This window comes from Burkholderia sp. AU19243, assembly GCF_018148075.1.
Lineage (GTDB): Bacteria > Pseudomonadota > Gammaproteobacteria > Burkholderiales > Burkholderiaceae > Burkholderia > Burkholderia latens_A.
Window position 1 is genome coordinate 1 of record NZ_JAGSTV010000023.1, and the last position, 57671, is coordinate 57671.

Here is a 57671-nt window from a genome sequence, read left to right on the forward strand (position 1 = left end):
TTCTGCGAGGAACTTCGTGTTTCCCAGCAGCGCTGCGTTTTCAGCAGCAGAGAAGCGAGATTATGAACCGCCTTTCTTCGCTCGTCAACAACTTTCTGAACTGCTTCGTTGCGACCGCGAGGGGTTCCGCTTCGTGTGCCCAGGGCCGCTACCGCTGACCCAATCGCACCGCTTCCCTTCTTCCTCCGCGCCGTGTTTCCGTTAGCGCGAAAGAGGCGTGATTCTAGGCACGCGCTCACGGCCGCGCAAGCCCTTTGTGAAAATATTTTGAAAAAGCCCCGTGCGCTGCCGCGCACGGGGCTTGGCTGAACGGTTGGCGGTTCGGGGCAGTTCGTGAAACGTATCGCCTTTCGTCACGCCTTCTATATAAATTAGGCAGCGTCAATTGCCACGAACTGTCGCCTGCAGTTGCTCCACCGGAACCGCGTCAGCCATCGCCGTGTACCCGGCGTCGCTGGGGTGAATGCCGTCGCCGCTGTCATAACGGCGCTGCAGCACGGTCGGGTGTGCCGGATCGCGCAGCACCGCATCGAAGTCTACGACTCCGTCAAACCCGCCGCCGCTGCGGATCCAACGGTTCACCTCGAGCCGGATCGCCTCGCGGCCAGGCGGGAGCGCTGCCGGCGTGAGCGTCGCCCCAAAAATCTTCACACCCCGGCGATGCGCTGCCTCGATCAGCCGACGATAGCCGTCGATCAACGACGCGGCCGTGACCTGCGTATGCGGGCTGTCGCAATCGAGCCCCTTTCGTGGCGGCATCGCCGCGAAGTTGATGTCGTTGATGCCGATCAGCACGATCACCGCCTTCACGCCGGCCCGCGACAGCGCATCGCGCTCGTACCGCGACGCCAGCGACGTGCCGTAGCACGCCGAATCACTGAGCAACCGGTTGCCGCTAATCCCCAGGTTCACGACGCCCAGCGGCGCGGAGCCGGCGTCGGCCAGCCGGCGCGCGAGCGCATCCGGCCAGCGGCGGTTGCGGTTCAGGCTCGAACGCAGCCCGTCCGTAATCGAGTCGCCGATCGCCGCGACCGTCGCCCGCGCCGCACCGGCCTCGACCGCCAGTTCGGTGACCCACGCATACTGAGTAAAGCGCGTGCGAAATGCGTCCGCGCCCCGATCGGCCACATGATCGCCCGGCGTCGACACGTAATTGACCTGGTTCGACACACGGTGCCACACGGTCATCCGCTGGTTCGACCCCATCGTCAGACTGATCGCGTAAGGCCGGCCAGCCGCCACGTCGATCGCCACAGGGTCGCTGTCGCGCTCCTCGCCCGGCGCGAGCGTTATCGACGGCTTGCCGCCGAAGCGCACGGCAGCGCTTGCCGCATCGGCCAGAGCCGCGCCGTCCCCCGCGCGCGCGAGGCCCGCCGCGTCGATCACAAGCGGTGTGCGACCGTATGCGTTGCTCACGCGAACCCGCGCAGTGCGCCCGGATACCGTCGGGAACACGATCTGCCGGACCGTGCGCCCGGCAACGTCCGGCGCACGGTAGAGCGGCGGCGGCGCAGCCAGATCGGGAATCGGCTGCAACGCGGTCGCCCATGCGGCGACCCATCCGGCCGGCGCGCCCGACGCCGACGACGCGGCCGACGCGCCGAACGACGACAGGAATACGGACGCGCCCAATACGGCCGCGACGAAACTGCTTCGAAATGACATCGGCAAAATCCTCATCGGAAAGCGGGCATTGTGCCGCAGAAGCCGCGACTGCCACGCGCCGCCGGCGTCCGTCTCCGCCGATCTCGCCCCTCGTTTACCCGAATCAGGCCGCAAATCCGCAACAAATTTATTAACCGACCGGTCGGTTGGTTTATACTTCGCAGACATTCAACCGGACGAGAACCTCCGCCATGTACACGCAATCCCTCGACATCCCCGGCAACGTCGCGCCGCTCGACGCCGCAGCCGAGTCGCCCGAGCAGACGCGGTTCGACGCGGTCATGGCCGCGGACGGCAAGATCGAACCGCAGGACTGGATGCCCGATGCCTATCGCAAGACGCTGATCCGCCAGATCTCGCAGCATGCGCACTCGGAAGTCGTCGGCATGCTGCCGGAAGGCAACTGGATTTCGCGCGCGCCGAGCCTGAAGCGCAAGGCAATCCTGCTCGCGAAAGTCCAGGACGAAGCCGGACACGGCCTCTATCTATATAGCGCGGTGGAAACGCTGGGCGTGTCGCGCGATTCGCTGATCGACGCACTGCACGCCGGCAAGGCCAAATACTCGAGCATCTTCAACTATCCGACGCCGACCTGGGCCGACGTCGGCGTGATCGGCTGGCTCGTCGACGGCGCCGCGATCATGAACCAGATCCCGCTATGCCGCTGCACGTACGGCCCGTACGCGCGCGCGATGATCCGCGTGTGCAAGGAGGAGTCGTTCCATCAGCGCCAGGGTTTCGACGCGCTCATGGCGATGATGAAAGGCACCGACGCGCAGCGCGCGATGGTTCAGCAGGCCGTGAACCGCTGGTGGTGGCCCGTGCTGATGATGTTCGGCCCGAGTGACGCGGATTCGGTCCACAGCAATCAGTCCGCGAAATGGGGCATCAAGCGGATCTCGAACGACGACTTGCGGCAGAAGTTCGTCGACGCGACGGTCGAGCAGGCGAAGGTGCTTGGCGTCACGCTGCCCGACCCGGATCTGAAATGGAACGCGGCGCGCGGCCATTACGACTATGGCGCGATCGACTGGGACGAATTCTGGCGCGTCGTCAATGGCGACGGTCCGTGCAACAAGGAACGTCTCGCGACCCGCGTGAAGGCGCACGACGACGGCGCGTGGGTGCGCGAAGCCGCGCTCGCGCACGAAGCGAAGCGCCGCGCCCGCGCCGAACAGCACGCCGCCTGAGCGGCAACCATCGAATACAGGATTCAGGAGAGAGTGATGAACAAGGAATGGCCGATCTGGGAAGTGTTCGTGCGCAGCAAGCAGGGCCTCGACCACAAGCATTGCGGCAGCCTGCACGCGGCCGATGCGTCGATGGCGCTGCGCATGGCGCGCGACGTCTACACGCGCCGCCAGGAAGGCGTGAGCATCTGGGTGGTGCCGTCGTCGGCGATCACCGCGTCGGATCCGGCCGAGAAGGCCGAGCTGTTCGAACCGGCGGGCGACAAGATCTACCGTCACCCGACGTTCTACACGCTGCCCGACGAAGTCAACCACATGTAATGCCCGCGCCATGACGATCACGCCCGAACACCTCTCCTACGTGCTGCGCCTCGCGGACAACGCGCTGATTCTCGGTCAGCGCAACGCCGAATGGTGCGGCCACGGCCCTGTCCTCGAGGAAGACATCGCGCTCACCAACATGAGCCTCGACCTGATCGGCCAGGCCCGCATGCTTTATACGCACGCGGCCGAACTCGAACGCCAGCTCAACGGCACGACAAAGACTGAAGACGATTACGCGTATTTCCGCACCGAACGCGAGTTCGCGAACTTCACGCTCACCGAACTGCCGCACTACGGCCCGCTCACCGGCACCGCGCGAGCGGACAAGGACTACGCGGTGACGATCGCGCGCAACTTTCTCTACGCGGCGCTGATGCTGCACGTGTGGACCGCGCTCGAAACGTCGACGGACGCGCAACTCGCGGCGATCGCCGCGAAATCGGTGAAGGAGACCCGCTATCACGTGCAGCATGCACGCGAATGGCTGGTGCGCCTCGGCGACGGTACCGACGAATCGCATCGCCGCGCGCAGGCCGCACTCGACTACCTGATTCCGTATACACGCGAATTCTTCGCGGCCGATGCGATCGATGCGGCAATCGCCGAGCAAGGTATCGGCCCCGCCCCGGCCGGGCTCGAAGCCGCATGGCGCGCGGACGTGGAAGACGCGCTCGCCGAAGCGACGCTCGCGCTGCCGGCGCCCGTGCAGCACATCACGACCGGCAAGCAGGGCGAGCACTCGGAGCACATGGGCTACCTGCTCGCCGAAATGCAGAGCCTCGCGCGCCAGCATCCCGGCGCGAGCTGGTAACCGGCCGACTCAACGGAGCCCGACGATGTCCGCCCAGACCGCCGCCCCCGCCAATGCCGCACCCGCCGTGCGCCGCGACGACCCGTTGCTCGCGCGTGCGTGGGACGTGCTCGAAGCGGTGCCCGATCCCGAAATCCCGGTCGTGTCGATCCGCGAGCTCGGCATCCTGCGCGACGTCCGTCGCGCGGACGACGGCGTGCTCGAGGTCGTGATCACGCCGACCTACTCCGGCTGCCCGGCGATGTCGCAGATCGCCGAGGATATCGCCGCGGCGATGCAGGCGGCCGATCTGCCGCCGCACCGGATCGAGACAGTGCTCGCGCCGGCATGGACGACCGACTGGATCACGCAGGAAGCACGCGACAAGCTGCGTGCGTACGGCATCGCGCCGCCTGTCGGCCAGTGCGGCAGCGCCGCGCCGCGCGAAAACGTCGTGCGCTTCGTGCCGCGCCCCGTCGCCGCGCCGGTCTGCCCGCGCTGCGGCTCAGCAAACACCGAGCGTCTCGCGCAATTCGCGTCCACGGCGTGCAAGGCGCTGTATCGCTGCGTCGATTGCCGCGAACCCTTCGACTACTTCAAACCCTATTGATCATGGCGACCCCGCAATTTCACCCGCTGCGAATCCGCGACGTGCGGCCCGAGACCGCCGACGCCGTCACCGTCTCGTTCGACGTGCCGCCGGAGCTGCGCGACGCATATCGCTTCACGCAGGGCCAGTTCGTCACGCTGAAGACCCACATCGACGGCGAGGAAACGCGCCGGTCGTATTCGATCTGCGTCGGCACGACCGACTATGACCGCGACGGCGAACTGCGGATCGGCATCAAGCGCGTGCGCGGCGGCCGCTTCTCGAATTTCGCATTCGACACGCTGAAGCCCGGTCACACGATCGACGTGATGACGCCGGACGGCCGCTTCTTCACGCACCTGAACGCCGACCACGGCAAGCAGTACGTCGCGTTCTCCGGCGGGTCGGGAATCACGCCGGTGCTCGCGATCGTGAAGACGACGCTCGAACTCGAGCCGCGCAGCACGTTCACGCTGATCTACGGCAACCGCAGCGTCGACGCGATCATGTTCGCGGAGGAACTCGAGGATCTGAAGAACCGCTTTATGAACCGCTTCGTCTTGTATCACGTGCTGTCGGACGACCAGCAGGACGTCGAACTGTTCAACGGCGTGCTCGACCAGGCGAAATGCGCGGAATTTCTGGACACGCTCGTGCCGGCCGATGCGATCGACGAAGCGTTCATCTGCGGCCCCGCCCCGATGATGGACGCGGCCGAAGCGGCGTTGAAGGCGGCCGGCGTGCCGTCGGCGAAGGTGCACGTCGAGCGCTTCGGCACGCCGCTGCCGCAGGCCGGCGCGCCCGTCGTGGAGATCACCGACCAGACGCCGGCCGCCGATCTCGAAATCGTGCTCGACGGCAAGAAGCGCAAGCTGCGCCTGCCTTACGAGGGCGTGAGCCTGCTCGACGTCGGCCTGCGCGCGGGCCTTGCGCTGCCGTACGCATGCAAGGGCGGCGTGTGCTGCACGTGCCGGGCGAAGGTGATCGAAGGCGAGGTGCGGATGGAGAAGAACTACACGCTCGAGGACCATGAAGTGAAGGACGGCTTCGTGCTCACGTGCCAGTGTCATCCGATCAGCGACAAGGTCGTCGTGAGCTTCGACGAGCGTTGAGGTACGTCGCACCGGCGCGCCGCGCCGGTTTCTCGTCGTCACACATCTCGCTTACACTAGGGGCCGCCGGCCGGCTGGACGTTGCAACGTCCGCCCGGCCGGCGGTTTTCTTTTGTTGACGACAGGCCGATGAGTACCATTCACGTGATTCAGGGCGGCACTGCCGCCGCGTCGCTGCGCGAGGCGCTCGCGCAGGCCGGACGCGACGAGCGCGTCGTAGGATTGCTCGACGATCTCGCGGTCGGACCGCTGAAGGCAGCCGACGAGACGCCCGACACGCGCGCCGCGTTCTGGCAGCGCGTGCTCGGAGACCAGATTCCCGACTGGAACGCGGAAATCGAAGCCGAGTTCGCGCGCCTCGACCAGCTCGCAATGGACACAGGGCAGGTGGTGGTGTGGCATGCGCCGAGCGTCGGCGACAAGCTGCTGCTGCGCCGCGTCGCCTATCACCTGCGCAACGTGCCGCAGCGGCTGAACGAGGTGCGGCTGTCGGCCGCCGATCTCGACGCGGCGCAGCGCGCCGCACTGGTGCGCAGCGACCAGGCCTGTGCGACGGGAATGTTTCCGCCGGCGGCGCTTGCGCGCAAACGGGCAGTCGCCGCGCCGATCTCGGTGCTGCGCATCGGCCGCCTCGCGCTGGAATGGCAGGAAGCAAAGCACCTGAACGCCGAGCTGCGCTACTGGATCAGCAACACGATCAAGAGCGGCCACTACGCGGATCTCGATGCGCTGATCGTTGCTCACGCCGAATCGGGCTGGCAGCCCGCGCGCCGTCTCGTCGGTGCGATCATGGCCGGCGCCGATCGCGGCGGCCTCTTCGTCAGCGACTCGATCGCGTGGTGGCGCTGCCGCGAACTCGCCGCGGCGGGCCGGCTCGAGCTGCAGGACGACGCGCCGGCCGCCCTCTCTTCCACGCTGGTGCGCGCGGCAGCCGCGCCGCGCCAACGCTAACTTTCCGCATTCGACCATGGCCCGTACCCGAGCGCCCGACCACGAATCCCAGCGCGAGCAGATCCTCGATCTCGCCGCAAAAAAATTCGCGCAGACGAGCTACCCGAGCACGTCGATGTCCGATCTCGCCACCGCGAGCGGCACGTCGAAGGCACGTCTCTATCACTACTACGAGAGCAAGGAAGCGATCCTGTTCGACCTGCTCGACCGCTACACGAAGCGGCTGATGCTGATCATCGCCGAGGTGGAAGGCGCGAGCCAGCGGCGCGGGCTCAGCGAGCGCGATGCGTTCGCCGAACTCGTTCGCGCGTTCCTTGCCGAGTACGAGACGTCGCATAGCCGCCACGTCGCGCTGCTCAACGACGTGAAATATCTCGAGGACGCGCAGCGAGAAATCGTGCTGGACCGCCAGCGCGACATCGTCGCGGCCTTTTCGCGCCAGCTGGCCCGCGCGTATCCGGACCGAATCTCGAAGGAGAACCAGACATCGGTCACGATGATGGTGTTCGGGATGATCAACTGGACGTTCACATGGCTCAAGCCGGGTGGCCGCCTCGGCTACCGCGACTTCGCCGAACAGGTCATCGACCTGATGGAACACGGGCTGTCGCAGCGCGCGTAATTGCCGCATAGCAGCAGATGTTGCGCAATGGGCACACAGCCGCGGGCCGACAGGCGTTTCATATGATGAATTTTAAATCTGTTTAAAATCAAACAGATAGAATATTAACTAAGCAGGTTTAGAATTCCCCCTCAGCATAAATACCGTCAAATACGGGTTTTCCCCAACCCCGGTCGGGTAGAATGCTGTTGCGTCGCACAAGCCGTTTGTGCAGCAACACACTGAGGAACCCACGATGAACACGCAATCGACCCGCCGTGCCGCCGCTGTTGGCCACGCCGGTACTGCGCCGGTTCTCGTCAGGGAACTGGCTTCCAAAGACCGTGAGCGCATGCTCACTCACTTTCTCTCGCTCAACGAAGAGGATCGCCTGCTGCGCTTCGGCCAGATGGTGCCCGATCACGTGATCGAGAATTATGTCCGCACGATCGACTTCGGTCGGGACACCGTGTTCGGCGTGTTCGACCATGCGCTCGAACTGATCGGCGTCGGCCATCTGGCATATCTGCCGGCGGAAGGCGACACGCGCACGGCCGAATTCGGCGTGTCGGTGCTCGAAAGCGCGCGCGGCCGCGGCGTCGGCTCGAAACTGTTCGAGCGCGCGGCGATCCGCAGCCGCAACACCCGCGTGACGACGCTGTATATGCATTGCCTGTCGCGGAATGCGACGATGATGCACATCGCGAAGAAGTCCGGGATGCGCATCGAATACGCATACGGCGAGGCCGATGCATACCTGTCGCTGCCGCCGGCCGACCATTCGACGATTCTCGCCGAAATGCTGCAAGAGCAAGCCGCGGTGTTCGACTATGCGCTGAAGCGCCAGGCGCACCGCACGTCGAAGTTCATCGAATCGCTGATGCCGGCCGCGCTGACGGCGTGACATCGGCCGGCCGGGCGGCCCGCAGGCGCCCGGCCATTCCCCTCTTCCCCCGCCTGTTCCCGCTAGCGCACCGACCGGATCGGCAACGCCGTCGTTTCCTTGAAGCAGTCGAGCGAAAAGCTCGTTTTCACGTCGATCACCGACGGATGATGCAGCAGATGCTCCTGCACGAAGCGGGAGAAATGCGCCATATCCTCGACCTGCACGCGCAGCAGGTAATCCATGTCGCCCGTCATCGCGTGGCACGCGACCACTTCCGGCCACGTCTGAACGGCCGCGCGAAACAGCTCCGCGTGGGTCGCGCCCGCGCGCGCCGACGTCTCGTCGGCCCGGACCGGCGCGAGACCACCGCGCTTCTCCAGCCGCACGCTCACGTAGGCGAGCAAGTCGAGCCCGAGCTTCTGCGGATTCAGCAGCGCGACGTAGCCGGTGATCACGCCGATCTCCTCGAGCCGCCGGATTCGGCGCAGGCACGGGCTCGGCGACAGGTTCACGCGCTCGGCGATCTCCTGGTTCGACAGGCGGCCGTTCTCCTGAAGAATCGCGAGAATTCGCCGGTCGATGGCATCCAATTCCGCTTGAGCCATCTTCTGCTCCGCAATGATTATTTTGAGACTGGAAATTGCGCCATCGTAGGCGCGGGCGATTAAGTTCGCAAGTTTCCGCTCGCGCCCGCCCGCTACACTCTGTCGCATGTCTCGACTCGTCGCGCACGCTCATTGCAGGCCCGGCCGTCGACATCGAACCACGCCGGGCACACGCACGCCGCCCCGGCCGATCGCCCCGCACAGGAGACACGACATGCAGATTCCCAACTGGGACAACCCCGTCGGCACCGACGGCTTCGAATTCATCGAATACACCGCCCCGGATCCGAAAGCGCTTGGACAACTGTTCGAACGGATGGGCTTCACCGCGATCGCGCGTCATCGCCACAAGGACGTGACGGTGTACCGCCAGGGCGACATCAACTTCATCATCAACGCCGAGCCCGATTCGTTCGCGCAACGCTTCGCGCGGCTGCACGGCCCGTCGATCTGCGCGATCGCGTTTCGCGTGCAGGACGCCGCGAAGGCTTACAAGCACGCGCTCGAGCTGGGCGCATGGGGCTTCGACAACAAGACCGGCCCGATGGAGCTGAACATCCCGGCGATCAAGGGCATCGGCGATTCACTGATCTATTTCGTCGACCGCTGGCGCGGGAAAAACGGCGCGCAACCGGGCGCGATCGGCGACATCAGCATCTACGACGTCGACTTCGAACCGATCGCCGGTGCCAATCCGAACCCGGTCGGCCACGGCCTCACGTACATCGACCATCTGACGCACAACGTGCATCGCGGCCGCATGCAGGAATGGGCGGAGTTCTACGAGCGGCTGTTCAACTTCCGCGAAGTGCGTTACTTCGACATCGAAGGCAAGGTGACGGGTGTGAAGTCGAAGGCGATGACGTCGCCGTGCGGCAAGATCCGCATTCCGATCAACGAGGAAGGCTCGGAAACGGCCGGCCAGATCCAGGAGTACCTCGACGCGTACCACGGCGAAGGCATCCAGCACATCGCGCTCGGCACGAACGACATCTATCGCGCGGTCGACGGCCTGCGCAGCAGGGAAGTGAAGCTGCTCGACACGATCGACACGTATTACGAGCTGGTCGACCGCCGCGTGCCGAACCACGGCGAATCGCTCGAAGAGCTGAAGAAGCGCAAGATCCTGATCGACGGCGCGCGCGACGACTTGCTGTTGCAGATCTTCACCGAGAACCAGATCGGGCCGATCTTCTTCGAGATCATCCAGCGCAAGGGCAATCAGGGCTTCGGCGAAGGCAACTTCAAGGCGCTGTTCGAATCGATCGAGCTCGACCAGATCCGCCGCGGCGTGGTTCAGGACAAGGCCTGACGAACGCGGCCGAGTGTGCCGCCAGGCGAGCGAATCGGCGCATATGGAAAAAGGGCGGGAATCTCGCGATTCCCGCCCTTTTTTCGTTTTCTCGTTCCGGCGCGGCCCGGCGGCCACGCGAACGGATCAACGCACGGCCGCCTTCGCGACGGCAGGCTCGGCCGCCGGCTGCGCATCGACGCCCTGCGCCGACACGGGCTGACGCATCTGCGCGCCGGCTGCCGCCAGCGCGCTCGCGCCGTGCGCGTGCACCGGGCCGGTCATCGCGAAAAACGCGGCGGACACGATCAGGAAACTCTGGATATGACGAGTGTTCATTGCACCTCCTTTAAAACTGCCGGCGCCTCCCCGGATGTGTCGAAACGAGCGACACGGCCGGGCACCTCCGGCAGGCCGACAAGATTAACGGCATTTGCGCGACGAATGGACCGGCTTTACATGCTTTTACATGATGTAACGCAATGCCACGGCCGGCTTCGTTGACGCGCGGCGGCACGCGCGCCGGTGGGCGGCGGGTTTATCCCAGTGCTACCATCATCTGAAACCGGCGAATATGCCGGCCACTGCCGACACGTTCACAAGACGTCGACGCAATCGAAGTTTTGGTGATCCCAAACCGGGTGGAGGAGACAGTTAATGAATGCCCCGCTAGACGCAGACCAACGCGCGTCGCTCGAAGCCGCGCTGAAGTCCGTCACGCTTGACGACAAATACACGCTCGAACGCGGCCGCGCGTACATGAGCGGCATCCAGGCGCTCGTGCGCCTGCCGATGCTCCAGCAGGAACGCGACCGCGCCGCCGGCCTCAACACGGCCGGCTTCATCTCCGGTTATCGCGGCTCGCCGCTCGGCGGGCTCGACCTGTCGCTGTGGAAGGCGAAGCAGCACCTCGCGGCGCACCAGATCGTCTTTCAGCCCGGTCTCAACGAAGATCTCGCCGCCACCGCCGTGTGGGGTTCGCAGCAGGTGAACCTGTACCCCGGCGCGAAATACGACGGCGTGTTCGGCATGTGGTACGGCAAGGGGCCGGGCGTCGACCGCACCGGCGACGTCTTCAAGCACGCGAACTCGGCCGGCTCGTCGAAGCACGGCGGCGTGCTCGTGCTCGCCGGCGACGACCACGCAGCGAAATCGTCGACGCTCGCGCACCAGTCTGAACACATCTTCAAGGCCTGCGGCCTGCCGGTGCTGTTCCCTTCGAATGTGCAGGAATATCTCGACTTCGGGCTGCACGGCTGGGCGATGAGCCGCTACTCGGGCCTGTGGGTTGCGCTCAAGTGCGTGACGGACGTCGTCGAATCGTCGGCCTCGGTCGACATCGACCCGCATCGAACCGAGATCGTGCTGCAGACCGACTTCATCCTGCCGGAAGGCGGGCTGAACATCCGCTGGCCGGACCCGCCGCTCGTGCAGGAAGCGCGGCTGCTCGACTACAAGTGGTACGCGGCGCTCGCGTACGTGCGCGCGAACAAGCTCGACAGGATCGAGATCGACTCGCCGCATGCCCGCTTCGGGATCATGACGGGCGGCAAGGCGTACCTCGACGTGCGCCAGGCGCTGATCGACCTCGGCCTCGACGACGAAACGTGCGCGCGGATCGGTATCCGCCTGTACAAGGTCGGCTGCGTGTGGCCGCTGGAGGCGCAGGGCGCGCAGGCGTTCGCGCGCGGGCTCGACGAGATTCTGGTCGTCGAGGAAAAGCGCCAGATCCTCGAATACGCGATCAAGGAAGAGCTGTACAACTGGCCCGACGCGCAGCGCCCCCGCGTGTTCGGCAAGTTCGACGAGAAGGACGGCGCCGGCGGCGAATGGTCGGTGCCGATGGGCAACTGGCTGCTGCCCGCGCACTACGAACTCTCGCCGGCGATCATCGCGAAGGCGATCGCGACGCGGCTCGAGAAGTTCGAATTGCCGTCCGACGTGCGCGCGCGCATCGCCGCGCGGCTCGCGGTGATCAATGCGAAGGAAATGGCGCTCGCGAAGCCGCATGTGCAGACCGAGCGCAAGCCGTGGTTCTGCTCGGGCTGCCCGCACAACACGTCGACCAACGTGCCGGAAGGCTCGCGCGCGATCGCCGGGATCGGCTGCCACTACATGACCGTGTGGATGGATCGCAACACGAGCACCTTCAGCCAGATGGGCGGCGAAGGGGTGCCGTGGATCGGCCAGGCGCCGTTCACCGATGAAAAGCACGTGTTCGCGAACCTCGGCGACGGCACCTATTTCCATTCGGGCCTGCTGGCGGTGCGTGCGGCGATCTCGTCGAAGGCGAACATCACCTACAAGATCCTCTACAACGACGCGGTCGCGATGACGGGCGGCCAGCCGGTCGACGGCGTGCTGACGGTGCCGCAGATCACCCATCAACTCGCGTCCGAAGGCGCGAAGAAGATCGTGATCGTCACCGACGAACCCGAGAAGTACGACAGCCAGAAAGCGCTGCTCGCGCCGGGCGTGACGATCCACCATCGCGACCAGCTCGACGACGTGCAGCGCGAGCTGCGCGAGATCGAAGGCACGACGATCCTGATCTACGACCAGACCTGCGCGACCGAGAAGCGCCGCCGCCGCAAGCGCGGCACGTATCCGGATCCGGCGAAGCGCGTGGTGATCAACGACGCGGTGTGCGAAGGCTGCGGCGATTGCTCGGTGCAGTCGAACTGCCTGTCGGTCGAGCCGCTCGAAACCGAGTTCGGCACGAAGCGCCAGATCAACCAGTCGACCTGCAACAAGGACTTCTCGTGCGTGAAGGGCTTCTGCCCGAGCTTCGTCACGGTCGAAGGCGGCCAGCTGAAGAAACCGAAAGCCGTGTCGGTCGACGGCAACGCACTGCCGCCGATTCCGGAGCCGACGCTGCCGGCGATCGACCGCGCGTACGGCGTGCTGGTCACGGGCGTGGGCGGCACGGGCGTCGTCACGATCGGCGCGCTGCTCGGCATGGCCGCGCATCTGGAGAACAAGGGCGTGACCGTGCTCGACGTCACGGGCCTCGCGCAAAAGGGCGGCGCCGTGATGAGCCACGTGCAGATCTCGCACGCGCCGACCGACATCCATGCGACGCGGATCGCGATGGGCGAAGCCGATCTCGTGATCGGCTGCGACGCGATCGTCACGGCCGGCGACGAATGCACGTCGCGGATGCGGCACGACGCGACGCGCGTGGTCGTCAACAGCTCGCAGACGCCGACCGCCGAGTTCATCAAGAACCCGAACTGGGCGTTCCCGGGGCTGTCGGCCGAGAACGACATCCGCGCGGCAGCCGGCGAAGCGGTGGATTTCATCGACGCGAACCGTTTCGCGGTCGCACTGCTCGGCGATGCGATCTACACGAACCCGTTCGTGCTCGGCTATGCGTGGCAGAAAGGCTGGCTCCCGCTGACGCTCGCGTCGCTCGAACGCGCGATCGAGCTGAACGCGGTGTCGGTCGACAAGAACCGCGCGGCGTTCGACTGGGGCCGGCGCGCCGCGCACGATCTCGCGAGCGTGAAGCAGGCCGCGGCCGGCGACGTACGCCCCGCGCAAGGCGCGACGGTGATCTCGCTGCACACGAAGAAGGCGGTCGATGCACTGATCGCGAAGCGCGTCGAGTTTCTCACCGCGTACCAGAACGCCGCGTACGCATCGCGCTACGCGGCCTTCGTCGACAAGGTGCGCGCGACCGAGCGCACGCTCGCGGACGGCGACGCAACGCAGGAGCCGCTGACCGAAGCGGTCGCGCGCAACCTGTTCAAGCTGATGGCGTACAAGGACGAATACGAGGTCGCGCGGCTGCAGTCCGATCCCGCGTTCGTCGCGCGGCTGTCGTCGCAGTTCGAAGGCGACTGGAAGGTGAAATTCCACCTCGCGCCGCCGCTGTTCGCGAAGAAGGATGCACATGGCCATCTGATCAAGAAAGCGTATGGCCCGTGGATGCTGTCGGCGTTCCGGCTGCTCGCGAAGGCGAAATTCCTGCGCGGCACCGGGCTCGACCCGTTCGGCCGCACCGAGGAACGCAGGATCGAGCGCGCGCTGATCGGCGAATACGAAGCGCTGATCGGCGAAGTGCTGGCCGGGCTGAACGCGGCCAACCGCCCGCTCGCGCTCGAGCTCGCGGCGTTGCCGGACGGCATTCGCGGCTACGGCCACGTGAAGGAGAACAACCTGCGCGCGGTGCGCCAGAAGTGGGACACGCTGCTCGCGAAGTGGCGCTCGCCGACGGGCGGCCAATCGCGTCAGCAGGTCGCATGACCGGGCGGGACGGGCGTTCGCGGTAACGACGCCCGCTCCCGCACGGCGGGCCTCGACGCTCGGCGAGGCCCGCAAAAAAACGCCACGGAACGCAGGTTCCGTGGCGTTTTCGTTTCCGCTTGCGCCGCGCCTCGCGCGCGGCACACGCGAGCGCGAACTTACTTCGTGTTCGCGTTCGCGGCGGCAACCGCCGTCATGTTGATGATCCGGCGCACGGTCGCAGCCGGCGTCAGGATGTGGACCGGCTTCGCCGCGCCGAGCAGGAACGGGCCGACCGTCACGCCTTCGCCGCCGACCATCTTCAGCAGGTTGTAAGCGATGTTCGCAGCTTCGACGTTCGGCATGATCAGCAGGTTCGCTTCGCCCGACAGCGTCGTACCGGGGAACGCGGCCTTGCGGACCGCTTCGGACAGCGCCGCATCGCCGTGCATTTCGCCGTCGACTTCGAGGTTCGGTGCGCGCTCGCTGATCAGCTTGCGGGCTTCGGCCATCCGGCGCGACGACGCCGACGGCGCGCTGCCGAAGTTCGAGTTCGACAGCAGCGCAGCCTTCGGCGCGATGCCGAAGCGCTCGATCTCGGCGGCCGCCTGGATCGTCATGTCGGCGAGCTGCTCGGCGCTCGGCAGTTCGTTCACGTAGGTGTCGCACAGGAACAGGTTGCGGCCCGGCAGCATCAGCAGGTTCATCGCCGCGTAGTGCTCGGCGCCCTGCGCACGCCCCAGCACCTGCTCGATGAACTTCAGGTGCGTGTGGTACGTGTCGATCATCCCGCAGATCATCCCGTCCGCATCGCCCAGATGCACGAGCATCGCGCCGATCAGCGTGTTGAACTTGCGCAGCGCGGCCTTCGCCACTTCGGGCGTGACGCCGTCGCGCGCGCCGATCTCGTGGTACGCCTGCCAATAGCGGTGGTAGCGCGTGTCGTCTTCCGGATTCACGATCTCGAAATCGACGCCGGCCTTCAGCTTCGAGCCGATCTTCGCGAGGCGCATCTCGACGACCGACGGACGGCCGACGATGATCGGCTTCGCGATCTTCTCCAGCAGCACGAACTGCGCGGCACGCAGCACGCGCTCGTCTTCGCCTTCGGCGAACACGATGCGCGCTTCCTTCTTCTTCGCGGTCGCGAACACCGGACGCATCACCATGCCGGTGCGGTAGACGGTTGCGCCGAGTTGCTCGCGGTACGCGTCCATGTCCTGGATCGGGCGCGTCGCGACGCCCGAGTCCATCGCGGCCTGCGCGACGGCCGGCGCGATCTTGATGATCAGGCGCGGATCGAACGGCTTCGGAATCAGGTAATCCGGGCCAAACTCGAGCGAGTGCCCTTCATACGCCTTCGCGACTTCCTCGCTCTGGTCGGTTTCCTGGGCCAGCTCGGCGATCGCGCGCACGCACGCGAGCTTCATTTCTTCCGTGATCGTCGTCGCGCCGACGTCGAGCGCGCCGCGGAAGATGAACGGGAAGCACAGCACGTTGTTGACCTGGTTCGGGTAGTCCGAACGGCCGGTCGCGACGATCGCGTCCGGACGCACGGCCTTCGCGTCTTCCGGGCGGATTTCCGGTTCCGGGTTCGCGAGCGCCAGGATCAGCGGACGCTCGCCCATCGTCTTGACCATGTCCTGCTTCAGCACGCCCGCGCTCGAGCAGCCGAGGAACACGTCCGCGCCGACGATCGCGTCGGCGAGCGTCCGCGCGTCGGTGGTCGCCGCATAGCGCTGCTTCGACGGATCGAGGTTGCCGCGGCCTTCGTAGATCACGCCCTTCGAATCGGTGACGAGGATGTTCGACTTCGTGAGACCGAGATTCACCAGCAGGTCCAGACACGCGATCGCCGCGGCGCCGGCGCCCGAGCACACGAGCTTCACGTCGGCGAGATTCTTGCCGACCACCTTCAGGCCGTTCAGGATCGCGGCCGACGCGATGATCGCGGTGCCGTGCTGGTCGTCGTGGAAGACGGGAATCTTCATGCGCTCGCGCAGCTTCTGCTCAATGTAGAAGCACTCGGGCGCCTTGATGTCCTCGAGGTTGATGCCGCCGAGCGTCGGCTCGAGCATCGCGATCGCGTCGACGAGCTTGTCAGGGTCGGACTCCGACAGTTCGATGTCGAACACATCGATGCCCGCGAATTTCTTGAAAAGGCAGCCCTTGCCTTCCATCACCGGCTTCGCGGCCAGCGGCCCGATGTTGCCGAGACCGAGCACGGCAGTGCCGTTGGTCACGACGCCGACGAGGTTGCCGCGCGACGTGTACTTCTGCGCGTCGAGCGGATCGGCGTAGATCGCCTCGCACGCGGCGGCGACGCCCGGCGAATACGCGAGCGACAGATCCAGCTGGTTCGACAGCGGCTTGGTCGGCGTGACCGAAATCTTGCCGGGTTTCGGGTTCAGGTGATAGGCGAGAGCGGCCTGCTTCAGTTGTTCGTCCATGATTGACCTGCGAGAGACATGCGGAATTTTGACGGTTCAGTACACAGCACCTTGGGCCGCGTCTGCTTGAATCGAGGGGGTGGTCGACTGCGAGACGGCACGCGACGCGCCGGGTCGGCACGCCATCGAACCTTGGCGGGTGGCAAGAGGAAAGTACAAAGTACTGAACGATTTCTAAGGGTCGCCTAGTGTACACCCCCTAAATGACCTCTGTTGGTGCAACGCCGCATGCCGCGGATCGACATCCCGCGATCCCTCCCCGTTTGTTTCGCCGGTGGCGAGCCGCGCGCCGAACCCGCGCGAATTCCGCCGAAAACCGGCCTGAATCGGGTAAAATAGCGGGCTACGCGCGCAGCGATGCGATTGGCCCCCCGATCGCACCCCCGCCCCTCGGGCAGGTTCCCCTTGCTGCGCCACCGGGCCCGCGCCCGCTCTTCGCTCATCACCCAAGGAATGCCCATGACAGGCTACGATCGTCAGTCGATCTCGGATACGACCGCCAAAATCCTGCTCGAAGTGCAGGCGGTGCACTTCAATGCCGAAAAACCGTTCATCTTCACGTCCGGCTGGGCAAGCCCCGTCTACATCGACTGCCGCAAGCTGATCTCGTATCCGCGCGTGCGTCGTGCGCTGATGGAAATGGCGGAAACGACGATCATGCGCGACGTCGGCTTCGAGCAGATCGATTCGGTGGCGGGCGGCGAGACGGCCGGCATCCCGTTCGCGGCATGGCTCGCGGACCGGATGATGGTGCCGATGCAGTACGTGCGCAAGAAGCCGAAGGGTTTCGGTCGCAACGCGCAGATCGAGGGTCATCTGGAAGAAGGCTCGCGCGTGCTGCTGGTGGAAGACCTGACGACCGACAGCCGCAGCAAGATCAACTTCGTGAACGCGCTGCGCACCGCGGGCGCGACGGTGAACCACTGCTTCGTGCTGTTCCACTACAACATCTTCAAGGAAAGCGTGTCGGTCCTGAAGGACATCGACGTCGACCTGCACGCGCTCGCGACGTGGTGGGACGTGCTGCGCGTCGCGAAGGCATCGGGCTACTTCGAGACCAAAACGCTCGACGAAGTCGAGAAATTCCTGCACGCACCGGCCGAATGGTCGGCTGCGCACGGCGGCGCAACCGCGCCGAAGGAATGACGCGGCGCCGGCTTGCTGGCCGGCATCCCCGCTGAACGTGGCTTCAAAAAACCGCTCGCTTCACCGCGAGCGGTTTTTTTTCGTCGGTCGATCAGGATCGGGATCATGCCGAATCGCCGGCCACTGCCTGCATCCTCATCGAACCCTAATGCTAGACTTGATCCATCGCCGCCATCAGCTGCGCGGGCAACGTACAACGCCAACAATGCCGGGAGCCTCGCCCGGCCCACGTGACGGGAGATGCGCCATATGCGTGTGGATCGCCGGATCACTTCGCCTGCGTCTCCGGGTCGTCCGTCTCCGTTCATCGCCGCCCTTCTCTGCGCCGCCGCGTGCGCCGCGCTCGCTCCGCTGCCCGCACGCGCGCAAGGGCCGTTCATCCTGTCGAGCAACGAACTCGCGTCCGGCGGCCGCGTACGCGCGGCGAACGTGTTCGACCGCGGCGACTGCAAGGGCGAAAACCGTTCGCCGCAGCTCAGCTGGCGCAATCCGCCGCCCGGCACGCGCGCGTACGCGATCACGATCTTCGATCCGGACGCGCCCGGGCACGGCTGGTGGCACTGGGCCGTCGCCGGCATCCCGGCAACCGTGACGAGCCTGCCCGCCGACGCGAGCGCGTCCGGCCTCCTGCGGCGCATCGGCGCGACCGAAGCGCGCAACGACTTCGGAATCGACGGCTACGGCGGTCCGTGCCCGCCGCCCGGCAAGCCGCACCGCTATGTAATCACCGTCTACGCGCTGAAGGGCACGGACCTGCGCGTCGCGCAGGGACGCCCCGCGCCGATGTTCGAGCACGAGATCGGCACGCTGACGATCGGCACCGCACAACTGACGGTGACCTACGGGCAATAAGCCCTTGCGCGGCGCCGCGCGCACGCGATGTCGCGATTACGCGCGGCCGCGAATTTCAGTGCGTCGCGGGCGCGCTTTCCTCTCGTCATTTCAGCTTGCTAGACTCGGCGGCACCGGTCGCGGCATCCCGCCGCGCATCCGTCGCGCCGCCCGCGTGCGGCGCGTGACGCGGCAGGCCGCGGCGCCCGCCGTGTCGTCCCTTTCCGGAGAACGCTTCATGTCGAACATCGTCATCGTCTATCACAGCGGCTACGGTCACACGCAGAAACTGGCCGACGCCGTCCACGCCGGCGCGCAGGATGCCGGCGCAACCGCAAGCCTGATCGCCGTCGGCGACCTCGACGACGCGGGCTGGGCCGCGCTCGACGCGGCGGACGCGATCGTCTTCGGCGCGCCGACCTACATGGGCGGCCCGTCCGCGCAGTTCAAGCAGTTCGCCGATGCCACGTCGAAACCGTGGTTCACGCAGAAATGGAAGGACAAGATCGCCGCAGGCTTCACGAACTCCGCGACGATGAACGGCGACAAGTTCTCGACGATTCAATATTTCGTCACGCTCGCGATGCAGCATGGAATGGTCTGGGTCGGCACGGGCATGATGCCGGCCAACTCGAAGGCGGCTACGCGCAACGACATCAATTACGTCGGCGGCTTCACGGGCCTGCTCGCGCAGTCGCCGGCGGATGCGACGCCCGACGAGGGCCCGCTGCCCGGCGACCTCGAAACCGCGAAGGCGTTCGGCCGGCGCGTCGCCGAAGCGACCGCGCGCTGGGTGGCCGGCGGCCGCTGAACGCGATCGTACGCCGGTCGGTCCGCCCACTGGCGCCGCCGGCGGCGACCGCGCGGCGCCGCGCGCGCCAAAGGGACACAAGACGGCCCGCGGGCCGTCTTTTTTCGACCCGTGCGGTGCAGGGCCGCCGGCTCACGCCTTAAAATGGCGGTTTCAGGGCGCCGCGGCTCCCGTTTCATTCAGTGAGAGCGAAATGAGCACCAAAGTTTTTGTCGACGGCCAGGAAGGCACGACCGGCCTCAAGATCTTCGAATACCTGTCGGCGCGCAACGACATCGAGATCCTGCGCATCGAGGAAGCGAAGCGCAAGGACGTCGACGAGCGCCGCCGTTTGATCAACGCGTCGGACGTCACGTTCCTGTGCCTGCCGGACGTCGCGTCGCGCGAATCCGCATCGCTGGTCGAGAACCCGAACACGACGCTGATCGATGCGAGCACCGCGTTCCGCACGAACGCCGACTGGGCATACGGGCTGCCGGAACTGACGCGCGCGCAGCGCGAAAAGATCCGCACGTCGAAGCGCATCGCCGTGCCGGGCTGCCATGCGTCGGCGTTCGTGCTTGCGATGCGCCCGCTCGTCGATGCGGGGATCGTCGCCCCGACCTTCGCCGCGCACAGCTACTCGATCACCGGCTACAGCGGCGGCGGCAAATCGATGATCGCCGAATACGAAAACGCGGCGCCCGGCGGCAAGCTCGCGAGCCCGCGGCCGTACGCGCTCGCGCTCGCGCACAAGCACCTGCCGGAAATGGCCGCGCACACGGGCCTCGTGCACGCGCCAGTCTTCACGCCGATCGTCGGGCCGTTCCTGAAGGGCCTCGCGGTGACGACGTACTTCTCGCCGGAGCAGCTCGCGAAGCGCGCGACGCCGCAGGACGTGCAGCGCGTGTTCGCCGAATACTACGCGGACGAACCGTTCGTGCGCGTCGCGCCGTTCAACGCGGACGACAATCTCGACAGCGGCTTCTTCGACGTGCAGGCGAACAACGACACGAACCGCGTCGACTTGTTCGTGTTCGGCAACGAAGAACGCTTCGTCACGGTGGCGCGCCTCGACAACCTGGGCAAGGGTGCGTCGGGCGCGGCGATCCAGTGCATGAACCTCAACATCGGCGCCGCCGAGGATACCGGCCTCAAGCGCTGATCCCCCTTGCATCGGATGCAAAGCCGGCCGCTGGCCGGCTTTTTATTTGCTCGCGCGAGGCAATAAATAAAATCCGGTTCATGGATTTACAAATATTTACAAGCTTTCGATTGCGCGATTACCGGCAAATTAATTTCACGAATTTTTCTCCAGTCGATCCCGCATAGGGATAAACCGGATATCGCCGCTTTAAACAGTGCCGTTATACGCGGGAAGGCTCCGCGGGCCGCCGATGCGTGGCGGCAACCCCACTCAAGCGGGACTCTAGCGCACTCCTCTCGTTTTAATTCTTACTGAAAGCCAGATCCGGCAAGGGCATATGGCGCGTCTTTTGTTTCAATCGCCTTTTTTAGACGAGTTCATCAATTGACAGCAAAAATCCAGGCGGCCACATTAGCTCGCACAATTAAACGATTGGAGACAGCGGCATGTCGCACGCCTTATCGAAGGGGGTGGCAACGGCCTTTGCCATCGCCCCTTTCCTGGTTGCCTGTGGTGGAGGGGATTCCGGCGGCTCGCTCGCGCCGATCAACGCGCCCCAATGTTCCGGATCGAGCTGTGGCACGCAAGGGCCGCCTCCGTCGCAGCCCGTCAACGGCGCGCTGTGTCCGGCCGACGCCGACATCGTGAAGAGCACGTACCTCGGCGGCGCCGGTAGCGGCGAGATCGTCAGCGTCAACATCGACGCAGTTGCGATGACGTACACGCTCAAGTGGCTCGAGTCGCCGATTCCGCTCGCGACCGGCACGGTCACGCCGAGCCGCGCCGGCACGACGATCACCGGCAAGGTCGTTCATCCGCCGACGGGCACGCTGCCGACCGCGGAACAGACGCGCTGCGCGTTCGTCCTCACGCCCGGCTCGGGCACGGCACCGAACGGCTCGACCTATTCGACGGCCGCCGACTTCAATCAGGCGAATCCGCCGATGCTGCTGGTCGGCATGGGCGTCGCGGGCGGCGGGATTCCCGGCGCGACGATTCAGTACGACGGGCTGACGATTACCGTCGCCGGCGTCCCGATCTACAAGAACGTCGGCCAGGTGCCGAACCGCCACTTCGACTTCTATCCGTTCCTCGGTTTCGCGAGCACGACGACCGACCTCACGAAGCTGCCGGGTACCTACAACGCACTGCTGTACCACCTGGTGCCGTCCGGCAACTACGCGACGAAGGGCACGAATTCGAGCGAGACGTTCGACGCGAACGGCGCGTGTACGTCGACGGGTTCGGGCGGCTGCCTGACGACCGGCGATCCGTGGACGGTCAACACTGCAAACGGCGGCTACCTCGACAGCGCGAAAGCGCCGCAGATCCTGCCGCAGACGCAGTTGCCGCTCGTCGGCGCGACGGGCAAGTCGGCGACCGCGCACATGGTGATCGGCCAGCTCAACGGCGCGACCGTGCCGGTGGTGGTCCGCACGGGCTACGTGTATCTGGGCACGGACCTGGCACTGCACACCGACGCCAAGGTCGACGACGAATCGGGCATCGCGGTGCTGGCCAAGGCAACCGCGATCCAGTCGGGCGCGATCGACGGCGGCTACGCGGGCGCGGATTCGAACTTCAAGTACACGGCCGCACTGATCCGCGGCGGCAACGCGTCGTTCATCAACCCGACCACGCAGGCCGAAGAAGACGGCTTCACGCTCGACTACGGCCAGGCAACGCCGGGCCTGCTCAACACGACGACGATTCCGAAGAGCGGTGCGGCCGCATCCGGCGTCGTGATCGCGACGGGCGGCCTCTATGCGGCACTGATCCAGGGCACGGTGAACGGCGGCGTCACTGCGACGTCGGCGAACGCGAGCACGTCGTCGAGCCCGTACTTCGGTGTAGGCGCGCAGATCAGCAAGTAGCGATCGGGCACGCGGCGGCGGGCTGCCTGCCGCCGCGCAATGCAGAGACGGCACGAAACGAGCGCCCGGCACGGCGCCGGCAGCACGAGCACAAGCAACAGAAGCGGCCGACAGGGAGCTGGCCGCCGCACAAGACAAATCTGGAGGAGCAACATGAAGCGCAACCTCGTTCTGGCAGCGGCCTTTGCCGCCCCCCTTCTTTCCGCATGCGGCGGCGGCGGCGACGGCGACAATCCGCCGCCGCTCGTCGAAGAGCGGCTGTGCCCGGCATCGCTCGATTACAGCACGGTGTTCACCGGCGGCGCGGGCAGCGGCGAACTCGCGAAGGTCCAGCTCGACACGACGAAGATGACCTGGCAGGTCACGTATATCGAATCGGCGGTGCCGCAAAAGACGGGCACGGTGACGCCGACGCGCGCGGGCACGGTCGACAGCGGCACGCTCACGCAGGAAACGCTGCTGCCGACGAACAAGCTGAACCAGTGCGCGTTCCGGCTGAACGGCGCGAGCCTCGATCCGTCGCGGCCGGCCCGCATCTTCGTCGGCTTCGGCGTCGCGGGCGGGACGATTCCCGGCAAGGAGATCCAGTTCGACGGTGTGCTCGGCCAGGCCGCGGTGCCCGACACGAAATTCCCGTACTACCCGTTCATCGGCTTTTCGTCGATCGAGACCGACATCACGAAGGTCGCCGGCACGTACAGCCACATCGGATTCGGCGAAGTGCCGTCGCAGAAGTTCGCGCCAGCATCGATCGATGCGAAGGTGACGATCAACGCGGACGGCACGTGGAGCAAGTGCGACACGACCGGCCAGTTCGCCGGGGGCGCGTGCACGCAGAAGGGCACGAACTTCGTGCCGTCGGCCGACGGCAGCGGCGCGTTCCAGTCGAACAACTACGCGAGCCAGCTGAAGCCGACGCTGTCGGCGACCCCGCAGGGCAAGGGCTTCATGATCGTCGGCAAGCTGCGCAACCAGCTGGTGCCGATCCTCGTGCGCACGGGCGTCGCGAACCCGAACCCGACGCCCGACAGCAACGGCGTGCCCGGCCTGACCGCAGATGACGAATCGAGCATCTCGATCCTCGCGCCGCAAACGGCGATCGCGGCCGGCTCGCAGAACGGCGAGTACATCGGCGTCGACAGCCAGTTCGACTACCGGACCACCGCGCTGATCAACAACCAGGCCACGCTGCTCGATCCGTTCCAGCCGTCGCAGGCGTCGCTCGCGACCGCGCTCGACCTCGACTACACGCAGAAGGTGCCGGGTACGGTCACGACGATCCACACGGGTTCGGGCAGCACGTCGCCGACCGGCAAGTTCATCTTCACGGGTGGCGTGTTCGGTTTCCTCGACAACGCGGGTTCGACGCCGTATTTCACGATCGGCGCGTTCGTCCAGTAAGCGGAGGAAAGCCGTGATGAAGAAGACTCTTCTCTGCGCGGCGGCCGGGGCCGCTGCCCTGGCGCCGCTCGCGGCGCACGCGCAGAGCGCCGGCAGCAACGTCGTCACGCTCGGCTGGTTCCACGTGATGCCGCAGCAAAGCAGCACGCCGATGACGACCAACGTCGCGCCGACGCCGATCAACACCCCGCTGCGGCTGCCGCCCTCGTTCACGTCGCCGGGCACCGGGCTGCACACCAGCGGCGCCGACACGGTCGGCCTGACGGTCAGCCACTTCCTGACCGACCATATCGCGGTCACGTCGGTGGCCGGCGTGCCGCCCGTGTTCAAGGTGTCGGGCCAGGGCACGATCAAGCCGCCCGGCCCTGCCGGCGCGCTCGGTACGCAGAACATCGGGCTCGCGTCGGTGAACCCGATCGTGAAGAGCGTGCGGCAGTGGAGCCCGGCGGTGCTGCTGCAGTACTACTTCGGACAGGCGACCGCGAAGTTCCGGCCGTTCCTCGGGCTCGGCGTGTCGTACAACTGGTTCAGCGACTTGCAGCTCAACACGAACTTCATCAAGCAGACGCAGGACAACCTCGGCGCGATTCTCGCGGCGGGCGCGGGCAAGCCGGGCACGACCTCGGTGGAGGCGAAGGCGTCGTCGTCGTGGCAGCCGGTGTTCAACGCGGGCCTGCAATACAACATGACGGAGCACTTCGGGCTGATTGCATCGGTGACCTACATTCCGCTGAAGACGACGTCGACCGTGACGATCAAGGCAGCCGACGGCACGGTGCTCTCCGAGTCGAAATCGGACCTGAAGGCCGACCCGATCATCAGCTACGTCGGGATGACCTACAAGTTCTGACGCTGCGCATCGGAGACGGAAGACGGCCGGAGGCCGAGTGGATGACCCGCGCCAAAAACGCGGGCAAAAAAAAGCCCGCCTAAGAGGCGGGCTGAATCCATATCAGAGGAGACATGGAGGAGACAGGTGTAACTATAGCGAATCGATTTCCGCATTGCAACATTTCCGTAGAGAAAATACGGATTTTCCCTCGACTACCTGCTCTAAATCGCTAATCGTTATCCGACCCCTTCGACGTCTCCCGCTCCAGCACCTCGCCCAGCGCGTCCCGCAGCAGCGCGACCGGCCGCGTCAAGCGGCCCGGCAGCGCGCCGTGCACGATCCACACGTTGATCCGCGTTTCCAGGCCGGCCGTTTCCACCACCCTCAGCGCATCGCGATGCGCGCTGCGCGCCAGCGCGTTCGGCGGCGCGATGCCGATGCCGGCGCCGCGCGCGACCAGCGACAGCTGCAGTTCCGAGCCGAACGCCTCGACCGCGACGTCGAACGGCAGCCCGGCCGCGCCGAGCGCACGGCTCAGCGCTGAACGCATCCCGCATCCGTCCTGGCTCAGCACCCACGGGAAACCCGACAGCACGTCGAGCGACAGCGGGCCGTCCGGCAACGGAAAGTCGCGCGCAGCCACGAGCACCGTCGGCTGTGTGCCGAGCAGCGTGGCCGTCAGCGTGTCGGGGAGCACCGCGCTCGCCGGCACCATCACCGTCGCGACGTCCAGCGTGCCGCGCTCGATCGCCTGCACGAGCGCCGGCGACCAGCCGGCCGTCACACGCAGCGTCAGCCGTGGAAACGCATCGCGGAGCCGGTCGATCGGCCGCTCGAGCGCCAGCTCGGACAGGAACGGCGGCACGCCGATGCGCAGCTCGCCGGACGGCTCGCTGTCGGGCGCACCGGCCGCCATCAACTCGTCGACCGCGCAGAGCACGTTGCGGGCGAGCGCGTAGACGTCGCGCCCGGCCGCGGTCGGCTTCAGCGGCTTGCTCTGCCGCTCGAGCAGCGGCATGCCGAGCAGCGTCTCGAGGTTCTGCACGCGGCGTGTGAGGCCCGGCTGCGTCAGATGGAGCTTCGCGGCCGCGGCGACCATCGACCCGCTGTCGACCACCGCGACGAACGCCTGCAGATCACGCGTATTCAAAGCAAACTCGCATAATCAAGTTAGACATATTTCAATTGTCGCATAAAGAGCGGGCTCCTACGATTGGGATTCCTTCGATCGACCTATGGATTTCCCGATGAACTGCCCTGCCGATTCCTGCCCTGCCGCCGTGCGCACCGCGCGCGGCGCGGCGCCCGCGCTGAGCGCGGGCATGACGCTCTTCTTCGCCGCGACCGTCGGCGTGATCGTGATGGACCTGTTCGCCGCGCAGCCGTTGACAGGCCCGATCACCGCCGACCTTCACCTGCCGCCCGGCCTCACGGGCGTTGTCGCGACGCTGCCGCAACTCGGTTACGCAGCCGGCCTCGTGCTGCTGGTGCCGCTCGTCGACTTGCTCGAGAACCGCCGCCTGATCGTCGCGACGCAGATCGCGTGCGCGGCCGCCCTCGCGCTGCCGGCCTTCACGCGCTCCGGCACGGTGTTCCTGCTCGCGACGCTGGCTGCCGGCGCAGCGTCGAGCGTGATTCAGATGCTGGTGCCGATGGCCGCGTCGATGGCGCCCGAAGCGCAGCGCGGCCGCGCGGTCGGCAACGTGATGAGCGGGCTGATGCTCGGCATCCTGCTGTCGCGGCCCCTCGCCAGCCTGATTGCAGGCACCGCCGGCTGGCGCGCGTTCTACGCGCTGGCCGCGCTGGCAAACGCGGCGATCGCGGCGGTGCTCGCGCTGCGCCTGCCGCCGCGCGTGCCGGCGGCGACGGCCGGCTATCGCGCGCTGCTCGCATCGATGGGCCGGCTGCTGGCCGACGAGCCGGTATTGCGCCGCCACGCCGTTTCCGCAGCGCTCGCGATGGCCGCGTTCAGCGCATTCTGGACGGCCATCGGGCTGCGGCTCGCGCAGCCGCCGTTCGGCCTCGACCTGCACGGGATCGCGCTGTTTGCGTTTGCCGGCGCGAGCGGTGCGATCGTCACGCCGCTGGCTGGCCGCGCCGGCGATCGCGGCCACGGCCCGGCTGCGCAGCGCGTCGCACACGTGACGATGCTGGCCGCTCTCACCGTGCTCGGCATCGCCGGTGCGGGCTGGTTCGGTTTCGATGCGCATGCGCATCGCGGCGTCGCGCTGGCATTGCTGGCCGGCGGCGCGGCGCTGCTCGATGCGGGCGTAATCGTCGACCAGACGATCGGCCGCCGCGACATCAACCTGCTGAACCCGGCCGCGCGCGGGCGGCTGAACGGCTTGTTCGTCGGGCTGTTCTTCGTCGGTGGCGCACTCGGCGCGGCGCTCGCCGGCAGCGCGTGGGCGTGGGGCCGGTGGAGCGCCGTGTGCGGCGTGGGTTTCGCATTCGCGGGCGCAGCGGCCGCGTTCGGCTTGTCGGCGGCGCGCCGGACCCGCGCCACCGCATGGCCGCGCGCGTAATCCCCGGATGACCGGGCGTGACCGCCGCATGATCGGCGCGCTACCGCGGCGCGGATGTGAAAACGCCCCGTCCTCTGGCGAGGTACGGGGCGTCCGGCAGACCGTAACGGCCGCAGAGGCCAGGAATCAGTGACGGACCAGCGCCATCATCGCGCCGAAGCCGACGAACAGGCCGCCCGTCAGCCGGTTGAAGGCCTTCGCGACACTCTGGCTCTTCAGCGTCGCGCCGATGCGCGTGCCGAACGACGCGTACACGAGATACCAGCTGACCTCGATCGCCGCGAACGTGACGACGAGAATGCCGAATTGCGGCAGCGTCGGCTCGGCCGCATTGATGAACTGCGGCAGCAGCGCGGCAGCGAACAGGATCGCCTTCGGGTTGCTGCCGGCGACCAGGAAACCGTTGCGGAACAGCGCACAGCGAGATGCGGACGCGTGGTGCGACACCGCATCGACGTCGGCGGCCGGCGCGTCGTCGACGCGGGCGCGCCACGCCTTCACGCCGAGATAGATCAGGTACGCGGCGCCCGCGAAGCGCAGCGTATTGAACATCGCCGGCCACGCTTCGAGCACCGCCCCGAGCCCCGCCGCGGACACCGCGAGCATCAGCACCAGCGCAGTCAGGCAGCCGGCCATCGTCGCGGACGAACGGCGCAGCCCGTGCCGTGCGCCGTGCGTCATCACCAGCAACATGTTCGGCCCCGGAATCGCCGACACGACGAACACCGTCGCCACGAAAAGCCACCATGTATGCAGGTTCATGCGCGCCTCAGCCGAAAGAAAAACGAATTGCCGATTATGCCGCGTGCGCGGCGTTTCTGTCCCGCGCCGGCTCAGCGGCCCGCGCGGCGCAACGCGACTTCGCCGAGCACCGCGAAGTCCTGCTCGCCGCCGCCGTGCGCGAGCGCATCGAGCAGGCTGTCGCGCACGACGCTCGCGACCGGCAGCGGCACCGACGCCGCGTCGCCGGCCTCCAGCGCAAGCCGGACGTCCTTGAGCCCGAGGCGCGCCTTGAAGCGCGCGGGCTCGTAAGCGCGCTCGGCAATCATCCCGCCGTAGCCGGCGTAGACAGGCCCGGGAAACACGCTGTTCGTGATCACGTCGAGGAAGTCGCGCATCGCGACGCCATGCGCGCCGAGCAGCGCCGACGCCTCGCCGAGCGTCTCGATCGCGGACGCGAGCGTGAAGTTCGCGGCGATCTTCGCGACGTTCGCATGCTGCGGCAGCGAGCCGAACCGCCACGTCTTCTGGCCGATCACGTCGAACAGCGGCTGCACGCGGTCGATTGCCTCGGCCGGTCCGCCGGCCATGATCGTCAGCCGCGCGGCGGCCGCGACGTCCGGGCGGCCCATCACCGGCGCGGCGACGTAGTCGAGGCCGCGCGACGCATGCGCATGCGCGAGCGATTCGGCGAGCGCGACCGATACCGTCGCCATGTTTACGTGGATCAGGCCGCGCGGCGCCTGCGCGAGCAGCGCGTCGTCGAATACCGCGCGCGCGGCCGCATCGTCGGCCAGCATCGAGAACACGGCGTCGCCGCGAAACGCGTCGGCCGGCGTCGCGACGATCTGCGCGCCGACCGCCGCGAGCGGCTCGGCACGCTCGCGCGACCGGTTCCAGACCCGCACGGTGTGTCCCGCCTTCAGCAGGTTCGTCGCGATCGCCTGCCCCATTTCGCCCAGCCCGATAAACCCGAGATCCATTTCCCGCTCCTTCGACTCTTGAAGCGGGGAGTTAAACACAGGTGGCCGCCGCCTGCAGCCCCGCAGCCGGCCGCGCGCGGTGCGATACTGCGCGGATGGCGACCGCGACCTTCCGCTTCCACGACGAGCTGAACGCGTTTGTCGCGCCCGCGCAGCGCGAATGCGCATTCGTGCACGCGTTCGCGCGCGACGCGACGGTCAAGCACGCGATCGAGGCGCTCGGCGTCCCGCATACGGAAATCGGCCGGCTCCGCGTGAACGGCGCGCCGGCCGCGCTCGATCGGCCGCTTGCCGACGGCGACCACGTCGACGTCCATCCGGAACGCGCGCCACCGCCGGCCGAAGCGCCGCCGCAGCAGCACGAGCAGTGGCGCTTCGTCGCCGACGCGCACCTCGGCGGCCTCGCGCAGCTGTTGCGCCTCGCCGGCTTCGACACCTGCTACGACAACCACTACCGCGACGACGAGCTCGTCGCGCTCGCCGCGCGCGAAGGCCGGATCGTGCTGAGCCGCGACCGCGAGTTGCTCAAGCGCCGCGCGGTCGTGCGCGGCTGTTACGTGCACGCTCGGCAGCCGGACGCGCAGCTGCGCGAGCTGTTCACGCGGCTTGGCCTCGCGCCGTACATGCGCCCGTTCCGGCTGTGCCTGCGCTGCAACGCCCCCCTGCACGCGCTCGATGCAGCCGACGCCGCGCCGCGCGTGCCGCCCAGCGTGCGCGACCGGCATCGGCGCTTCGCCGCATGCGACGTGTGCCGCCGCGTATTCTGGGAAGGGTCGCACTGGAAACGGATGCGTGCGGTAGTCGATGCGATGCGCGCGCCGCCGGGTGCAGACCGCGCGAAGCCGGCGGACACGCCAATCGCGACGGGCCCGGCCGACGCCTGAAAAAACAAAACCCCGCAGGCCGGAGCGTGCGGGGTTTCGCGACGGGGTGGCCGGCGATGCCGGCCCCGGCGAAGCGTGCTTAGTTCTGCGTGCCTGCGTCGTTCGTGCCAGCCGCCGATGCAGCAGCAGCCTTGGCCTGGCCCTTCTTCGAGCCGTGGTGCTTCAGCGCATGCTTCGGCTTGCTGTGATCCTTCTTGGCCGGCGCCGACGCGGCGGCCGACGTGTCGGCTGCCGGCGCGGACGCCTGTGCGAATGCCGAAACCGATGCGAGAGCGAATGCTGCGGCGATGATCGAAGCGAGCGTCTTCTTCATTGTTCTTCCTTTAGCGGAGAAAAAGTCAAACGTACCGGTAAGAGATGCGAGGCATCCGCATCGGAACGTCAGTCGCGCCGGAGTGCCGGTCGCCGCCGGACGGGTCGGTTCGCACCTTTCCGCCTCAGCCAATACTGACGCACTGGCTCCATAACGCGCCGCGCGCGCGCCGAGTTGACACGTTCGCAGCATCCTCGGGTTTCCCCGGGGTACGTCGCCCGGGCCCCGTGCGACGGCCGTGCGCCCGTGTGCCAATCGTCCGACAAACCGCCTCTCGCGCCCGCCGCGGCGACGCTATACTGGCCTCCTTCCGATCCAACCGGATCGCGGCCGGACACGCGACGGCCGCCGACGCGAGGCGCCCAAATTGCCCGATCACAATCTGGACAAACTGAAAATCGACCGGCGTCCCGTCGCGCCCGCGCCACGCCGGCGCCGGTGGGCGCGCTATGCGGCCGCGGCCGCCCTCGTCATCGCCGCGATCGTGGCCGCGCTCGCGCTCACCGGCCGGCCGACGGTCGATACGACGTCCGTCACGTCCGCATACCCGTACCAGAACGACACGCAGCTGAACGCGACCGGCTACGTCGTGCCGCAGCGCAAGGCCGCGGTCGCGTCGAAAGGCCAGGGGCGCGTCGAATGGCTGGGCGTGCTCGAAGGCACGCGCGTGAAGCAGGACGAGATCATCGCGCGGCTCGAAAGCCGCGACGTGCAGGCGTCGCTCGCGCAGGCGCGCGCTCAGGTGCAGGTTTCGCGCGCGAACCTCGGCGTCGCGCAGGCCGAACTGAGGGACGCCGAGATCGCGCTGCGCCGCACCGCCGCACTCGCGCCCAAAGGCGCGGTGCCGGCTGCCCAACTCGACATCGACACCGCGCGCGTGAACAAGGCGCGCGCGACCGTCAACAGCGACCAGGCCGCGATCGTATCCGCCGAAGCGAACGCGCAGGCCGCGCAGGTCGCGGTCGACCAGACGGTGATCCGCGCGCCGTTCGACGGAATCGTGCTCGCGAAGCACGCGAACGTCGGCGACAACATCACGCCGTTCTCGTCCGCGTCGGACAGCAAGGGCGCGGTCGTGACGATCGCCGACATGGACACGCTCGAAGTCGAGGCCGACGTCGCCGAATCGAACATCGCGAAGATCCGCGCGGAGCAGCCGTGCGAGATCCAGCTCGACGCGCTGCCGGACATGCGCTTCGCGGGCCGCGTGTCGCGCATCGTGCCGACGGTCGACCGCTCGAAGGCAACAGTGCTCGTGAAGGTGCGCTTCGTGGACCGCGACGAACGCGTGCTGCCCGACATGAGCGCGAAGATCGCGTTCCTGTCGAAGCCCGCGTCGCCGCAGGACCGGCAGCCGGTGACGGCCGTGCAGGCGAGTGCAGTGGTCGAGCGCGACGGCCGCCCGGTCGTGTTCGTCGTAAAGGACGACACCGTGCGCGCAACCGCCGTCACCGAAGGCGCACGCATCGGCGAGCTCGTCGCGATCCGCGGCGTGAAGCCCGGCGACACGGTCGTGCTCGCCCCCGGCCCGAAGCTGAAGGACGGCGCGAAAGTGACCGTCGCGAAGAAGTAGCGTGGCAAGCGTGAACGACGCACGGCCGCCCCTCGTCGAACTCAGCCACGTCGCGAAGTCGTACCGGCGCGGCAACCAGGTCGTGCCGGTGCTGACCGACATCACGCTCGACATCGGCGAAGGCGACTTCGTCGCACTGATGGGCCCGTCCGGTTCCGGCAAGAGCACACTGCTCAATCTGGTGGCCGGCATCGACCGCCCCGACAGCGGCGAGCTGCGCGTAGGCGGTCTCGACATCTCGCAGCTCGACGAAGCGCAGCTGGCCGAGTGGCGCGCGGCGAACGTCGGCTTCATTTTCCAGTTCTACAACCTGATGCCGGTGCTGAGCGCGTTCGAGAACGTCGAGCTGCCGCTGCTGCTCACGAATCTGTCGCGCCGCGAGCGGCGCGAACGCGTCGAGCTGGTGCTCGACATGGTAAATCTCGGCGATCGCAAGAGCCACTATCCGTCCGAGCTGTCGGGCGGCCAGCAGCAGCGCGTCGCGATCGCACGCGCGCTGATCACCGATCCGGTGCTGATCGTCGCCGACGAACCGACCGGCGACCTCGACCGCGCGTCCGCGACGGACGTGCTCGCGATGCTGCAGCGGATGAACGCCGAGCTCGGCAAGACGATCATCATGGTGACGCATGACGCGCAGGCGGCCGGCGCCGCGCACTCGATCGTGCATCTCGAAAAAGGGGAGCTGATCGATGGGCACGCGGCCTGACCGACGCGAGCGCGCACGATGTACGTGCTGAAGCTGATCGCGCGCAATGCACTGCGGCACCGGCTGCGCACGCTGCTGACGGTGCTCGGGCTGACGATCGCCGTGCTCGCGTTCGGGCTGCTGCATACGGTGGTCGACGCGTGGTACGCCGGCGCGGCCGCCGCGTCGAGCGGCCGGCTCGTCACGCGCAACGCGATCTCGCTCGTGTTTCCGCTGCCGGTGAGCTACGAGAACCGGATCCGCGGTGTCGACGGCGTGACTGCGGTGGTGCGTTCGAACTGGTTCGGCGGCGTGTACCGCGATCCGAAAAACTTCTTCGCGAGCTTCGCGGTGTCGGAGAACTACCTCGACCTGTATCCGGAATTCATCCTCCCTGCGCAGCAGCGGGCCGACTACGACCGCGACCGGCGCGGCTGTCTCGTCGGGCGCCAGCTCGCGACGCAGTTCGGGTTCAAGGTCGGCGACGTGATTCCGCTGAAAGGCACGATCTACCCGGGCACGTGGGATTTCGTCGTGCGCGGCATCCTCGACGGCCGCGACGACTCGACGATCACACGCCAGCTGGTGTTCCACTGGGACTACCTGAACGAGACGGTGCGCAAGCGCACGCCGAAGCAGGCGGACCAGGTCGGCGTGTTCGTGCTCGGCGTCGCGAACCCGGACGACGGCGCCGCGATCGCGCGCAACGTCGACGCCGTCTTCAAGAATTCACTCGCCGAAACGCTGACCGAGACCGAGCAGGCTTTTCAGCTCGGCTTCGTCGCGATGTCGAACCAGATCATCGCGGCGATCCGCGTCGTGTCGTACGTGGTGATCCTGATCATCATGGCCGTGATGGCCAACGCGATGGCGATGAGCGCGCGCGAGCGCACCGCGGAATACGCGACGCTGAAGGCGCTCGGCTTCGGCCACGGCTTCATCGCGCTGATCGTGTTCGGCGAGTCGGTCGTGATCGCGGTGGCGGGCGGCACGCTCGGGATGCTCGCGACGCCGCCGGCCGCGAGCCTGTTCAAGCAGGCCGCGGGCGGCATCTTTCCGGTATTCAAGGTGTCGACCGCGACGATCGCGCTGCAGGCCGCGTGCTCGGTGGCGGTCGGCATCGCGGCCGCCATCGTGCCCGCGTGGCAGGCCGCACGCGTGCGCGTGGTCGAAGGCCTGCGGGCGATCGGTTAGGCGCATGGCGATTCCGCTCACCTACATCGCGCGCAACCTTTGGACGCGGCGGCTCACGACCGCGCTCACCGCGGGCGGGATGGCGCTCGTGATCTTCGTGTTCGCGACCGTGCAGATGCTCGACGCCGGGCTTACGCAGACGCTCGTATCGACCGGCGAAGCGGACAACGCGGTCGTGATCCGCAAGGGCGCGGAAACGGAAATCCAGAGCGCAATCGATCACCAGCAGGCGAATGCGCTCGAGATGCATCCGTCCGTCGCGCTCGGGCCCGACGGGCGGCCGCTGGTATCGAAGGAAGCGGTCGTGCTGATCTCGCTCGTGAAGACGACGAGCGGCAAGCCGTCGAACGTCGTGATCCGCGGCGTGTCGCCGGCCGGCCTCGCACTGCGTCCGCGCGTGAAGCTCGTCGCCGGCCGCCCGTTCGCGCCGGGTTCGTCGGAGATCGTCGTCGGCAGCGCGATCGCGAAAGGCTTCAGCGGCACCCAGCTCGGCGACCGGCTGCATTTCGCGCAACGCGACTGGACGGTCGTCGGCGTGTTCGATGCGGGCGGCAGCGGCTTCGACTCGGAAATCTGGGGCGACGTCGACCAGCTGATGCAGTCGTTCCGGCGCACCAGCTATTCGTCGATGGTGCTGCGCATCCCGAGCGCGGACGGCTTCGCGCGCTTCAAGGCCGACATCGACGTCGACCCGCGCCTGACCGACGAGGCCAAGCGCGAGCAGACGTTCTACGGCGACCAGTCGAAGGCGCTGTCGACCTTCATCAACATCCTCGGCATCACGCTGTCGACGATCTTCTCGATCGCCGCGATGATCGGCGCGATGATCACGATGTATGCGTCGGTCGCGAACCGCACCTCAGAGATCGGCACGCTGCGCGCGCTCGGCTTCAAGCGCATGAACGTGCTCGCCGCGTTCTTGCTCGAAGCGCTGCTGCTCGGCTTCGTCGGCGGCGTGATGGGGCTCGCGTGCGCGTCGCTGATGCAATTCGCATCGTTCTCGACGACGAACTTCCAGACCTTCGCCGACCTGTCGTTCCGCTTCGTGCTGACACCGGCAATCGTCGTGAAGACGCTGCTGTTCTCGCTCGTGATGGGGCTCGTCGGCGGGTTCCTGCCGGCGATGCGCGCCGCGCGGCTAAGCATCGTCGATGCGCTGCGCGCGCAGTGACGCGGGTGGCCGCCGCGCGCAGCGCGCATCGATTTTCCTGTCGCCGGATCGACCGCCCGATGCGCGGTCGTCGCGCCCGCGAGCGTCGAGCGATGCGCGCCGCGCAGGTGCGCCGGGCATGTCGCGCTCGGCCGTTGTCGCGGCTGGCGCGAGTGCGCGCCGCCGTTCAGATCGAACGGCGCCATCGCGCGGTATGCGTTCGTCAACAGGCGTCGACCGGCGGCGGCAGCTCGCCGCGCGCCAGCGCGAGCGCATGAACCCGCACGTCGTCCGGCCAGCCGGCGATCAGGTCCGCCATCCGCGCGAGGTCGTCCGCATACAGCGCGCGCGCCGCTTCCTCGAAATTCGGCAGGTCGCCCGCGATCGCCGACATGAAATGGTACGCGCGCGCTTGCGCATCGCGATGCCGGTCCGCCGCCGCGCGCATGCGCCGCGCGTCCTCGACCAACTTGCGCAGCGCGACCGATGCGCCGCCCGGCTGCGCGGCGAGCCAGTCCCAGTGACGCGGCAGCAACGTGACCTCACGCGACACGACACCGAGCTTCGGACGGCCGCGCCCGCGCTGTTCGCCTGCGCTCGCCGCGTCGCCGGGCGGCGTGGCCGGCTCGGCCGGCGCGGGTGCATAACGCGCACGGATGTCGTCCGCGGTGCCGCGCAGGTCGAGGTCGATCGCGCGGCCGGTCGAGTCGTCGAAGATCACGACCGAGCCGGACATCGCATCGCCATACGCGTGCCGGATCGCGACAGCCACCGCCGCGGGCGTGCCCGAGGCAACGCGCCGATGGCCGTCGAATGCCGTGCAGGAAGGTAGCGAGGTGGAAATCGTCATCGGAGCCGCCATCGTGAGTAGTGGGAATGGCGCTATTTTTATCCGGGTGTAAATTGGTTGTCAATATCACCCGGGTAAAATATTGCCGATTTCGGGTGGCGCGTCGCTGACGCGCGCACGTGAGCCCGTCGTTGGCCGTGCGGTCGCTGGTCACTCATCGATTCAAATCCTGAATCGATCAAGTCAGCAATTGGCATGAAAGTGCAAATGTCGCCATGACAGAATGACCCGGACGTCCTGCCACAGCGCAGCGGCGTTCGGCCTCCGGCCGGCCACCTCACTACAGAGAACGCGCATCGACGCGCAGCCGCACGACGGCACCTTCCGCTCTCGGAGGAGACAGTCATGAATCCGCTTCACGCATTGCCGGCGTCCGCGTCGGCAACGGCTCGGCGCACGCGCGTGCGCTGGCTCGTGCTGACCGTGCTGTTCGCGGTCACGACGATCAACTACGCGGATCGCGCGGCGATCGCGATTGCCGGCCCCGCGCTTGCACGCGCGATGCACCTGACGCACGTGCAGATGGGCTTCATCTTTTCGGCGTTCGGCTGGTCGTACGTGGTCGCGCAACTTCCGGGCGGCTGGCTGCTCGACCGCTTCGGGTCGCGCGTGGTCTACGCGTTCAGCATCTTCTTCTGGTCGCTGTTCACGCTGCTGCAAGGCAGCATCGGCTTCTTCAGCGGCGCGGCCGCGTTCGCCATGCTGTTCGGGCTGCGCTTCCTGGTCGGCGCGGCCGAGGCGCCGTCGTTCCCGGCCAACAGCCGGATCGTGTCGACCTGGTTCCCGGCAGCGGAGCGCGGCACCGCGTCGGCAATCTTCAACGCCGCGCAGTACGCGGCGACCGTCGTGTTCGCGCCGCTGATGGGCTGGCTCGTGCACGCGTTCGGCTGGCAGTCGGTGTTCGCGGTGATGGGCGTACTCGGCTTCGCGTTCGTGCTCGTGTGGAACCGCACGATGTACGACCCGAAGGTGCATCCGCGGATCAACCGCGCCGAACTCGACTATCTCGACGAAGGCGGCGCACTCGTCAACATCGACCAGGCGACCGGCGCGCGCGACGGCGGCCCGTCGATGCGTCACGTGAAGGCGCTCCTGAGAAACCGGATGCTGGTCGGCGTGTACGTCGCGCAGTACTGCATCAACGCGCTCACGTACTTCTTCATCACATGGTTTCCGGTCTATCTCGTGCAGGCGCGCGGGATGTCGATCCTCAACGCCGGGCTCGTCGCGTCGATCCCGGCGGTGTGCGGCTTCCTCGGCGGGATTCTCGGCGGCATCGTGTCCGACGCGCTGCTCAAGCAGGGGCGGTCGCTGTCGATCGCACGCAAGGTGCCGATCGTGATCGGCATGCTGCTGTCGATGTCGATGATCGTGTGCAACTACACCGACTCGCACGTGGTCGTCGTCGTGTTCATGGCGCTGTCGTTCTTCGGCAAGGGCCTCGGCGCGCTCGGCTGGGCGGTCAACGCCGACACCGCGCCGCGCCAGATCGCCGGGCTGAGCGGTGCGTTGCTCAATACATGCGGCAACCTTTCCAGCATCACGACGCCGATCGCGATCGGCTATATCGTCGATCGCAGCGGCTCGTTCAACGGCGCGCTGGTGTACGTCGTCGCGCACGCGCTCGTCGCCGTGGTCTGCTACCTGTTCGTCGTCGGCGAGATTCGCCGCGTCGAGCTGAACTGAACGGCGCGGGCCGCGCCGGCGCGTCCGGCGGCCTGCGCATCAACGGAACCAGGAGCGAAACCGATGTCCGAATCACGCCGCGCCGACACGCCGCGCGTCACGCGCATGCAGGTGATCCCCGTCGCCGGCCGCGACAGCATGCTGCTGAACCTGTGCGGCGCGCATGCGCCGTATTTCACGCGCAACCTGGTGATCCTCGACGACAGCAGCGGCCGCACGGGCGTCGGCGAAGTGCCCGGCGGCGAAGGTATCCGCCAGGCGCTCGAGCGGATGACGGACGTCGTCGTGGGCCAGCCGATCGGACGTTACCAGGCGACGCTGAACGCGGTGCGGGCGGCGCTGTCCGGCGCGGGTGCGGGGGCCGGACGCACGATCCGCCACGAAGTGACGTCGGCCGGCGAGGCGGCCGTGCTGCGCCAGCCGCACGAGATCAACCTGCGGCTCGACAACGTGATCACCGCGATCGAGGCCGCGCTGCTCGATCTGCTCGGCCAGCATCTCGACGTGCCGGTCGCGGCGCTGCTCGGCGAAGGCCAGCAGCGCGACGCGGTGCCGATGCTCGCGTACCTGTTCTACATCGGCGAGCGGCGCCGCACCGACCTGCCGTATCGCGACGAGACGCAGGCGGCCGACCCGTGGTTCCGGCTGCGCAACGAGGCGGCGCTCACGCCGGCCGCGATCGCCCGGCAGGCGGAAGCCGCGGTCGAACGCTACGGCTTCGCCGATTTCAAGCTGAAGGGCGGCGTGATGGCCGGCGCCGACGAAATGGAAGCGATCGCGGCGATCAAGGCGCGCTTTCCGGACGCCCGCGCGACGCTCGACCCGAATGGCGCATGGTCGCTCGACGAAGCGATCGCCCTGTGCCGCGGGCAAGGCCATCTGCTCGCGTATGCGGAGGATCCGTGCGGGCCGGAAGCCGGTTACTCGGGCCGCGAGGTGATGGCCGAATTCCGGCGCGCGACCGGCATTCCGACCGCGACCAACATGATCGCGACCGACTGGCGGCAGATGGATCACGCAGTGCGGCTGCAGGCAGTCGACATTCCGCTCGCCGATCCGCACTTCTGGACGATGCGGGGGTCGGTACGGCTCGCGCAGCTGTGCCGCGACTGGGGCCTTACGTGGGGCTCGCACTCGAACAATCACTTCGACGTGTCGCTGGCGATGTTCACGCACGCGGCGGCGGCCGCGCCCGGCACGATCACCGCGATCGATACGCACTGGATCTGGCAGGAAGGCGACGCGCGGCTCACGCGCGAGCCGATCGAGATCGTCGGCGGCCAGGTTGCGGTGCCGGCGCGGCCGGGGCTCGGGATCGAGCTCGACATGGCGCAGGTCGAAGCCGCGCATGCGCTGTATCGGGAGGTGGGAGGCACGGCGCGCGACGACGCGATCGCGATGCGGTATCTGGTGCCGGGGTGGACGTACGATCCGAAGCGGCCGAGTTTCGGGCGGGGGTGAGGCGCGGTTTCCGCGCGGAAAGCAAGGGGCCCGGTGTGGCGTGAGACAGGGAGCGAATCCTTGCACGGACCAAGACTCGGCACCCATGGTTTGCAGGAAGAGCGTTCGACGGTGCGCACCGACCGGGTCGCGACAGCGACGCGGCGGTGCGTTGCTCGCGGGATTGCTCGTCGGCAGTCTTGCCGGTTTAACGAAGAAATCGGATCTGCGACATACGACGTCCGCTTCGGACGTCAATTCAGTCACCGACGCAGGCGGTCATGCTGCCAATCAAAGTGCACCCGCACTCGGTATGATGGCCGTGCAACGCGACGCGCTGGCCATCGATCGTCACCGTCGGATGTGCCTCGATAATTTTGTTGACGCCGTGCGGTCGACCGTCCGGATATTTTTCCGGGCAATCCACGAGGTCATGCAGGCGTGCAATCTTTTTGCCGTCGATCCTGTGGGTTTCCGAACCCGTGATCACTCGGCCGCCGTGCGAGGTTTCATCACCGACGACGATCATCTGTAAAGCCATCTTGCTCCCGTTACTCATAGCGTGACTGAATGCGGCGCAGGCGCCGTGTCGCGCGCCGTCAGCATCTCGACCTCCGCCCATACATTCGTCGGGACCCCGGCGACGGCGACGCCGAACAATTCGTGCGACTGCTGACGCCGAGTTAGCAGATCATGGATAAACTGATGCCGGTCAAAATCGATGCCATACAGGTAGGTGTACTGGCAGAAAACCAGGCGATCACCTGGCTCAGCGATTCCCCACTGCACCGCGCGTTGGTATCGGGGAATGAAGTCGTGAAACCGGTCGAAATAGGGGCGATTGCCGTTGGCGTCACCGGACTCGATCAGTGCAGCAAGGATCTCGTCGGGCTCCGTGTGTGTCGTGAGAACATCGATATCAGCTTGCTCGAGCTGGACCATGACGGAGCGGCATATCCGCGCGCCGGAGGTCGAATCGTTTTGGATGGATTGCCACGCCTGGTGGCGCCCGCGGTACATCCACTGCGCAATCGGGCTCATGAACATGGCGCGAACCTGCTCGCCCCACGCATCAAAGACCGCCCCCGTATTGCGCGGGTCGAAAAACCGGACCATAGCGGTCATGTTGTCGCCAATGTCCGCAAACAGGAACGCTTGCAGGTGCGTGACGAGCGCATCCATTTCGACCCGACTCCAGATCAACGACAGACATGGGCTTTGAAGGTCGAGCTGATCGAGCTCCGCAAACCAGTCGGCATTCGTGTCGCTCACTGGCACCAGGAAGAGCGAAGCCGGTCCGAGCTCTTCTTCGGGCAACCCCTCGAAAACGGAGCGAAACGGTACGCCGGCTTGTTTCAGCAACGGCTCTACCTTCGGTGGGCATACGGCTGCATCAATCAACCCCATCAGGCGCGCTTCGGGAGCTGTTGTTTGTTGTTCCATCTGAAACCCCGTGATTGGCGAGCTTTCCAGCCCGCTTTACGCCCAGCCGGCTTGCGACTTGCCGTTGCCGAGATCCAGCGGCGAAGCGTTTGATGCGAGGCCCAAATAGGCCTTGCGGGTGTCTCCGCCGGCAAAGACGACGCGAGGGAAGCCATATCCACCCGGCGCATACTCGTGAAAATACGGTATCCGGAACCAGCACCGGCTATCGTGGACATAGTCGTCAAACAGGGCGATGGCGGCTGCGGGCAACTTGTTCACGGCGTCGGGCGATGTGTGCTGACGCAGAAATGATTCCACGCCCGGCAACGGCGCAGCCACAATGTCGTCCTGCACCCGATAGCTCTGCACAAGCGACGACCAGACCGAACTGAGCAGTATTCCGCTATATGCAAGTGTCACGCAGGGGGAGTCGCTACCCGGCTGATCGTGCGCGACGGAATACGTCGGCGGCACCTTGATCACGTGGCCGCCACGCATCACTATCGGGCGGTTTTCCGTTCGCTTGACCTGCCATCGATCGCACTGGTCCGGATAAAGGTACCCAAGCAGCAGACGCATTTCTTCCGCACCCTGCCGCAGGTCGGTCTGGTCATTGGTCGCGACATCGAGCGGCCCCTCGCCTGGACGCGCAGGCCTGGGATTGGCGACGCCGGGGTGAGCGATCATGCCGGCGAGTTGCTCGTTACGCCGGTTCATGGCTTCATTCAACGCCGCCACTTGCCCCTTCTGCGTACTCATATACGACGTATATCCCGCCCCCATTGACAGCGCGTTCGCCCGGAGCATCTCGGTTTGCGTCCTGAGCTTGGTCATGACCGGATCGTTTTCCGCCGCTTTTGGAAGCGCCTGCTGAATCTTATGCGGCGTCATTTTGTCTTCGTGGGCGCGCTTGAAGAATGGTTGCCCGGTGACATAGCGCTGCGGATTGCCAATATCCGCGCGCAGCGTTCGCCAAGCCAGCATTTGACCTAGTCCGGCCTTCAGCGCGTCTTCTACGCTGCTGACATTATCGACGGTCTTGCGCCACGCATTGAACGCATCAATCAATGACGGGGCGAGAGCGAAGTCTTTTCCAAGCGGAGACCGTGGGTCAAAATCGTCCTCACCGCGAAGGGGCACACCATATGTGGCCGCCTTCAGGTACATATCGTGCAGTGGAATCTGGCTAAGCTTATGGCTGTCGTCATTCGCTCTCGACGTGGCTGCTCCTTTGCCTTGTTCGTTGGGTGCGTAACCGCCACCCACGTCAGAATGCACGCCTGGATAGGCCACTTCATCGCGAATACCGCTACCGTAGCTGTCCCCGTTGCGGATCGTGTCAACCGGAAAGCTCATCCGCTGCTCATGTACCGAGAACGCGTGATAGCAGTATCGCACCTCCTTTGGTATATCGAGCCGACCGTCGTTAGCGAATGCAAAGTGCCCATCGAATTTGCCGATGTCGACAGTTGCTCGCGTCGAATCGGGCGGCCCAACGGACGCGACCGTATCGAAGAGGCCAACGAAATTAACCTTGTAGTTCAGTGCATATTTGCCGGTCTGGTAGCCGATTCGCCCATGCGGCGCCCACTCATTGATCAACTTGTTCACGAACACCCGCGCGGAGGCCGCCCCCCGCGAGAAGCCGATCACGTTAATCCAGATTTGCTTGATCGTCTGCGGATACCGTCCTTCATCGACGGCCTGCTTGTGGGCGAGGCCCAGTCGATCCGTGTAGCCGACCAGCGGGAGTTTGTGACCATCGACCACTGCTGCGCAAATGTCGTTGGCTTTGTCATCCGGAATCAGATATCGCGTCTTGTCCGTAGCAATGGACTTGTAAATGGCATTCAGCACCCTTGTGTAGCCCCAAACACAACGGTTGCCGAAACCCTTTGCCATCGATTTACCATCCGTCGAATAGGTCAGCTCGCCAATCTCTTTGAACGGCGTACCGACGCCTGGGATATAGAAACGAAACACACCTTCTTCGTTTTTATCCAGTGCCGCGTTGAAGAGTCGGGCGACGTTGCTGTGTGTGTGAACAAGCGAGTCCCTGAACGGATTGGTAGGCAAGTCGTTATTGTTCGTGCCGTCAAAGAATAGCGTGATGTGAAGCGTCTGGGGGCAGGACATCAACGCATCGCATACCAGCGCGCGCCCCTTCCTCAACGCCGTGGCGCTGCCCACAATACGCCCCCCCTGAGGCATCAGGTCGGCCCATTTGAGACTCATTGCGCGTTTCCTCCGTCACGGTATAACCTGTTCCATTCTTGGTCCACCACGCCCTGAGCGATGTACGGATCATTGTCCAAAGGGCGTATACCTGGATCATTAGCGTCGCCTCTCTGACCATCGGCCACCATGATGCGGACGCGGTCACCCGGCAGGAACACCGCCCACACACCGCCCATGACTCGGCCATATTTCGGTATCCGAACGTTTTCTGCCTTGTACCAATTTGTCGTGTGATCTTGCTTCCGGTAGACCAGCCAACGCACCGTCAGCCTCAGATCCGGCTGCCAGACCGAGGGGATGTTGCTGCAGCACATCTCGCCACCGCCGCCAGACGGCTTGTCGTCAGCCATCGCGGGCGACACGTTGGGGCCACCACCTGCCACCCCTGACCCATCGGGTCCCTCCATCCCCCACTGATGGATGTACCAAGGCGTGTAGTTCAGCGTCAGGGAACTCGCGCCGATCGTGTCGTAGTGCTTCGGCAGATTCGACAGGTCGAGTTGTTGCGCCATGGCATCAGGATGCTTGTCGCATGCGCCGAGGCCAAACACGGCAACAAGGGCGATGGTCTGGATCGTACGTCGCGCGTAACGGGAAAGTCGGTCTGTCATCGTGAATAGGGGGCTACGGTTTAACGGGACACCAGGGCCGCTCCGCCCCGGTCCGCCTTAAGCATGCATTCGGCACAAATCTTCTTCGGCGACAGATCGACCATTTGGTCCTTCGGACCCGGCAAGTCGTGAGTCGCGGCAAAAGCAGTAGCACGGTATAGTCGGTTCCATTCCTCGTCTACCGCACCGTGCGCGATATACGGATCGTTGTCCGGCGGGCGTATGCCGGGGTCGTTGGCATCGCCTTTCTGGCCATCGGCCACCATGATGCGGACGCGGTCACCCGGCAGGAACACTGCCCACAAACCGCCCATGACTCGCCCGTATTTCGGAATCCGAACGTTTTCCGCCTTGTACCAATACCCAGGTGTCTTACCGTCTTGCTTCTTGTCAACCAGCCAGCGCACCGTCAGCATCAGATCCGGCTGCCAGACTGAAGGGATGCTGCTGCAGCACATTTCGCCGCCGCCGGACGGCTTGTCGTCAGCCATCGCTGGCGACACATTGGGGCCGCCGCCAGCCACCCCTGACCCATCGGGCCCCTCCATCCCCCACTGATGGATGTACCAAGGGGTGTAGTTCAGCGTCAGGGAACTCGCGCCGATCGTGTCGTAGTGCTTCGGCAGATTCGACAAGTCGAATTGTTGAGCCATGGGGCCAGGATGCTTGTCGCATGCGCCGAGGCCAAACACGGCAACAAGGGCAATGGTCTGGATCGTACGTCGCGCGTAACGGGGTAGTCGGTCTGTCATCGTGAATAGGGGGCTACGGTTTAACGGGACACCAGGTCCGCTACGCCCCGGTCCGCCTTAAGCATGCATTCGGCACAGATCTTCTTCGGCGACAGATCGACCATTTGGTCCTTCGGACCCGGCAAGTCGTGAGTCGCGGCAAAAGCGGTAGCACGGTATAGTCGGTTCCATTCCTCGTCTACCGCACCGTGCGCGATATACGGATCATCGTCCGGCGGGCGTATGCCGGGATCGTTGGCATCGCCTTTCTGGCCATCGGCCACCATGATGCGGACGCGGTCACCCGGCAGGAACACCGCCCACAAACCGCCCATGACTCGGCCGTATTTCGGTACCCGAACGTTTTCCGCCTTGTACCAATACCCAGGTGTCTTACCGTCTTGCTTCTTGTCAACCAGCCAGCGCACCGTCAGCATCAGGTCCGGCTGCCATGCTGCAGGGATGTCACTGCAGCAAGTTTCCTTACCACCCCCCGATGGCTTGCCGTCCGCTCCCGCCGGCCATACATTAGGGCCACCACCAGTCACCCCTGATCCGTCTGGCCCCTCGATGCCCCACTGATGGATGTACCAAGGCGTGTAGTTCAGCGTCAGGGAACTCGCGCCGAGCGTGTCGTAGTGCGTCGACAGGTTCGACAGGTCGAGTTGTTGCGCCATGGCATCAGGATGCTTGTTGCATCCGCCGAGACCCCACAGCGCAACGAGGGCCACGGTCTGGATCGTACGTCGCGCGTAAAAGGGAAATCGGTCGGTCATCATGAATAGGTCTTACGGTTTAACGGGGTACGAGGGCTGCTCCGCCCCGCGCCGCCTTGAGCATGCATTCGACGCAGATTTTCTTCGGCGACAGATCGACCATTTGGTCCTTCGGGCCAGGCAGGTCGTGGGCGGCTGCGAATGCAGTAAATTTGCCGGTCGTGCCGCTCATCACGCCGCTCGCGTCCATGTTCAAGAAACTGCCGTTGACCTCGACGCGGAATTTGTGCGCACGCAGCAGGATCTCCTCGCTTTCCAGGAGGATCTGCTTCTGCGCCCGCGCCACAATGGACTTCGTCAGCGCATTCAATACGATGTCGCCTGCCGCCGATACCAGATGCATCGGGCCGGTCTGCGCGAACAGGCGAAGGGTGTCGCGCACCGTCGCGAAGAAGCTGCGGCCACTGGCAATGCCAATATGGCCTTCCGTCGTGATCGCGGCCTGCTGGGAGGCCACATGCACGGTCGCTGGCGTCGTGATCTCGACGCCAGCCTTGCCGTCGATCACCAAGTGCGGCTCCGACAACTCCGGGAACGTGTTGCTGCCGCTCGCGCCTGAGCCGCGGATCTGTTCGTTCTGTGCCGCAATTGTGTTGACGAGGTCGGCCTGATGACCGTCAGCATCCTGTGCCTCGCTCTGCTGCGCGATCTTCGTCAGCGCATCATGCAGTTGCTGCGCTTTCCCGAGTCGATCGACAGTCTCGCTCATGTCTTTCGCCGCTGCGGTCGCGCCCGCGCGCGCCTCGGTCGTCACCAGCATGCCGCGATTGGCGCGCAATACGCCCCAGGAATCCGTTGCCAACTCCCAGCCGGTACCGCGCGCTTCGGCCCGCCCCGCATTGCCGTCAATGCGGGTGTTGTACCCGACGACAAGACGTGACTGCTCGTGGTCGCTCGAAACTTGTACCTGCAGTTTCCCGGGTGTGTCGTCGGCCACCACCTGATTTGCCGCCGTGCCCTCGAGGTCACGAGAACGCAGACCTGATAGCGTCTGGTTATCCGGGAGCTTCCACTGCACGAAGTTGGTGCCGTTCGGCACACGCCCTGTGATGATTGGACGATCCGGCGCGCCATCCAGAAATGACACGACAACTTCGTCACCAATGCGAGGGACATGGATCATCCCGAATCCCTGGCCCGCCCACGGATGGCTCACACGGACCCAACAGGAGCTCCGCTCATCGCGCTGCCCGATCCGATCCCAGTGGAACTGCACCTTGACGCGGCCGAGTTCGTCGGTATAGATGGGTCGACCTTGCGGACCCACCACGGTCGCCGTCTGCATCTGCATGACGGGCTTGCGATGTTCGAACGGGCTGCGGAAGGGCACCGATTTGCGCTGCGCTTCGAGCTCGACGAGGAAGAAGCCCTCTGAGCCATCAAAATGCCTGGCGCCGGAGGATTGTGCTCCGAAGTTTGCTTTCGCTTCGGCCAATCTCACAGTCAGACTATGTGGAAGATCGCCGTGGTGGCTCGATCCCGGCAGGTTGTTCTCGATCAGCCAGACCACTTCGATGACGGCAAATTCGCTGCGCTCACCAGGCTCGCGGTCATGTTCCGGGTGGCCGGTCAGCTCGAACCACCGCCCGGCGTCGATGCCACGCAACCCGCCCGCACCATAAAACCGCTTTGCGCGTGATTCCCATTCCTCCATGCGCACCTTGGAGAGGTGATCGCCCCGTTCCTGCTCGAGATAAGTATAGGGGCCGGTGTACTCATACATCTCCAACTGTTCCGGCAGCTCCTGCGACACCGTCGGGATATGAGTGCCCTTCGGATTGGCGAGCGGCGACGGATGCTTATAGTCGAATGTGCGCGTGGTCAGGATGGCGCTATGGAGAGTTCGCAAGCCGGACCAGTGAACCAACGCATCGACCTCGCTGTCGGCGCCGTATCTCGAGAATTGAACTGATCGCGCGGGGAGCGGCTCGCACGTATCCAGGTGATCTGTGATGGTCAGCGTGTGGGACTTGCCGTCATCAGCCTGTTTCCAGATGCTGAACAGGCCTTCTTCTTCCATCAGCCGGTGGACGAAATTCCAATCGTCCTCATACTGCGTACAGTACGATCTTGGCGGGAGCGGTTTTGAGAGCGCGAAACCGAATCGGCCTTTCGCGGGCGAATGCGCGTTGAACACGTCCCTGAGGATTTCATCGACGGGTTTGTCCTGCCAGATGCGCTGATCGCGGCGAAACTTCAGGAAATGCATCCATGACGCAAAACAAATCTGATAACTCGTCAACCCGCCTTCTGATCCCAGCCTTCGCACGGCATAGACATAACCGTTTCGGGGAAGGTAGGACTGGTCAGCCTGCTGAATCCACAGCGTAATCGGTTGCCCGATCAGTTTTTTCAGCTTGAGGTCGCTGCGCGTTGACAGAACATCGATTGTGAAGTCGAAATGCCGGCCGATTCGGGACCAGCCGACAGTGCGTTGGGGGAGCAACACACTATCCCCGAGCGGGGTGTCGAGTTTCAGCAAACGGCCTTGCTGAAGCAGCCCCCCTTGCACCGCCCTCACGATGTCTTTCGCATCCATTTCCATCCCTTTATTACTTTTTTCGTTGCTTGCTTATTTATTGTCACCAACGTGACACGGGCTCTCTTGCGCGATTCTACAGTCAAAAGCGCCTGGCCAAGATGAATCACGGTCAAATATGAAACGGGCTGGAAACCTTAGTCGAGCATGTTTCGGTGGACCATTTCGCGCGGTGCCATCGCTTCGACACGGGAGGCAAACCAGCTGTCGGCCTCCTCGAGCCGGCCAAGCAGCCGTTTGGTGTTTACAGGCGCCAAATGAGGGACGCGACCGCGGACTGCGGGCGGCATCGCTGCGGATGCTTGCGGGAGTGTTGTGAAGGTAGCTGGAAAGTTGCTCTACGGTGGCAGAGATGTCGTGGGCGGACCGCTCCGATCCCGGCTGCGGGATGACCATTCAAGTTCGGATGAGCCGGCGGTTCCGTGGCTTGCCTGGATGTGCGAAGACTTTACGCTTATCGCTACTTGCCCGAATTAGCAACGAGGATTTGTCCGACGGGGTTGCCCATGTTCACCCCGTTCTCCAGGCTATGCTGCCCCTTCTGGCTTACGCACCAATGCGCTTATGGCGGGGCTGCGGCCCCGCGCTTTGTCGACGAGGTGCAGTTTGCCAGACCCCTCGCCTTTTCTTTCGTCTCGTAGCCGTTCTATACGTCTTCAGCGCGATTCCCAACGATTGCGCCCGCACTTCGCTGCAATGTCATGCACGCGGCGCAGGGCAAATATGGCCCACATGGTGTGGCCAAAACCTGCGTCCAAATGCAAAACAACGCACTACATCGCGAGACGTAGTGCGTCGTTTTTACTGGAATTGTTGGTGGAGCGGAGGAGGATCGAACAATTAGCTGCAGGGCCCGCAGATGCGAGATCTGGATGTCTGATCTGGCATGGTTGCCCCCATTGTTGCCCCCACATCTTCCTCGTTATTGACATGCTCTCTGTGCACCCATCAGTACTCGTCGGTAAGCTTCTGTCGAGAGAGTCAATTTCTTTGGCGCAGCTTCATAGCGCCGGCGGCCACCGAGATCCGACTAATTCTCCTGGTCGGGCGGAGCTGAGTACAGACGGAACTCGACGGCGGTGTCGCGATACCGCCAATTCGGCGGCCCAGCTTTCACGCGCGCCAGTACTGCTTGTATTGCCCTTCGAGAGCTGGAGCAAGGTCGACAATCTGGAAGTTCTCGTCAAGTTTGAGCAGCCCCCTGTCGTACGCGCGATGGATGTCGACGCGCAGCGGAATTCCGTCCGCAGCGGTGTTGTCACCCGCTTGCCAATTGCAGCCGTCGAGATGCGCCGCCTCCAGCAGCTCCTCGACGTCACAACCGGTAACCACGCACTTCTTCCCATGTTGGGCAAACACCGCGGCGCGGAACGCGCGCTGGTGCAAACGTTGCTTGATCTGAGCCACCTTGTATGCCGGCCCTTCGGGCAGCGCCTCCACTGCGATATCGAGGTCCACTGCGCCCTCCCAATTCTCCGGTTCGACGTACGAGTAGGTGACCGCGCCAGGCTGCTTTAGCACGTCCCTCAGGCGCTTCTGCACAGGGTTATCGAAGTCGAGGTCAGCGATGTGAAATCGCTGCGCGTCTCCGATGATCAGCGAGAAGCGGCCTTCGCCTTCATCGATCGTGCCGAGGTAATCACCGAGCCACAGTTCCTTGTTCCGTTCGACCAAGTGGATTGCGAAACTCGCACCGGGCACGACACGGCCCGGCTGCCCCATCCAGTACCCGTCGAGCATATCGCCCGGGTGGCGGGGGCGCGACCGGTAGTTCTTCTCGGATTCGGGATGGTGGTTCTTCGTGATGACGCATGGCACGCCCAGGGAGGCGAGGAGAGCAGTAAAGTCTGCGGCGGTGATGGCAGTGGCGCCCCTGTTGACAAACTCCTCGATCGTCACGACGCGCTCAACGACGGCGTATTCCCTGCCGGTGGCGTCAACTTCAACGTCGCTCCGTAATTTGTACAGCCTGTCGTTCTCGTAGACCCCCGAATCCGTTTTGTACGAGTCTGGATAACCTCGAATGAGCGCATAGGTCAAACCACCAGCTTTCATCCGCTTGAGGTTGTTCAATCGCTCCTTGACTGCGTGTTTCACCTCTTCGTCACCGACCGGATCCCAGACGCCGATTCGTTCGGTTCCGTCCGGTAACGTCTCGCGGTCTTTCTGCCACAGCTTCATCACCACCACGCCGTCATCACCGTATGCGTCCCACGACCAAACAGTGTTCGTGAGGCTCAGCCCCAACGTATCTCGGATGAATGCGCTGATGAGCTGTTTGTGCTTCGTGACTTTCCCGTTTCTGGTCATCCCGTTTCCCCGTATCACAGGCCGTTGTCCCTCGACTGTGTTCGGCCGACATCGTAGCCGACCCGCAATCGCCGACGCAAGGTAGGCCTGAACGCACTGAAATCCACGGGGCAGCTGGCGTTGGCGCGACGTCGCGCGAGCCCGTATCCAAGGACTGATATGACTCCCGCCCATAACGTTGGCAACCCCTTTGGTCTTGGACTATGTTTAGGCTATCCGACGCAATGGAGTGCGAGAGGGCGAAAGTTCTCACGGATGCTGTCCGCACCAGGCAGCTCGCACGCCGGCGTCCGAGGTCTCCGACCGATTCCTCCGCCAAACTTATTTAATCGGCGGGGCATGATGCGAGCCTCGCTCTTTGACCACGAGAACGAGGATGAGCGTCACAATCAACCGGATACACTTCCCCAGTTCCATCGCCTCACCGACAGGGAGGCTGCGACACATTCGACTGCACCAGCCACACCCCTCATCCGCGGCGCCATCACCAATGTTTTGTGGAGAATTTCCTTCGCTCGCGGCAGCCAACAGCTATCCGCCTCGAATCATGGATGTGCAGTCCTAACAGACGGGTTTGTTCCCCTGCTTCTAAGCCCGATGCCCTTTTGCACGCAGCCATTTGGAACCGATTTCAAATCTCATTGACTGCATGTATTCATGCGGCGCCGCGTGAACAATGCATGTGGGAACTCTAGCCTCAACGAGGCGCAGCGCTATCAACGCCTCGGCTAACCAGGGCGAACGTTGTCGCGGCGCGCGGGTGCGCCTCGTTGCAATTGATTGCAAAAGGGTGTGAGGCTTTGCCGTGCAGACCCACGCCGAGGGTGTCGACAGTGAAACGACAGGACTCTCTGCATATGGTTGCTTGCTGACAGGCAATGGGTTGCTTGGCGGCATGCAATCGAAGTTTGCTGGCAAGCGATTTGGTGCCTGGCGGCGAGAGCCTAGTTTTCCAATCGTACCGCAAGGGGGCGGAACGGTGGATCTGTGAACCGATGCACAGATGACGTCGATTGATCTGGCCTGCGAGAGACCGCCTCAAACCAAATCAGGCCGCGATCCCGGCGGGACCTCGTCAGCACGGTCGTAACAAGCGTCGCTTCTCGCCCCTAACTTGCATGGCTTCGCGGCGCACGCTACGATTGTCCCGTGTCATCCAAATCCGAGCAATGGAGTGCTAGGGGCCGTGAGGCTTCAACGGATCTGCCCGCAATGGGCAATCAAGCACGTCGGCGCTCGGGCTCTCCCAAACGAGATTTCGGTCGCCGGTTTATTGTGAACCGGGCGGGGGGTATGCCCTTGCCCTCAGGGAGGCCGAATAAAATGTCAGCAATAATTTGCAATGCTAACGATAGCAACAAAAAAAGTGAGAAGAGGAAATCGGGCCATACGAAACCGAAGGCCCCGCAGATTTCGCTACACGAGCCAGGCTTCATTCGAGTCGCACATTTCCAGGCACTGCTCGGCGATCTCTCGCATTCAGCCTTCTACGCGAGATTGAAGCTCGGACGCGTTCCTAAACCCGACGGGCACGATCCGCGGCCCTATTGGAAGACGTCGACGGTCAGGGATTTTCTGCAAGGATCAAGCAATGAGCCATGCCGATAGTCTGCGGCCCAAGACTGCGCGCTCGTCACCTGTGAGAAATTGCCAGCCATGTGCATCGAATAGCGAGCGCCGCTGGCAGTGCATTCAGTTGCAGGAAATGTTCGGATGCCCTCGGATAGACGCGACATCCCGACGGCCGCCTGCTTGCCCGTTGCGGACATGCGGCTCGGATCGACTTGCAGCCTTGCAAACAACAAATCAGCCGGGTCGCCGCCCGACGTAGTTGCAATCAATTGCACTGAGCAACCGAACAAGAAACAAGGCCCGAATCGCCGACGAACGATTCGGGCTAAGTGTCCTTGGTAGCGGAGTCTACCTGGATGGACGCACTCTATTATATGCGCCATTCCAGGTTTTTCAAAACCATCCAATTGGAAGGCGCGTCATGAAGCTCTCTTTCTCTTCGGATCTGAATGTCGGATTTCCTGCACCTGAAACCGCTATATCCAGCGAACACGCCAAGCTCACACTAATTAATACCAGACCACCGCAGGTGCGCTCGGTCGGATTCGGCAAAAAAGAAAGGAGTGTAGAGTTTTTCGTATCACCGAATCAGGCACAGATAGAGGTTTGCCGAGGCAATTACAAAGCAGCATGTGTGCTAGCGAACTTGTTGTTCCGGTATCAGATTGATAAGCATGGCAAACCGCGGCTTGATACGTACCGCAACGGTTCTCACTGGTGGGTAAAGGATCACGATCGTCTGGCCGCGGAATGCCGTTTGACTCCTGACGAGCTGCGTGGAGCGCGCAGCAAACTAGAGAAGTGGGAATTACTTGAAGCCAAGCGTATGAAGTATTTCGGCAAGCTGGCCATTTACAAAGACAAGACTGTGATGCACTGGCGACTCGCAATTGCTGGTGGGTCAGCAGGCCTGTCATCGTATCCGAGCAAGGAAGAGTTATTGCGAATGGTTCTTGGATGGGAATTTTCCTGTCTGCATACAGATGGGAATGCCCGCAATCATAAACAGAAACAGGAAGGAAGGGAAAAAGAAGAAGAACAACTTATACAAACCGTGCCTGACGGCACAGGGAGCATATGCTCAGAGAAATCAATCTCTGCAGGGAAGGAAGAAAATGGAGAGACTACGGAACTAGTTACGAAGAATTCCGCACCAGCGCAGTCCGTCAATCTGTCAAGTTTAGGGCTGGAGTGGGTACACTATAAGCGCCTAGCGCAGCATCACGATATGGATGCGCTACTGCAGTTGCTCACCCAACACAAGTATCAGTACAAGACGCGGAGTTATCACACAACCGACCGTCAACTGCTTGCTGATGACGAATGCTCGTGTCTTGAGCGCATCGAATATTATGCAAGACCTCACTTTCCGGACGACAGTCTAGAAGCGATCTTAGCAATGCTATCGTCCATGTGGGACGACCTCAGGTATGAATGTTGGCATTACACATATACACCTGCCCATCCCTCTATCAGTTTCCTAGCCAAGAAAAAGCACTTTGATGCTTTCATTGCATGGGCTCTTCTGTTGGAATCGTCGGCGCAAACCGAATAACCGCCAAAGATCGCCAAGATCGCGATCCACGAACGCCGCCATAACTCGGAGCAGTCGTCGGCTCAACGCAACCACAAGACGAGCCATGATTCTCTCTAACGACGACCTCAGACCGTCGGTTACCCTCCGGCATCTCGGTTTGTACCGCAACCTCGAAAAAATCAATGAAACCTCGAAGCAAGCATCTTTGGCGAGCCATGTGACATACGCCACCGACGTCGGCGACAAGCGATCAGTGCACTTGATTGCAGTACACGACGGGATAACTTCGGCTCGTCGAAGGAATGCGACGCACCGGAACTCCGCGTGGGGGGCGTCGGTCCGTCGCACGAAGATAATCGTACTCAGCGATCGTCTGCCGCCTTCCGGTGGCCAGCCATTCGTTGCTCAACAAGCACGAAGAGTTCAGACGGACGCAACTCGAGCACGGCACAGAGCTTGAACAGAATCCGAATGCTCGCGCTATGCCTGCCCAGCTCGATCAGAGATACGTAGTTCCGCTCCATCTCGGCGGCATGGGCGAGCGCCTCCTGCGAGAGGCCCTTCCGCTTTCGCAGTGCCCGCAAAACTTCGCCCAATGCCACTTCCGGCTCCATCCGCCCCCCTTTAGAGGGACGACGTTACGGGCGAGGCAAGGGATTGTCCTCACAATATTTTGGGCAAAAATTGGCTATCTTGGAGGAGCTGCTTGCTGCACGTGTCGGCCAGCATTCCGCCCAGAGCAGTCTGTGCAATCAATTGCACGCTGGCCGCTCACCCATTTGTGCGGCACTGAAAATAGGCAGGCAGAAAGGGGACCCACGAATGAGCGGCCAAAGAGTACCGATCCTGACCGACACGAAAAGGGCGTGCATCGTCACGGTAGTGGCGGTGATCGTTGGCGTCTGCGTGCAATACGGGTACGTTCACGACTGGCACTATACGCACGCTAGCCAGGAGCGGGCCGCCGCCGAAAAAGCAGCAGAAGAGACGCGCGCATCTGCGGCCGAGGGCGAGAGAGAGAAGCAACATCAAATCGCCGAGGTCGAAGCAATGGTTGCCGCCTCCCTAAAGGATCCGCAATCGGCGCAGTTTCGCGATGTCTATATTGGCATCTCGTACGCCTGTGGCCAGGTCGACGCACGGAATGGCTTCGGTGGCTATACTGGATTTAGCGACTTCTTCGTCAGTGGTGTCGCGAGCTTCTATTTCGGCGATGCGCACCTGACCAGTGGTGCGAAGGCCTACATACGGGATCCCGACATGGCTGATACCGTGTGGGGGCACATGCTGCCTGACGAGTGCCTCACCCACTGGGCAGGACAGCGGGGAATGGATTGGCTCAAGAGGGTAAGAGGCTTGTGAGCCTCAATGCTGGCGCCGCTGCACTCGGCCGTACGGCTCCTTCACCTAGGATCGATTCGCTGGCTTTGGTAGTTAGCAATGAATTGACCAGACACGGTAACTGCGATCCAGAAGGCTTCGCAGGCGATCGACACGCATAGCTGTAGACCGTTCTACATCCGCATGACCCATCGATGAAGATCCTCCGACCTCGGTCGTGACGCAAAAATAGTGGCAATCTGCGCCTTGGTCTCCACCGCACATCGCCCTTTTCGGTCTTCACATTCGTTGAAGATTGGGACTTTTTACTGCTTCCATGTGTAGAAGCCCGAGCGCCTTCCAACTGACAAGCAACATCCTGAGTTGCAATTGATTGCAATCGTTGGCGGCATCGAGCCAGATTCCTTGCATGGCATCGCCAGCGACCTTCGTCAACCTGATAGAGAACAACGAGTGAGCGGTCAATTATTTCTACCCGGAATTCCCGTCGACCATGTGGTTGACCGCCTCGCGAACGCTCCTGGCAAAGAGATCGAATCCGGCAAGTTTTCGAGCCCCGAAAGCTCAGCAGCACTCGCGGTCAATTGCTTTGGCTGGTTCATCGAGCGCCCCCATCAACTGCCGCCTCTGAACGGTCTCGAGGACGTTGGAGTTCCGGAATTAGTAGACGTCGAGTTCTGTGCGCGCTTTCCTTGGACCGGTGGGAAGCATCCCTGGCTCGACGCCGTAGTGCAGACACCGAGAAGCCTCGTCGGAATCGAAAGCAAGCGCTTTGAGCCCTTCCGGGACGCAAAAGTCGTCAGCCTGTCGGCCGCCTATGACCGCCCGGCGTGGGGGGAGAATATGAAGGGTTTTGAAAAAATGCGCGACCGACTGCGCTCCGGGGACGCAATGTTTGTTCACCTCGATGCCGCACAACTGGTTAAACACGCATTTGGCTTGGTAACCGAAGGCAGGCGTCGGAACCGGGCACCAGCCCTGTTCTATCTTTTTGCCGAACCTTTGGCGCGAGGTGGCCATGCTATCGCGTCGGACAATTTCACCCGGCACCGAGACGAAATTGCCAGCTTTGCCGAAGCGGTCTCAGGAGATGCCGTGACGTTTCATTCCGCGAGCTACAGAGAGTGGCTCGGAACATGGCATCGATTCGGCAGTCACATCGAAGCACATGGACAAGCGATCATCGAAGCGTTCTCCCCATGAAAGCCAATCTGGCTGCTTGTGCCTGTATCTGGTCGAGTGACCCAAAAGCAGGCTGTCGAGGACGGCGCTTCCGTAACGAACCGATCGTCCAATTCGGCCGATGACGCGACATGCATCATCAGCACGCGCGCGACCGGAAACTGAGCAAAGCCGCCCACCGAATGTTGGACCCACTACCCAGGCGAAAAACGCTTGATGGCCGATTGCCGCCCCATGCCGTATCACTCGAGTCTGAAGACCGATTGCAATTAATTGCACGGGACGCCGGGGCCCGTCGTCCGGCGTCGATTCGAATTCGTGGTACACCGCCCATTCGACACTTGCAACGAATCGCCACTCGGGTGCAGCATGTCAACGCGGTCGATCAACGATACTCGTCTGCCTACTGCCGTCCGAGACCGACTACCTGTGTTGACTGGGCCCTGCGAATTGCAATAATGCGCTGTCGGCCCTCGGAGACGAACGAACATGGCAACCAAGCTCTCTCGCTCCCGCGAACTCGCTGCCAAAGTCCTCTTTTCCGCCTTTCAAATCTTGCAGGAGCGTGGCGGTGAACTCGCCGGTCGGGACGTCATCGCGGAAATCGAAAGACGAGTATCGCTCGACGACTGGGCCACCCAAACCTACGAGAAAACGGGTTACGTTCGATGGCAATCGATCCTGCATTTCTTCAGCATCGACTGCATCAAGGCGGGCTTTCTTCTCAAGAAGAAGGGCGTCTGGTACTTGACGAACGAAGGGGAGCAAGCGCTCACGCTCGGTGAGGTGGGCCTCCTGAACGCAGCCGTGGAGGCCTATCGCGTGTGGCGCGAGAAGAATCAACCGACCACCGAGCCAAAGAACGGCGAAGAGGTGACCGAGGTTGGCGAACAGGCGCAGGAAGCGGCCATTCACGAAATGGAGCAGTTCGCGACCGAGGGATTGAAGAAGCAGATTTCGCTGAAAAATCCCTACGAATTCCAGGATCTTGTCGCAGCCCTGTTGCGCGGGATGGGCTACTTTACGCCGTTCGTGGCACCCGCCGGCAAAGATGGCGGCGTCGACATCATTGCGTATCGAGATCCGCTCGGCACGGTCTCCCCGCGAATCAAGGTACAGGTCAAGCACAAGATCGAGACAGCAGCGAGAGTCCAGGAAATCCGCGAGCTGATGGGGTTGCTCCAGAAAGATGGTGATGTCGGCATCTTCGTGGCTTCGGGTGGGTTCACGCCCGAGGCCAAAGCCACGGCCCGCAGCTCACACGCGCACGTCGAGTTGATCGATTTGGATCGGCTCATCGCGTTGTGGCAGCAGTTTTACCCGCAGCTCGCCGAGGACGACAAGGGGATGCTTCCGCTGACGCCGATCTACTTCTACGCGCCGTCGGTCTGAACGCCCCGCGCGACGCGCAGCCGTCCGGACAGCCGATTCGCGGCGCACTTACTGCTGCATCAGTGATGCGGCCCACGCGTCAAGCTGTGTGACGTATTGCCCGATGCGTTGTCCCGCCCTCCCGTACGAGTTGGAGGCATAACCCCAGTCTGCGGGCTGCACGAGATTGCCGTGACTGAACATGATCTCCGGGCTACCGTCACGTCGGATCCTTGCTGTCGCGGTAAATCGTGTGCCCCGTCGCGTGCGAAGCGCGACCGTCGCACCAGGGAGCCGCGAAAGAGCGGCATGCGCATCCTCGAAACTGCTCTGTACGCGGATAGCACGCCTGTCCCTGCACGTTGATCCGACAGCCACACCGGTCGGGGGCTCCAAACGGTTGCTATAGTCCCCTGTCGACGAATCGATCCGGTAACCCAGCATGAAAAGCGCTGCCTCGATGTGCCGCAGGCCATAGAGACCACGGCACCATCTCGCCTTGGCCTGATCACGCGCGGCCCGGATGATCCAATTTGCCCGAATATTCAGTTCCGCCCAACGGCGACTTCCCGCACTCGCGAGCCGTCCAAATTTCCACCCATCGCCAGAGGGATCCCGCGGGACCGGAGGCCGGCCAGGCCACGGCCGTTGCTCGCCCCAACGAAACGCGAGGACTTCCGGCACACCATTCTCGGCAAACTCCGGACGGCAGTTCAGGAACTGCCGCACGAGCAAACACAGGGCTGCGCCGACCCGGCCATCGAGCATGATGCTGTAGTCGGCGGCTTGACTGAAAGGCTTCGTGAACCCGGAGTTCATCTTGGCCCATTTGAAGACCGCAAGATCCGGAGTGTCTGAATTCAGGGCGGCGACGCCATCGACGAACAACGCGGTAAGCTGTTCGCCTTGGTCACGAGCCCACTTGTCATACGCCCGCGCGCTACCCATGCCCCAGCGCATGATCGGTATCAAGCGGGCACGCAGCATGTCTGCCGTCAGATTCGCGGGGCCTCGAAGCGCACCGCGCAAGGCGCGGCGAAGCGGACGAAGCTCCCGGGTAGTCGTCGCAAAGCTCGTCTTCCGCCACGAGTACCTTCGGAACAGCTGCTCGAGTGTCTTGTCCGGTACAGCCCCAAACTTCGCCTCGAAGCCCGGCCAGATTCCGTCGACGGCAATCTCCCCGGCCAGCATTCGAGCCACGTAGGTCACAAATGCGGTGACGATTCTGTCGTCCAAGTAGGCGTTCTTATTCATCGATTGCCCAGCGCATTGATTGGCGATCTTACTAGAGGTCACGTGGGCGACCTCGGCGTTCCGGCACATCGATGAA

Annotated in this window: 48 protein-coding genes; 29 read left to right on the forward strand and 19 right to left on the reverse strand. The window is 64.3% G+C overall.

Features of this window, described 5'->3' with window-relative positions:
• Window positions 1-381 precede the first annotated feature (381 nt).
• Entirely contained in the window at window positions 382-1665 is a 1284-nt protein-coding gene (locus tag KDW55_RS27640; protein WP_040143021.1) for an SGNH/GDSL hydrolase family protein, read from the reverse strand.
• A gap of 191 nt (window positions 1666-1856) precedes the next feature.
• Here KDW55_RS27640 and paaA point away from each other — a divergent pair, with 191 nt between their 5' ends.
• The 8 genes from paaA to KDW55_RS27680 all read left to right on the forward strand — a co-directional run bounded on the left by paaA (window position 1857) and on the right by KDW55_RS27680 (window position 8126).
• Window positions 1857-2855 (forward strand): 1,2-phenylacetyl-CoA epoxidase subunit PaaA, encoded by a 999-nt coding sequence (gene paaA / locus KDW55_RS27645; RefSeq protein WP_040143019.1) that lies wholly within the window; start codon window positions 1857-1859, stop codon window positions 2853-2855.
• 36 nt (window positions 2856-2891) lie between these two features.
• Window positions 2892-3176, forward strand: coding sequence for a 1,2-phenylacetyl-CoA epoxidase subunit PaaB (paaB, locus tag KDW55_RS27650; RefSeq protein ID WP_006752453.1), 285 nt, complete (start codon window positions 2892-2894; stop codon window positions 3174-3176).
• A 10-nt stretch (window positions 3177-3186) separates the two neighbouring features.
• Complete coding sequence (gene paaC / locus KDW55_RS27655; RefSeq protein ID WP_040143018.1) at window positions 3187-3990, forward strand: 1,2-phenylacetyl-CoA epoxidase subunit PaaC; 804 nt, start codon at window positions 3187-3189, stop codon at window positions 3988-3990.
• Between the two features lie 25 nt (window positions 3991-4015).
• Window positions 4016-4579, forward strand: a complete 564-nt coding sequence (gene paaD / locus KDW55_RS27660) for a 1,2-phenylacetyl-CoA epoxidase subunit PaaD (protein WP_212161785.1) — start codon at window positions 4016-4018, stop codon at window positions 4577-4579.
• A 2-nt stretch (window positions 4580-4581) separates the two neighbouring features.
• Window positions 4582-5670 carry a 1,2-phenylacetyl-CoA epoxidase subunit PaaE gene (paaE, locus tag KDW55_RS27665; protein ID WP_059547982.1) on the forward strand — a complete coding sequence of 363 codons (1089 nt, stop codon included), beginning with the start codon at window positions 4582-4584 and terminating at the stop codon, window positions 5668-5670.
• A gap of 129 nt (window positions 5671-5799) precedes the next feature.
• Window positions 5800-6621 (forward strand): DUF1835 domain-containing protein, encoded by an 822-nt coding sequence (locus KDW55_RS27670; RefSeq protein WP_040143012.1) that lies wholly within the window; start codon window positions 5800-5802, stop codon window positions 6619-6621.
• A gap of 16 nt (window positions 6622-6637) precedes the next feature.
• A complete protein-coding gene (locus KDW55_RS27675) occupies window positions 6638-7243 on the forward strand; it encodes a TetR/AcrR family transcriptional regulator (RefSeq protein WP_040143009.1) in 606 nt (201 codons plus the stop codon).
• 235 nt (window positions 7244-7478) lie between these two features.
• Entirely contained in the window at window positions 7479-8126 is a 648-nt protein-coding gene (locus KDW55_RS27680; protein ID WP_040143007.1) for a GNAT family N-acetyltransferase, read from the forward strand.
• 62 nt (window positions 8127-8188) lie between these two features.
• Here the strand turns inward: KDW55_RS27680 and KDW55_RS27685 are convergent, their stop codons facing one another.
• A complete protein-coding gene (locus tag KDW55_RS27685) occupies window positions 8189-8713 on the reverse strand; it encodes an Lrp/AsnC family transcriptional regulator (RefSeq protein WP_040143005.1) in 525 nt (174 codons plus the stop codon).
• A gap of 214 nt (window positions 8714-8927) precedes the next feature.
• Here KDW55_RS27685 and hppD point away from each other — a divergent pair, with 214 nt between their 5' ends.
• Window positions 8928-10025: a 4-hydroxyphenylpyruvate dioxygenase gene (hppD, locus tag KDW55_RS27690; protein WP_212161786.1), complete on the forward strand. Its 1098-nt coding sequence runs from the start codon at window positions 8928-8930 to the stop codon at window positions 10023-10025.
• Window positions 10026-10151: 126 nt separating this feature from the next.
• On the opposite strand, the gene KDW55_RS27695 is transcribed toward hppD, so the two are convergent.
• Window positions 10152-10343: a hypothetical protein gene (locus tag KDW55_RS27695; protein WP_040143001.1), complete on the reverse strand. Its 192-nt coding sequence runs from the start codon at window positions 10341-10343 to the stop codon at window positions 10152-10154.
• Window positions 10344-10661: 318 nt separating this feature from the next.
• On the opposite strand from KDW55_RS27695, the gene KDW55_RS27700 reads away from it, so the two are divergent.
• Entirely contained in the window at window positions 10662-14252 is a 3591-nt protein-coding gene (locus tag KDW55_RS27700) for an indolepyruvate ferredoxin oxidoreductase family protein (protein WP_212161787.1), read from the forward strand.
• 158 nt (window positions 14253-14410) lie between these two features.
• Here KDW55_RS27700 and KDW55_RS27705 read toward each other — a convergent pair whose 3' ends face one another.
• Window positions 14411-16681 (reverse strand): NADP-dependent malic enzyme, encoded by a 2271-nt coding sequence (locus KDW55_RS27705; RefSeq protein ID WP_040142997.1) that lies wholly within the window; start codon window positions 16679-16681, stop codon window positions 14411-14413.
• 459 nt (window positions 16682-17140) lie between these two features.
• Here KDW55_RS27705 and KDW55_RS27710 point away from each other — a divergent pair, with 459 nt between their 5' ends.
• The 7 genes from KDW55_RS27710 (at window position 17141) to KDW55_RS27740 (ending at window position 24720) form a co-directional block, all read left to right on the forward strand.
• Entirely contained in the window at window positions 17141-17827 is a 687-nt protein-coding gene (locus KDW55_RS27710) for an orotate phosphoribosyltransferase (protein WP_006752465.1), read from the forward strand.
• A gap of 249 nt (window positions 17828-18076) precedes the next feature.
• On the forward strand, window positions 18077-18679 hold the full coding sequence (locus KDW55_RS27715; protein WP_212161788.1) for a YbhB/YbcL family Raf kinase inhibitor-like protein: 603 nt from the start codon (window positions 18077-18079) through the stop codon (window positions 18677-18679).
• 217 nt (window positions 18680-18896) lie between these two features.
• Window positions 18897-19469, forward strand: a complete 573-nt coding sequence (locus KDW55_RS27720; RefSeq protein ID WP_040142992.1) for a flavodoxin family protein — start codon at window positions 18897-18899, stop codon at window positions 19467-19469.
• A gap of 193 nt (window positions 19470-19662) precedes the next feature.
• Complete coding sequence (gene argC, locus KDW55_RS27725) at window positions 19663-20613, forward strand: N-acetyl-gamma-glutamyl-phosphate reductase (protein ID WP_040142990.1); 951 nt, start codon at window positions 19663-19665, stop codon at window positions 20611-20613.
• A 428-nt stretch (window positions 20614-21041) separates the two neighbouring features.
• Window positions 21042-22469, forward strand: a complete 1428-nt coding sequence (locus KDW55_RS27730) for a DUF2957 domain-containing protein (RefSeq protein WP_040142989.1) — start codon at window positions 21042-21044, stop codon at window positions 22467-22469.
• Window positions 22470-22622: 153 nt separating this feature from the next.
• Complete coding sequence (locus tag KDW55_RS27735) at window positions 22623-23870, forward strand: DUF2957 domain-containing protein (protein WP_059547992.1); 1248 nt, start codon at window positions 22623-22625, stop codon at window positions 23868-23870.
• A gap of 16 nt (window positions 23871-23886) precedes the next feature.
• The gene (locus KDW55_RS27740) at window positions 23887-24720 is read left to right on the forward strand and encodes an OmpW family outer membrane protein (protein WP_040142985.1); all 834 of its coding nucleotides are present in this window, start codon (window positions 23887-23889) and stop codon (window positions 24718-24720) included.
• A gap of 211 nt (window positions 24721-24931) precedes the next feature.
• Here KDW55_RS27740 and KDW55_RS27745 read toward each other — a convergent pair whose 3' ends face one another.
• Window positions 24932-25852 (reverse strand): LysR family transcriptional regulator, encoded by a 921-nt coding sequence (locus KDW55_RS27745; protein ID WP_069240828.1) that lies wholly within the window; start codon window positions 25850-25852, stop codon window positions 24932-24934.
• A 97-nt stretch (window positions 25853-25949) separates the two neighbouring features.
• Between KDW55_RS27745 and KDW55_RS27750 the strand changes: the two genes are divergently transcribed.
• Window positions 25950-27227, forward strand: coding sequence for an MFS transporter (locus KDW55_RS27750; protein WP_059548174.1), 1278 nt, complete (start codon window positions 25950-25952; stop codon window positions 27225-27227).
• Between the two features lie 126 nt (window positions 27228-27353).
• Here KDW55_RS27750 and KDW55_RS27755 read toward each other — a convergent pair whose 3' ends face one another.
• The gene (locus KDW55_RS27755; protein WP_212161790.1) at window positions 27354-27989 is read right to left on the reverse strand and encodes a LysE family translocator; all 636 of its coding nucleotides are present in this window, start codon (window positions 27987-27989) and stop codon (window positions 27354-27356) included.
• A gap of 71 nt (window positions 27990-28060) precedes the next feature.
• Entirely contained in the window at window positions 28061-28930 is an 870-nt protein-coding gene (locus KDW55_RS27760) for an NAD(P)-dependent oxidoreductase (RefSeq protein WP_069240829.1), read from the reverse strand.
• Between the two features lie 95 nt (window positions 28931-29025).
• Here KDW55_RS27760 and KDW55_RS27765 point away from each other — a divergent pair, with 95 nt between their 5' ends.
• A complete protein-coding gene (locus KDW55_RS27765; protein ID WP_209821286.1) occupies window positions 29026-29814 on the forward strand; it encodes a Mut7-C RNAse domain-containing protein in 789 nt (262 codons plus the stop codon).
• A 79-nt stretch (window positions 29815-29893) separates the two neighbouring features.
• Here the strand turns inward: KDW55_RS27765 and KDW55_RS27770 are convergent, their stop codons facing one another.
• Entirely contained in the window at window positions 29894-30127 is a 234-nt protein-coding gene (locus KDW55_RS27770) for a hypothetical protein (RefSeq protein WP_040142978.1), read from the reverse strand.
• Between the two features lie 367 nt (window positions 30128-30494).
• Between KDW55_RS27770 and KDW55_RS27775 the strand changes: the two genes are divergently transcribed.
• Genes KDW55_RS27775 through KDW55_RS27790 form a run of 4 tightly spaced genes read left to right on the forward strand, consistent with a single transcriptional unit; the run spans window position 30495 to window position 34753 of the window.
• Complete coding sequence (locus KDW55_RS27775) at window positions 30495-31700, forward strand: efflux RND transporter periplasmic adaptor subunit (RefSeq protein ID WP_212161791.1); 1206 nt, start codon at window positions 30495-30497, stop codon at window positions 31698-31700.
• A gap of 10 nt (window positions 31701-31710) precedes the next feature.
• Window positions 31711-32409: an ABC transporter ATP-binding protein gene (locus KDW55_RS27780; RefSeq protein ID WP_212149701.1), complete on the forward strand. Its 699-nt coding sequence runs from the start codon at window positions 31711-31713 to the stop codon at window positions 32407-32409.
• 18 nt (window positions 32410-32427) lie between these two features.
• Window positions 32428-33582, forward strand: coding sequence for an ABC transporter permease (locus KDW55_RS27785; RefSeq protein WP_040142974.1), 1155 nt, complete (start codon window positions 32428-32430; stop codon window positions 33580-33582).
• A gap of 4 nt (window positions 33583-33586) precedes the next feature.
• Window positions 33587-34753 (forward strand): ABC transporter permease, encoded by a 1167-nt coding sequence (locus tag KDW55_RS27790; RefSeq protein WP_212161792.1) that lies wholly within the window; start codon window positions 33587-33589, stop codon window positions 34751-34753.
• A 202-nt stretch (window positions 34754-34955) separates the two neighbouring features.
• Here KDW55_RS27790 and KDW55_RS27795 read toward each other — a convergent pair whose 3' ends face one another.
• Window positions 34956-35582, reverse strand: coding sequence for a DUF2239 family protein (locus KDW55_RS27795; protein WP_212161793.1), 627 nt, complete (start codon window positions 35580-35582; stop codon window positions 34956-34958).
• Window positions 35583-35927: 345 nt separating this feature from the next.
• Here KDW55_RS27795 and KDW55_RS27800 point away from each other — a divergent pair, with 345 nt between their 5' ends.
• Together KDW55_RS27800 and KDW55_RS27805 are read left to right on the forward strand one after the other, a co-directional pair.
• Window positions 35928-37268 carry an MFS transporter gene (locus tag KDW55_RS27800; protein WP_040142968.1) on the forward strand — a complete coding sequence of 447 codons (1341 nt, stop codon included), beginning with the start codon at window positions 35928-35930 and terminating at the stop codon, window positions 37266-37268.
• A 63-nt stretch (window positions 37269-37331) separates the two neighbouring features.
• Window positions 37332-38729 carry an enolase C-terminal domain-like protein gene (locus tag KDW55_RS27805; RefSeq protein WP_212161794.1) on the forward strand — a complete coding sequence of 466 codons (1398 nt, stop codon included), beginning with the start codon at window positions 37332-37334 and terminating at the stop codon, window positions 38727-38729.
• A gap of 238 nt (window positions 38730-38967) precedes the next feature.
• Here the strand turns inward: KDW55_RS27805 and KDW55_RS27810 are convergent, their stop codons facing one another.
• From KDW55_RS27810 to KDW55_RS27845, 8 genes are all read right to left on the reverse strand, one after another.
• Complete coding sequence (locus tag KDW55_RS27810) at window positions 38968-39249, reverse strand: PAAR domain-containing protein (protein WP_080294555.1); 282 nt, start codon at window positions 39247-39249, stop codon at window positions 38968-38970.
• A 14-nt stretch (window positions 39250-39263) separates the two neighbouring features.
• Window positions 39264-40151, reverse strand: coding sequence for a DUF4123 domain-containing protein (locus KDW55_RS27815; protein WP_209821290.1), 888 nt, complete (start codon window positions 40149-40151; stop codon window positions 39264-39266).
• 36 nt (window positions 40152-40187) lie between these two features.
• Window positions 40188-42368, reverse strand: coding sequence for a DUF2235 domain-containing protein (locus tag KDW55_RS27820; protein ID WP_212161795.1), 2181 nt, complete (start codon window positions 42366-42368; stop codon window positions 40188-40190).
• The gene (locus KDW55_RS27825; protein ID WP_209821292.1) at window positions 42365-42982 is read right to left on the reverse strand and encodes a DUF3304 domain-containing protein; all 618 of its coding nucleotides are present in this window, start codon (window positions 42980-42982) and stop codon (window positions 42365-42367) included. The genes KDW55_RS27820 and KDW55_RS27825 overlap by 4 nt, the downstream gene beginning before the upstream one ends.
• Before the next feature lie 20 nt (window positions 42983-43002).
• Complete coding sequence (locus KDW55_RS27830) at window positions 43003-43635, reverse strand: DUF3304 domain-containing protein (RefSeq protein WP_245163574.1); 633 nt, start codon at window positions 43633-43635, stop codon at window positions 43003-43005.
• Window positions 43636-43754: 119 nt separating this feature from the next.
• Complete coding sequence (locus tag KDW55_RS27835) at window positions 43755-44492, reverse strand: DUF3304 domain-containing protein (protein ID WP_245163573.1); 738 nt, start codon at window positions 44490-44492, stop codon at window positions 43755-43757.
• 16 nt (window positions 44493-44508) lie between these two features.
• A complete protein-coding gene (locus KDW55_RS27840; protein WP_245163572.1) occupies window positions 44509-47028 on the reverse strand; it encodes a type VI secretion system Vgr family protein in 2520 nt (839 codons plus the stop codon).
• A gap of 1113 nt (window positions 47029-48141) precedes the next feature.
• A complete protein-coding gene (locus tag KDW55_RS27845; RefSeq protein ID WP_212198117.1) occupies window positions 48142-49338 on the reverse strand; it encodes an HNH endonuclease in 1197 nt (398 codons plus the stop codon).
• 1993 nt (window positions 49339-51331) lie between these two features.
• Here KDW55_RS27845 and KDW55_RS27850 point away from each other — a divergent pair.
• Window positions 51332-52465 (forward strand): hypothetical protein, encoded by a 1134-nt coding sequence (locus KDW55_RS27850; RefSeq protein ID WP_212198118.1) that lies wholly within the window; start codon window positions 51332-51334, stop codon window positions 52463-52465.
• Between the two features lie 344 nt (window positions 52466-52809).
• Here the strand turns inward: KDW55_RS27850 and KDW55_RS27855 are convergent, their stop codons facing one another.
• Window positions 52810-53049 (reverse strand): helix-turn-helix transcriptional regulator, encoded by a 240-nt coding sequence (locus KDW55_RS27855; RefSeq protein ID WP_349252612.1) that lies wholly within the window; start codon window positions 53047-53049, stop codon window positions 52810-52812.
• Window positions 53050-53104: 55 nt separating this feature from the next.
• On the opposite strand from KDW55_RS27855, the gene KDW55_RS27860 reads away from it, so the two are divergent.
• The 3 genes from KDW55_RS27860 to KDW55_RS27870 all read left to right on the forward strand — a co-directional run bounded on the left by KDW55_RS27860 (window position 53105) and on the right by KDW55_RS27870 (window position 56362).
• Window positions 53105-53809 carry a hypothetical protein gene (locus KDW55_RS27860; protein ID WP_212198120.1) on the forward strand — a complete coding sequence of 235 codons (705 nt, stop codon included), beginning with the start codon at window positions 53105-53107 and terminating at the stop codon, window positions 53807-53809.
• A 342-nt stretch (window positions 53810-54151) separates the two neighbouring features.
• Complete coding sequence (locus KDW55_RS27865; RefSeq protein WP_212198121.1) at window positions 54152-54991, forward strand: hypothetical protein; 840 nt, start codon at window positions 54152-54154, stop codon at window positions 54989-54991.
• A gap of 468 nt (window positions 54992-55459) precedes the next feature.
• A complete protein-coding gene (locus KDW55_RS27870) occupies window positions 55460-56362 on the forward strand; it encodes a restriction endonuclease (protein ID WP_212198122.1) in 903 nt (300 codons plus the stop codon).
• 48 nt (window positions 56363-56410) lie between these two features.
• Here the strand turns inward: KDW55_RS27870 and KDW55_RS27875 are convergent, their stop codons facing one another.
• A complete protein-coding gene (locus KDW55_RS27875) occupies window positions 56411-57577 on the reverse strand; it encodes a hypothetical protein (RefSeq protein WP_212198123.1) in 1167 nt (388 codons plus the stop codon).
• Window positions 57578-57671: the final 94 nt, after the last annotated feature.

What these genes read in the sequence shown, in the direction of transcription:
- KDW55_RS27840 (WP_245163572.1), bottom strand. Translation starts at nt 47,028, where the DNA reads ATGGATGCGAAAGACATCGTGAGGGCGGTGCAAGGGGGGCTGCTTCAG.
- KDW55_RS27675 (WP_040143009.1), top strand. Translation starts at nt 6,638, where the DNA reads ATGGCCCGTACCCGAGCGCCCGACCACGAATCCCAGCGCGAGCAGATC.
- KDW55_RS27715 (WP_212161788.1), top strand. Translation starts at nt 18,077, where the DNA reads ATGCGTGTGGATCGCCGGATCACTTCGCCTGCGTCTCCGGGTCGTCCG.
- KDW55_RS27700 (WP_212161787.1), top strand. Translation starts at nt 10,662, where the DNA reads ATGAATGCCCCGCTAGACGCAGACCAACGCGCGTCGCTCGAAGCCGCG.
- KDW55_RS27640 (WP_040143021.1), bottom strand. Translation starts at nt 1,665, where the DNA reads ATGTCATTTCGAAGCAGTTTCGTCGCGGCCGTATTGGGCGCGTCCGTA.
- KDW55_RS27765 (WP_209821286.1), top strand. Translation starts at nt 29,026, where the DNA reads ATGGCGACCGCGACCTTCCGCTTCCACGACGAGCTGAACGCGTTTGTC.
- KDW55_RS27740 (WP_040142985.1), top strand. Translation starts at nt 23,887, where the DNA reads ATGAAGAAGACTCTTCTCTGCGCGGCGGCCGGGGCCGCTGCCCTGGCG.
- KDW55_RS27730 (WP_040142989.1), top strand. Translation starts at nt 21,042, where the DNA reads ATGTCGCACGCCTTATCGAAGGGGGTGGCAACGGCCTTTGCCATCGCC.
- paaE (WP_059547982.1), top strand. Translation starts at nt 4,582, where the DNA reads ATGGCGACCCCGCAATTTCACCCGCTGCGAATCCGCGACGTGCGGCCC.
- KDW55_RS27870 (WP_212198122.1), top strand. Translation starts at nt 55,460, where the DNA reads ATGGCAACCAAGCTCTCTCGCTCCCGCGAACTCGCTGCCAAAGTCCTC.
- KDW55_RS27705 (WP_040142997.1), bottom strand. Translation starts at nt 16,681, where the DNA reads ATGGACGAACAACTGAAGCAGGCCGCTCTCGCCTATCACCTGAACCCG.
- KDW55_RS27810 (WP_080294555.1), bottom strand. Translation starts at nt 39,249, where the DNA reads ATGGCTTTACAGATGATCGTCGTCGGTGATGAAACCTCGCACGGCGGC.
- KDW55_RS27735 (WP_059547992.1), top strand. Translation starts at nt 22,623, where the DNA reads ATGAAGCGCAACCTCGTTCTGGCAGCGGCCTTTGCCGCCCCCCTTCTT.
- KDW55_RS27795 (WP_212161793.1), bottom strand. Translation starts at nt 35,582, where the DNA reads ATGACGATTTCCACCTCGCTACCTTCCTGCACGGCATTCGACGGCCAT.
- KDW55_RS27785 (WP_040142974.1), top strand. Translation starts at nt 32,428, where the DNA reads ATGTACGTGCTGAAGCTGATCGCGCGCAATGCACTGCGGCACCGGCTG.
- KDW55_RS27825 (WP_209821292.1), bottom strand. Translation starts at nt 42,982, where the DNA reads ATGACAGACCGACTTTCCCGTTACGCGCGACGTACGATCCAGACCATC.
- KDW55_RS27680 (WP_040143007.1), top strand. Translation starts at nt 7,479, where the DNA reads ATGAACACGCAATCGACCCGCCGTGCCGCCGCTGTTGGCCACGCCGGT.
- KDW55_RS27805 (WP_212161794.1), top strand. Translation starts at nt 37,332, where the DNA reads ATGTCCGAATCACGCCGCGCCGACACGCCGCGCGTCACGCGCATGCAG.
- KDW55_RS27835 (WP_245163573.1), bottom strand. Translation starts at nt 44,492, where the DNA reads ATGATGACCGACCGATTTCCCTTTTACGCGCGACGTACGATCCAGACC.
- KDW55_RS27755 (WP_212161790.1), bottom strand. Translation starts at nt 27,989, where the DNA reads ATGAACCTGCATACATGGTGGCTTTTCGTGGCGACGGTGTTCGTCGTG.
- KDW55_RS27695 (WP_040143001.1), bottom strand. Translation starts at nt 10,343, where the DNA reads ATGAACACTCGTCATATCCAGAGTTTCCTGATCGTGTCCGCCGCGTTT.
- KDW55_RS27830 (WP_245163574.1), bottom strand. Translation starts at nt 43,635, where the DNA reads ATGGCTCAACAATTCGACTTGTCGAATCTGCCGAAGCACTACGACACG.
- KDW55_RS27800 (WP_040142968.1), top strand. Translation starts at nt 35,928, where the DNA reads ATGAATCCGCTTCACGCATTGCCGGCGTCCGCGTCGGCAACGGCTCGG.
- KDW55_RS27720 (WP_040142992.1), top strand. Translation starts at nt 18,897, where the DNA reads ATGTCGAACATCGTCATCGTCTATCACAGCGGCTACGGTCACACGCAG.
- paaD (WP_212161785.1), top strand. Translation starts at nt 4,016, where the DNA reads ATGTCCGCCCAGACCGCCGCCCCCGCCAATGCCGCACCCGCCGTGCGC.
- KDW55_RS27770 (WP_040142978.1), bottom strand. Translation starts at nt 30,127, where the DNA reads ATGAAGAAGACGCTCGCTTCGATCATCGCCGCAGCATTCGCTCTCGCA.
- KDW55_RS27750 (WP_059548174.1), top strand. Translation starts at nt 25,950, where the DNA reads ATGAACTGCCCTGCCGATTCCTGCCCTGCCGCCGTGCGCACCGCGCGC.
- KDW55_RS27685 (WP_040143005.1), bottom strand. Translation starts at nt 8,713, where the DNA reads ATGGCTCAAGCGGAATTGGATGCCATCGACCGGCGAATTCTCGCGATT.
- KDW55_RS27790 (WP_212161792.1), top strand. Translation starts at nt 33,587, where the DNA reads ATGGCGATTCCGCTCACCTACATCGCGCGCAACCTTTGGACGCGGCGG.
- paaB (WP_006752453.1), top strand. Translation starts at nt 2,892, where the DNA reads ATGAACAAGGAATGGCCGATCTGGGAAGTGTTCGTGCGCAGCAAGCAG.
- KDW55_RS27710 (WP_006752465.1), top strand. Translation starts at nt 17,141, where the DNA reads ATGACAGGCTACGATCGTCAGTCGATCTCGGATACGACCGCCAAAATC.
- paaC (WP_040143018.1), top strand. Translation starts at nt 3,187, where the DNA reads ATGACGATCACGCCCGAACACCTCTCCTACGTGCTGCGCCTCGCGGAC.
- KDW55_RS27760 (WP_069240829.1), bottom strand. Translation starts at nt 28,930, where the DNA reads ATGGATCTCGGGTTTATCGGGCTGGGCGAAATGGGGCAGGCGATCGCG.
- argC (WP_040142990.1), top strand. Translation starts at nt 19,663, where the DNA reads ATGAGCACCAAAGTTTTTGTCGACGGCCAGGAAGGCACGACCGGCCTC.
- KDW55_RS27670 (WP_040143012.1), top strand. Translation starts at nt 5,800, where the DNA reads ATGAGTACCATTCACGTGATTCAGGGCGGCACTGCCGCCGCGTCGCTG.
- KDW55_RS27820 (WP_212161795.1), bottom strand. Translation starts at nt 42,368, where the DNA reads ATGAGTCTCAAATGGGCCGACCTGATGCCTCAGGGGGGGCGTATTGTG.
- KDW55_RS27815 (WP_209821290.1), bottom strand. Translation starts at nt 40,151, where the DNA reads ATGGAACAACAAACAACAGCTCCCGAAGCGCGCCTGATGGGGTTGATT.
- paaA (WP_040143019.1), top strand. Translation starts at nt 1,857, where the DNA reads ATGTACACGCAATCCCTCGACATCCCCGGCAACGTCGCGCCGCTCGAC.
- KDW55_RS27850 (WP_212198118.1), top strand. Translation starts at nt 51,332, where the DNA reads ATGAAGCTCTCTTTCTCTTCGGATCTGAATGTCGGATTTCCTGCACCT.
- KDW55_RS27845 (WP_212198117.1), bottom strand. Translation starts at nt 49,338, where the DNA reads ATGACCAGAAACGGGAAAGTCACGAAGCACAAACAGCTCATCAGCGCA.
- hppD (WP_212161786.1), top strand. Translation starts at nt 8,928, where the DNA reads ATGCAGATTCCCAACTGGGACAACCCCGTCGGCACCGACGGCTTCGAA.